This window comes from Dyadobacter sp. SRI_021, from assembly GCF_057586235.1.
In genome coordinates, this window is the sequence record NZ_JBYCZM010000005.1 from 1 (window position 1) to 57,671 (window position 57,671).

General features: G+C 49.4%; 47 protein-coding genes and 1 pseudogene. 23 read left to right on the forward strand and 25 right to left on the reverse strand.

Annotation, left to right across the window (positions count from 1 at the left end; all coding sequences use genetic code 11):
* Positions 1–880: 880 nt before the first annotated feature.
* Complete coding sequence (locus AC2YIT_RS16140) at positions 881–2,623, reverse strand: serine hydrolase domain-containing protein (protein WP_487279822.1); 1,743 nt, start codon at positions 2,621–2,623, stop codon at positions 881–883.
* A gap of 151 nt (positions 2,624–2,774) precedes the next feature.
* Positions 2,775–3,155: a nuclear transport factor 2 family protein gene (locus tag AC2YIT_RS16145; RefSeq protein ID WP_487279823.1), complete on the reverse strand. Its 381-nt coding sequence runs from the start codon at positions 3,153–3,155 to the stop codon at positions 2,775–2,777.
* Between the two features lie 506 nt (positions 3,156–3,661).
* On the opposite strand from AC2YIT_RS16145, the gene AC2YIT_RS16150 reads away from it, so the two are divergent.
* From AC2YIT_RS16150 to AC2YIT_RS16195, 10 genes are all read left to right on the forward strand, one after another.
* A complete protein-coding gene (locus tag AC2YIT_RS16150) occupies positions 3,662–6,100 on the forward strand; it encodes a right-handed parallel beta-helix repeat-containing protein (RefSeq protein ID WP_430848609.1) in 2,439 nt (812 codons plus the stop codon).
* A 612-nt stretch (positions 6,101–6,712) separates the two neighbouring features.
* Positions 6,713–7,213, forward strand: coding sequence for a hypothetical protein (locus AC2YIT_RS16155; RefSeq protein ID WP_430848611.1), 501 nt, complete (start codon positions 6,713–6,715; stop codon positions 7,211–7,213).
* 58 nt (positions 7,214–7,271) lie between these two features.
* Complete coding sequence (locus AC2YIT_RS16160) at positions 7,272–7,850, forward strand: RNA polymerase sigma factor (RefSeq protein WP_430849202.1); 579 nt, start codon at positions 7,272–7,274, stop codon at positions 7,848–7,850.
* Between the two features lies 1 nt (position 7,851).
* Complete coding sequence (locus AC2YIT_RS16165) at positions 7,852–9,060, forward strand: porin family protein (RefSeq protein ID WP_430848613.1); 1,209 nt, start codon at positions 7,852–7,854, stop codon at positions 9,058–9,060.
* Between the two features lie 96 nt (positions 9,061–9,156).
* Positions 9,157–9,801: an RNA polymerase sigma factor gene (locus AC2YIT_RS16170; RefSeq protein WP_430848615.1), complete on the forward strand. Its 645-nt coding sequence runs from the start codon at positions 9,157–9,159 to the stop codon at positions 9,799–9,801.
* Positions 9,802–9,937: 136 nt separating this feature from the next.
* The gene (locus tag AC2YIT_RS16175) at positions 9,938–11,032 is read left to right on the forward strand and encodes a FecR family protein (RefSeq protein ID WP_487279824.1); all 1,095 of its coding nucleotides are present in this window, start codon (positions 9,938–9,940) and stop codon (positions 11,030–11,032) included.
* Positions 11,033–11,279: 247 nt separating this feature from the next.
* Positions 11,280–14,624, forward strand: coding sequence for a TonB-dependent receptor (locus AC2YIT_RS16180; protein WP_487279825.1), 3,345 nt, complete (start codon positions 11,280–11,282; stop codon positions 14,622–14,624).
* Positions 14,625–14,643: 19 nt separating this feature from the next.
* Entirely contained in the window at positions 14,644–16,257 is a 1,614-nt protein-coding gene (locus AC2YIT_RS16185) for a RagB/SusD family nutrient uptake outer membrane protein (RefSeq protein ID WP_487279826.1), read from the forward strand.
* A gap of 36 nt (positions 16,258–16,293) precedes the next feature.
* Positions 16,294–20,217, forward strand: a complete 3,924-nt coding sequence (locus AC2YIT_RS16190) for a PVC-type heme-binding CxxCH protein (protein WP_487279827.1) — start codon at positions 16,294–16,296, stop codon at positions 20,215–20,217.
* A gap of 1 nt (position 20,218) precedes the next feature.
* Complete coding sequence (locus tag AC2YIT_RS16195; RefSeq protein WP_487279828.1) at positions 20,219–21,145, forward strand: alpha/beta hydrolase; 927 nt, start codon at positions 20,219–20,221, stop codon at positions 21,143–21,145.
* Between the two features lie 117 nt (positions 21,146–21,262).
* Here the strand turns inward: AC2YIT_RS16195 and AC2YIT_RS16200 are convergent, their stop codons facing one another.
* The 7 genes and pseudogenes from AC2YIT_RS16200 to AC2YIT_RS16230 all read right to left on the reverse strand — a co-directional run bounded on the left by AC2YIT_RS16200 (position 21,263) and on the right by AC2YIT_RS16230 (position 29,236).
* Positions 21,263–23,878, reverse strand: a complete 2,616-nt coding sequence (locus tag AC2YIT_RS16200) for a zinc-dependent metalloprotease (protein WP_487279829.1) — start codon at positions 23,876–23,878, stop codon at positions 21,263–21,265.
* A 425-nt stretch (positions 23,879–24,303) separates the two neighbouring features.
* Positions 24,304–25,935 carry a tetratricopeptide repeat protein gene (locus AC2YIT_RS16205; RefSeq protein WP_487279830.1) on the reverse strand — a complete coding sequence of 544 codons (1,632 nt, stop codon included), beginning with the start codon at positions 25,933–25,935 and terminating at the stop codon, positions 24,304–24,306.
* Positions 25,936–26,112: 177 nt separating this feature from the next.
* Positions 26,113–26,754 (reverse strand): S41 family peptidase, encoded by a 642-nt coding sequence (locus AC2YIT_RS16210; protein ID WP_487280192.1) that lies wholly within the window; start codon positions 26,752–26,754, stop codon positions 26,113–26,115.
* A gap of 18 nt (positions 26,755–26,772) precedes the next feature.
* Positions 26,773–27,099 (reverse strand): annotated as a pseudogene (locus tag AC2YIT_RS16215) (hypothetical protein); the annotation flags it as partial.
* A gap of 70 nt (positions 27,100–27,169) precedes the next feature.
* Positions 27,170–27,967: a helix-turn-helix domain-containing protein gene (locus AC2YIT_RS16220; protein WP_487279831.1), complete on the reverse strand. Its 798-nt coding sequence runs from the start codon at positions 27,965–27,967 to the stop codon at positions 27,170–27,172.
* A 22-nt stretch (positions 27,968–27,989) separates the two neighbouring features.
* Complete coding sequence (locus tag AC2YIT_RS16225) at positions 27,990–28,544, reverse strand: glycosyl-4,4'-diaponeurosporenoate acyltransferase CrtO family protein (protein WP_487279832.1); 555 nt, start codon at positions 28,542–28,544, stop codon at positions 27,990–27,992.
* Positions 28,545–28,663: 119 nt separating this feature from the next.
* The gene (locus AC2YIT_RS16230; protein ID WP_430848637.1) at positions 28,664–29,236 is read right to left on the reverse strand and encodes a dihydrofolate reductase family protein; all 573 of its coding nucleotides are present in this window, start codon (positions 29,234–29,236) and stop codon (positions 28,664–28,666) included.
* Between the two features lie 442 nt (positions 29,237–29,678).
* On the opposite strand from AC2YIT_RS16230, the gene AC2YIT_RS16235 reads away from it, so the two are divergent.
* A complete protein-coding gene (locus tag AC2YIT_RS16235; RefSeq protein ID WP_430848639.1) occupies positions 29,679–32,801 on the forward strand; it encodes a SusC/RagA family TonB-linked outer membrane protein in 3,123 nt (1,040 codons plus the stop codon).
* A 19-nt stretch (positions 32,802–32,820) separates the two neighbouring features.
* Positions 32,821–34,395, forward strand: a complete 1,575-nt coding sequence (locus AC2YIT_RS16240; RefSeq protein WP_487279833.1) for a SusD/RagB family nutrient-binding outer membrane lipoprotein — start codon at positions 32,821–32,823, stop codon at positions 34,393–34,395.
* Between the two features lie 114 nt (positions 34,396–34,509).
* Here AC2YIT_RS16240 and AC2YIT_RS16245 read toward each other — a convergent pair whose 3' ends face one another.
* From AC2YIT_RS16245 to AC2YIT_RS16265, 5 genes are all read right to left on the reverse strand, one after another.
* On the reverse strand, positions 34,510–34,737 hold the full coding sequence (locus AC2YIT_RS16245) for a hypothetical protein (protein WP_430848643.1): 228 nt from the start codon (positions 34,735–34,737) through the stop codon (positions 34,510–34,512).
* 163 nt (positions 34,738–34,900) lie between these two features.
* On the reverse strand, positions 34,901–35,587 hold the full coding sequence (locus tag AC2YIT_RS16250; RefSeq protein ID WP_487279834.1) for a phosphoribosyltransferase: 687 nt from the start codon (positions 35,585–35,587) through the stop codon (positions 34,901–34,903).
* Between the two features lie 69 nt (positions 35,588–35,656).
* The gene (locus tag AC2YIT_RS16255) at positions 35,657–35,986 is read right to left on the reverse strand and encodes a DMT family transporter (protein ID WP_430848647.1); all 330 of its coding nucleotides are present in this window, start codon (positions 35,984–35,986) and stop codon (positions 35,657–35,659) included.
* Positions 35,987–36,060: 74 nt separating this feature from the next.
* A complete protein-coding gene (locus AC2YIT_RS16260) occupies positions 36,061–36,624 on the reverse strand; it encodes a Crp/Fnr family transcriptional regulator (protein WP_487279835.1) in 564 nt (187 codons plus the stop codon).
* Between the two features lie 4 nt (positions 36,625–36,628).
* Positions 36,629–36,988, reverse strand: coding sequence for a DUF4180 domain-containing protein (locus AC2YIT_RS16265; protein WP_430848651.1), 360 nt, complete (start codon positions 36,986–36,988; stop codon positions 36,629–36,631).
* A gap of 442 nt (positions 36,989–37,430) precedes the next feature.
* Here AC2YIT_RS16265 and AC2YIT_RS16270 point away from each other — a divergent pair, with 442 nt between their 5' ends.
* From AC2YIT_RS16270 to AC2YIT_RS16280, 3 genes are all read left to right on the forward strand, one after another.
* A complete protein-coding gene (locus AC2YIT_RS16270; RefSeq protein ID WP_487279836.1) occupies positions 37,431–39,044 on the forward strand; it encodes a sensor histidine kinase in 1,614 nt (537 codons plus the stop codon).
* On the forward strand, positions 39,037–39,450 hold the full coding sequence (locus AC2YIT_RS16275) for a response regulator (RefSeq protein ID WP_430848655.1): 414 nt from the start codon (positions 39,037–39,039) through the stop codon (positions 39,448–39,450). The genes AC2YIT_RS16270 and AC2YIT_RS16275 overlap by 8 nt, the downstream gene beginning before the upstream one ends.
* Positions 39,451–39,624: 174 nt before the next feature.
* Positions 39,625–40,605 (forward strand): glycosyltransferase, encoded by a 981-nt coding sequence (locus tag AC2YIT_RS16280; RefSeq protein WP_487279837.1) that lies wholly within the window; start codon positions 39,625–39,627, stop codon positions 40,603–40,605.
* A 22-nt stretch (positions 40,606–40,627) separates the two neighbouring features.
* Here AC2YIT_RS16280 and AC2YIT_RS16285 read toward each other — a convergent pair whose 3' ends face one another.
* Entirely contained in the window at positions 40,628–41,527 is a 900-nt protein-coding gene (locus AC2YIT_RS16285) for a DMT family transporter (RefSeq protein WP_487279838.1), read from the reverse strand.
* A gap of 387 nt (positions 41,528–41,914) precedes the next feature.
* Here AC2YIT_RS16285 and AC2YIT_RS16290 point away from each other — a divergent pair, with 387 nt between their 5' ends.
* Entirely contained in the window at positions 41,915–42,478 is a 564-nt protein-coding gene (locus AC2YIT_RS16290) for a hypothetical protein (RefSeq protein WP_487279839.1), read from the forward strand.
* A gap of 86 nt (positions 42,479–42,564) precedes the next feature.
* Complete coding sequence (locus AC2YIT_RS16295) at positions 42,565–43,680, forward strand: hypothetical protein (protein WP_487279840.1); 1,116 nt, start codon at positions 42,565–42,567, stop codon at positions 43,678–43,680.
* A 73-nt stretch (positions 43,681–43,753) separates the two neighbouring features.
* Here the strand turns inward: AC2YIT_RS16295 and AC2YIT_RS16300 are convergent, their stop codons facing one another.
* From AC2YIT_RS16300 to AC2YIT_RS16310, 3 genes are all read right to left on the reverse strand, one after another.
* Complete coding sequence (locus AC2YIT_RS16300) at positions 43,754–44,335, reverse strand: DJ-1/PfpI family protein (RefSeq protein ID WP_487279841.1); 582 nt, start codon at positions 44,333–44,335, stop codon at positions 43,754–43,756.
* Between the two features lie 89 nt (positions 44,336–44,424).
* Positions 44,425–45,066 carry an SCO family protein gene (locus AC2YIT_RS16305; RefSeq protein WP_487279842.1) on the reverse strand — a complete coding sequence of 214 codons (642 nt, stop codon included), beginning with the start codon at positions 45,064–45,066 and terminating at the stop codon, positions 44,425–44,427.
* An 81-nt stretch (positions 45,067–45,147) separates the two neighbouring features.
* Entirely contained in the window at positions 45,148–45,540 is a 393-nt protein-coding gene (locus AC2YIT_RS16310) for a hypothetical protein (protein WP_487279843.1), read from the reverse strand.
* Positions 45,541–45,780: 240 nt separating this feature from the next.
* Here AC2YIT_RS16310 and AC2YIT_RS16315 point away from each other — a divergent pair, with 240 nt between their 5' ends.
* From AC2YIT_RS16315 to AC2YIT_RS16325, 3 genes are all read left to right on the forward strand, one after another.
* Positions 45,781–46,365 (forward strand): TetR/AcrR family transcriptional regulator, encoded by a 585-nt coding sequence (locus tag AC2YIT_RS16315; RefSeq protein WP_487279844.1) that lies wholly within the window; start codon positions 45,781–45,783, stop codon positions 46,363–46,365.
* Positions 46,366–46,439: 74 nt separating this feature from the next.
* Positions 46,440–46,850, forward strand: a complete 411-nt coding sequence (locus tag AC2YIT_RS16320) for an OsmC family protein (protein ID WP_430848671.1) — start codon at positions 46,440–46,442, stop codon at positions 46,848–46,850.
* A 221-nt stretch (positions 46,851–47,071) separates the two neighbouring features.
* Positions 47,072–47,281 carry a hypothetical protein gene (locus AC2YIT_RS16325; protein WP_430848673.1) on the forward strand — a complete coding sequence of 70 codons (210 nt, stop codon included), beginning with the start codon at positions 47,072–47,074 and terminating at the stop codon, positions 47,279–47,281.
* Here AC2YIT_RS16325 and AC2YIT_RS16330 read toward each other — a convergent pair.
* Positions 47,271–47,486, reverse strand: coding sequence for a hypothetical protein (locus AC2YIT_RS16330; RefSeq protein ID WP_430848675.1), 216 nt, complete (start codon positions 47,484–47,486; stop codon positions 47,271–47,273). The two genes, AC2YIT_RS16325 and AC2YIT_RS16330, sit on opposite strands and share 11 nt — an antisense overlap.
* Positions 47,487–47,706: 220 nt before the next feature.
* Between AC2YIT_RS16330 and AC2YIT_RS16335 the strand changes: the two genes are divergently transcribed.
* A complete protein-coding gene (locus AC2YIT_RS16335; RefSeq protein WP_430848677.1) occupies positions 47,707–48,207 on the forward strand; it encodes a methylated-DNA--[protein]-cysteine S-methyltransferase in 501 nt (166 codons plus the stop codon).
* Positions 48,208–48,385: 178 nt separating this feature from the next.
* Positions 48,386–49,990 carry a ribosomal protection-like ABC-F family protein gene (gene abc-f / locus AC2YIT_RS16340; protein ID WP_430848679.1) on the forward strand — a complete coding sequence of 535 codons (1,605 nt, stop codon included), beginning with the start codon at positions 48,386–48,388 and terminating at the stop codon, positions 49,988–49,990.
* A 55-nt stretch (positions 49,991–50,045) separates the two neighbouring features.
* On the opposite strand, the gene AC2YIT_RS16345 is transcribed toward abc-f, so the two are convergent.
* Positions 50,046–51,944, reverse strand: coding sequence for a DUF4139 domain-containing protein (locus AC2YIT_RS16345; protein ID WP_487279845.1), 1,899 nt, complete (start codon positions 51,942–51,944; stop codon positions 50,046–50,048).
* A 156-nt stretch (positions 51,945–52,100) separates the two neighbouring features.
* Here AC2YIT_RS16345 and AC2YIT_RS16350 point away from each other — a divergent pair, with 156 nt between their 5' ends.
* Positions 52,101–53,015: a pirin family protein gene (locus AC2YIT_RS16350; RefSeq protein ID WP_487279846.1), complete on the forward strand. Its 915-nt coding sequence runs from the start codon at positions 52,101–52,103 to the stop codon at positions 53,013–53,015.
* An 84-nt stretch (positions 53,016–53,099) separates the two neighbouring features.
* Here AC2YIT_RS16350 and AC2YIT_RS16355 read toward each other — a convergent pair whose 3' ends face one another.
* From AC2YIT_RS16355 to AC2YIT_RS16375, 5 genes are all read right to left on the reverse strand, one after another.
* Positions 53,100–53,918: a helix-turn-helix domain-containing protein gene (locus AC2YIT_RS16355; RefSeq protein WP_487279847.1), complete on the reverse strand. Its 819-nt coding sequence runs from the start codon at positions 53,916–53,918 to the stop codon at positions 53,100–53,102.
* Positions 53,919–53,933: 15 nt separating this feature from the next.
* Positions 53,934–54,821 carry an oxidoreductase gene (locus AC2YIT_RS16360; protein ID WP_487279848.1) on the reverse strand — a complete coding sequence of 296 codons (888 nt, stop codon included), beginning with the start codon at positions 54,819–54,821 and terminating at the stop codon, positions 53,934–53,936.
* Positions 54,822–54,909: 88 nt separating this feature from the next.
* Positions 54,910–55,587, reverse strand: a complete 678-nt coding sequence (locus AC2YIT_RS16365; protein ID WP_487279849.1) for a GNAT family N-acetyltransferase — start codon at positions 55,585–55,587, stop codon at positions 54,910–54,912.
* Positions 55,588–55,917: 330 nt separating this feature from the next.
* A complete protein-coding gene (locus tag AC2YIT_RS16370) occupies positions 55,918–56,739 on the reverse strand; it encodes a helix-turn-helix domain-containing protein (RefSeq protein ID WP_430848691.1) in 822 nt (273 codons plus the stop codon).
* 162 nt (positions 56,740–56,901) lie between these two features.
* Positions 56,902–57,612, reverse strand: a complete 711-nt coding sequence (locus AC2YIT_RS16375) for a hypothetical protein (protein ID WP_487279850.1) — start codon at positions 57,610–57,612, stop codon at positions 56,902–56,904.
* Positions 57,613–57,671: the final 59 nt, after the last annotated feature.

A 57,671-nucleotide genomic window follows, 5' to 3' on the forward strand; every position in this document is an offset into this window, starting at 1 on the left:
TGCGGGCTATAAATGCCCCTTTTGAATTGTATCTGATAACCGGTAAATAATTTACGCCTGCGCGCTGGCACCCATAATTACTAATCGGCAGCGCACAAGGCACTATCACAATAGGAAGTAGAGAAATTCTCATTAAGGAAGGATGTGGTATGATAGAGGTTGTATTCGGTTACAAATTACTTTTTTATTCGAGAACAAAACAAGTATTTCTAATATTTTCTTTAATTAATTGTATTAAAAATCGTAGAAATATCGAATTCCTTCAAATTCAGGCACTTTTTTACTTATGAAGATGTGTATTTTGAACTGATCAAAACGGTTGAAAACTTAACAATTGTAGTAATTCCCGATCCGAATGCAACATGCCAGGCTATTGCAGACCGAGAATTTTAGACGAGTTAATGGTATTTGTTCGATGAAAGGCCAAAATTAATCGACGAATGTTCCCATCTATTTGTGGGCGAAACTAATCGTACAAAAATTGAAAATCCCAACATTCGTCCTTTCACAAGGGGAGTCAGAAAATGAGAGTTTGGAGGTTAAGCTTGTAAACGGACTTCAACAACCGCTTTAATCAACCAACAGTGGTTCGGCATTTGTCCCGTCGCCGATACGGTAGCCCCTCAGCTTACACTGAGGGGCTTTTTTGTATCAAAATTTCAGAAGCATTATAATCCTGCGTTGTTCAGAGATCGTCCTTGATGCAAAAGTGGTTCTATATCACGACCGCGGATGGGTTGCTGCCTTTTTGTTACGGCTATACATAAACTTGATCCACGATTTATCTAGTCCCTATTAAAATCTATCATGCCTATCAGCTACCACAACGCCTGATTATTGCCCCCAACAGAGCACCTGCATAATTTCCGTCGAATAGCTATTATTTCTTAACGAGATCGCAATCCGTGACCAAGCCGTCGGAGGTCAGATGCACGAGTATAAAGGTATCCGGCTGATTGGACTTCAATTGATAGGTTACTATTTCGCTTACCTGGCTTTCATGGCGTTGAATTCCCCGGCCCGCGACGTTCTCTGAATGAATAAAAGTCAATGACTTCAGAGTTTCCGGTTTCCGCATTCCTCCCGCGAAATCGCGTTTGGCTCCCAAAGTGAGGCCTGATGCTTCTTCCAATACTTTCCCGCCTTTTACCATAGCCTGCAAAGCCGCCAGGATTTTGGGTGTGCGTGACGGATCAGGATCGACATTGGTTTTTTTGGCATCGGCAAGCGGACCGATACGCGGCACTGTTCGTTCATACCTTTGACCATCGTCTTTCAGCGTGAAACCAGTCACATTTCCCTTAGCGTCTGTATTGAAGATCACTGAAACATTGCGATCAGTGGATGTAAACTTATTATTAGCGACGGGTACAAATTCTTCATCTGCAAAATCATCTTCTATCGTAAAAAGTCGCTTATTTTCGGCCTCAAAAGTGACCATTCGATTATTAAATAATTCATAGCGACCTTCGAATGCCTTTAAAGCCCTGGAATCCACATCTACCGCAGCAGGTTTAGCCGTCTTTATAGGGAAACCATCCCAATGGTAATATTCAGCGATAAAATCAACAATTCTGCCCATCATGTGCGAGTTATCATTCGCATTGATCATGATTACAATACCTTGTCCTTTATCCACACTTGCGGTCAATAACGCATCAAACCCCTCGTCACGCCCATTGTGACCGAAGCGGAGCGTGGTACTATCGCCCTGCAAAAAGACGCCAAGCCCATCCCTGTTTTTCTGATCTGTCAGCATTTGGCGGGTCATAGACCGGGATAATACATTTTCTGATTTCCCTGCATAAGCATTCTGAATACCAATCGCGAACCGGGCGAGATCGGACGGCGTAGTCCACAATCCCGCTGCTGCCATTTCAGGATAAATATGCCAGCGACCTTCCACTAAATTCCTGTTGTTGTAGTGACCGGTTGCTGTCAATTTTGCCAGTTCGGGAGGTAAAGGTTGCTGGAAGGTGCTATTTTTCATGCCCAATGGCGAAAGCACATTATTTTTCATGAATTCCGGAAACTTAGTGCCAGTCACATCCACCATCAGCTGTTGCATAACTGTATAACCGCCACCAGAGTACCTCCAGCGGGAGCCCGGAACAAAGTCTACGCGAACAGGTGGTGTGTTGGCTGGCGCTGTCCCATCCAGAATCTGAACTACCGAAGGGACTTTCGCTCCCACAGGGTATCCCGGGAATCCGTGAACCGTAAGACCAGTAGTGTGACTGAGTATGCCTCGCAGCGTAACCTTTTTGTCGTTTGTGAATTCATTGTCAGGAACTTTCCAGCTTTTAAGCTGTATGTTGACATTTTCATCCAGAACAAGTTTATTCTGTTCAACGAGATACAGAGCACCCATAGCCGCAACCGATTTACTAATTGAGCCGGCCTGAAACAAGGTATTCGTCGTGACAGGCACCTTCCCCTCCTTATCAATAAATCCATATGCCTGAGCCTTCAAGATTTTACCGTCCTGAATGATAGCCAGCGACAAACCGGGAATACCCCGCTTCTGCATCTGGCTCCTGATAAAGTCATCCAGATCATCTGCCTGGACGTGAAATACAACCAATAGAAAGAAAAGAACCAGAAAGAGGCGTTGGTTTTTCATAGATGTTTTGATAGGAATGTTTTCTATAATTTTCAACCACTGCGGTGGCCGCCACTGCGGTGGGTCGCAAAGCTAAAATGTTTCTATCCTACCGCCTGTTAATGACCTGCAAAAGAAGGTTAATGAAATGTAAATGCCGCTTAAGTAAATGCTATGTTAGTTGCATAAAACTTGCACCGATCACCTTCAATCCATCACGAAAGCGCTTCCAGACTCTGAAATATCTAAATTTTCCCTCCAATGGCGTTCCCATCATTTTTCCCCTCGCCGTCATAGTAGCGATGGAAAGTGCAGTATCGCCAATTATTTTAATGTCATCAATGATTATGGAAGCGTCGTCAATAATCATTGTTTTTGCTTTATGTGAATCTAAATCCATTTTTTTTGTCAGGATTTCTCCTGTCGGCGCAACCGCAATTAAGTCCTGGTATAACAGTTCATCAAGAATATCCACGTTACTCACAAGTTGAGCCGAAAACAGTTTGTTTTCAGCCTCAATAACATCTTGTCTGGTGATTTCTGCCTTTTCCATATTGCTATATTTTGATTTCTCTATTTGAACTTTCTGCGCCATTCTGAATCGTAACAACATAAATTTAATAGCGTGGGCCATCGCCGGCGAACTATTGATTCCGTTGTAGGTCAAGCAATTTCAAGCCTTTATTTCACGGCATCAGGTGTGGCACCATGCGCGATTTCTGCGATAACCATCCGAAAGGACAGTCAATTCTATGTCGCCAACAAACCGCTAAAATTCATTTGGGACGGCATCGCTGTTCACGAAACGAAAGTATAGCAGCTTGTTGAAAATAATTATCAGTAAAACTTGAGATTTTGTGTGCTTTGCTTGAGAAAATGGGTAGTTTCGAAGAAACAGGATCAATTTGATCGTACGATTCGACTCGCTTATCCTGAATGAGAAACAAAATGTAGATTTCGTATGTGTACCAAAACAACAGACAGTTAGAATTTGAGAATATCACCGCCGACCTGAGCCCTACAGGTAGCTCGCCAAAAACACAATAAATATCAACTACTATGCAACACATTTACGCACACTCTCTGAGATTATTAGTCCTCATTCTTATCGTTTTCCCCGGTTATGCCGACAAGTTTGTCAGGACAACCGCCGCTGGCAATGGAGACGGCTCTTCATGGGCCAATGCTTCCGCTGATTTGCAGATGATGATCAATGCAGCCGCGACCGGCGAAGCGGTATACGTTGCTGCCGGTACTTACAAACCCAATAGCTATCCGGCCGGATGTTCTGGTTGCAACACTCCGCAGGACTATACCTTCAACATGCGGGACATTAAATTGTACGGCGGCTTTCCAAATACGGGCAACCCAGGTATGGCCGACCGGGACACAAGCCTCTATAAAACCATCCTGAGCGGTGATCTGGAAGGCAATGATTGGTGGGGCGTCTCACAGTATCCCCCTTATTCATTTTACCTTTTCAATTACGACGATAATGTTCGCCATGTAGTGACTTCGGTGAAGGAAACGAATGCACTTATCGATGGCATTACCATCCAGTCGGGTAATGCGAAAGCAGGCGATAGCAGCTCCCCTTTGCTGGAAGGCGAGCTGCTCGACAATAATTATGGTGGCGGCATTTTCATACGTAATTCCAATCTGACTGTCACGAATTGTAGCATTGTCCGGAATCAGGCAGCCGACGGTGCCGGGGCTTTCAATGGGAACGGGTCGCTAACAATCAGCGGATCGGTGTTAAGATACAATATTGCCTCGGGTTTTGGCGGCGGAATTTACGTTTATTCGGCTGTCCGGCTGGAGATCAACGGATCACTTATCGAATCCAACAAAGCATATGGCATACCGGCCATTTACGCGATAAATTCGGAGCTTGTCATTCGTAGAAGTTTCGTTGTCAAAAATGAAGGAGAATATTCTAACCTCATTTTTTGCACAGGTCCGAAGCCTGCGGAGCTCACTAATTGTGTCTTTTACGGCAATCGTATCGGGAGTTACGGGATGTTAACTTTTAATTCGAATCTCAAAGTCAACAACTGTACGATCTTCGGCAACGTACAATTGGCCTATACCACCCTTGCCAGCGCTATTAACGTATTTGGTGAAGGCAAACTGGAAATGCGTAATACCATTATTTACGGCAATACAGCCCCCAATGGTAATTTCACCTCGCTGAGTGGCTACAACAACAAATCGTACAATTCGATAATCCAATATGCGGAGGGATACTACACGGGAACGGGAAATCTGGGATACATTAATCCTTCTTTCGTCAACGAGGCCGATCCCGATGGCCCCGATAATACCTACGGGACTGCGGATGACGGCTTGCGAATCAGTAACAATTCGGTTTGTGTAGATGCGGGTATTTCGGCAGGCGCACCCACGGACGATATCCTGGGCAATCCGGTGTATAACCTCACACGCGATGTGGGCGCATATGAACAAATGGAAGGACTGGACGTGTATGCCGGGTCAGTAGAGTGTAATGCCATGGGTGTCGACAATGTGATAGGAAACGAATGGTACCACTTTACCAATAGCGGTAAAATTATGGCTATCAACCCGAATGGTATGAACCTGGGTAATGTATATGTGGATATCAGCGATGCACCCGATACGATCTCCTATAACTCGGCCACATTGCTCGGAAGGACGTTTAACGTTCGCAGCAGTCGCTATGGTACGGCCAAATTGCCATCATCGTACACCATCCGCTTTTATTTTACCGACGAGGAACTCGCGCAATACAACCTCGCCACCGCCGGGAATTTTACACCTGCCGATTTCCTGCTTTCCTATCGCGAAGGTGGGAGTGGCTGTTCACTGGCAAACTACGGAGGCACGAAAGCGGGAACTGTAAGCAAGTCGGCTACAACCAGTGGCGAATACGGACACGACAACTATGGCTTCTATCTCGAAGCGTCGCTCGATCATTTCACGATTTTCGCCGCTTCCACGGAGGAACATGCCTTGCCTGTGGAGTTGGTTTCGTTCAAAGGGGCCGCATTGGAAACCTATAACCTATTGCAATGGGAAACGGCTTTAGAGCACAACAATGCCTATTTCGAAGTGCAGCGTAGTACCGATGGCAAAACGTTCGCCCCGATCGGGGAGCATGTTCCTGGCGGCGGCGATGCGTACATTATTTCGTCTTACCGCTTCATGGACAATGCTCCTGCACCGGGCGTTAACTATTACCGGTTGAAGCAGGTGGACTGGGACGGTACCTTCGCGCTGTCGCGAATGATAGTCGTGGAGAACAAAAGAAGCCTTGCGACGCTATATCCTAATCCAGCCGGTAATGCTATCCGGGTCCGGTCGGCCGCCCCATTCGGGTATCGGATTCTGAATGCGGCGGGTACAACCTGCCTGCAAGGTGACGGTCAGGACAGCGAACCGATTAGCATAGAGACGCTGCCTGCCGGCATTTACTTTCTGGCTATCGATGGAGCCACACAAAAATTTGTAAAAGAATAGCCGGCCATCGTGTGCATTCTAACGCTTCGCCCTTGTCCAGCGCGGACGCGGGCATTGCCCACGAAATAACCACAAGGCGATGAAGGAATCAATCAGCAAAAAAGTATTGATGGCAGCTGGGATACTTCTCAGTTCGTGTGTGCTGCTAAGCTTCTTCTTGTGGTTCAAAGCGGCCTTGGTCAACGGGAACAGTTTTGAGACGACCAGGCAGTTATATCTATCGAACTATCCGCCATTCCTAAGAAACGCCCGTGTTCTCACTGCGTTGTACATTGTTGTAAATGCGTTAGCAATCATCTGCCTTCTGCGGGTTCCTTTTTCATTATCCAAACCCACTGCACTGGTCAAATTTTTCATCATTCTCAACCTCGTCATGATGATTTGGCAGATGTTCAGTTTAATGTAAAGCCCAGAACACAGCCGCGAGCCGGCTGGCGGAAGTCAAAAGATGAGTTTTACGTTATTGATAGTTGTTTTGAATGCCAGCTGTCGCCATAGCTCCAACCTTTTCCGTCCTATCTTTTTCTTAATAATAATCTTTTATAGCTCGGGACGGTAGCGTTTCAATCCGTTTTTACGACTTGGGTAAAAACAACTTAATCTGTTAGCGAAATGAAAACAAATCTTTCAAAGTGCCTCGCGTTCCTCTACCTGGCTATTCTGGCCGTTTCGTTTTCCTGCAACCGGGAAAACAACATTTCGCCTAACCCGGATGAGGGGCTGTTGGTGCAAACCAATGGTGCCGAGTATAGTAAACTGATGGCAGGACGGGAAACCTTCGATGGTACGCCGTTCGAAATCACAAAAGTGACCCGGGAAGGCAACACGTTGAAGATCGATGTGACGGGCGGCGGCGGTATCGAAAATTACAAAATCGTTTGGGATGGCTCACTGATGCTCTCCTACCCGATGCAAGCCCGGCTTGTGGTTGCATACAACACACCCGATGGCGCCCAGGATACCGCTTTGCACAATTATACGCTTGAAATGGATTTGCAAAAGTTGTTTGGAACTACGGCCAATGCGTCCGAGGTCATCGTGCACGTAGCTAATGGTTCCAAAAAGCAAGATAAGGTGGTTGATCCCAACGGAAGTACTTCCAATCCAAAGTAACACCGCGTTCTTTTCAATCACATTATCCCTGCTGGCCCCGGCGCATCCGGGGCTTGCGATGTTATCTCTCATTGTGGAATGGCTATCTGATTGTACAGCAAATGAAATACATTGGATTGAGCGCTGCGCTAAACGGGACCCCAAAGCCCAGCAATGGGTGTTCAGGCATTTTTTCGGTTTGGCAATGGGCATAAGCATCCGATATCTTCCCAGCCACGCTGCCGCCCAGGAGGCCGTCAACGATTCTTTTCTTAAAATATTCGAACAGTTGCCCCGGCAGCTGGCAGGTCTGCATTCCTTTAAAGCATGGATGCGGGCACTCGTCGTACGTACGGCCATCGACTATTTCAGAAAGGAACGCAAAAATTACCTTTCGACGAGCCTGGATGCCTACCATGAAAGCTACATGGTTGCTGAAGAAGTCGGCGATGGGCAGTCAGTGGAAGAAATCCTGCGCTTGCTCGACAAACTCCCGCCGGTTTGGAAAGTCGTCTTCAACCTTTACGAGGTGGAAGGTTACAGCCACGAAGAAATCGGAAAAATGCTGGATATCTCCACTTCGTCTTCGAGGGTGTACCTTGCCAGGGCCAAGGAGTGCCTGCGAAAAATGATCACCATTCAAAACGGTAGCCATTAAGATGTCGGATCAGGAACCCGTAGGCAAGCGAATGCTCGGCCAGCTTCGCGACCATACCGAACCTTATCAGCCAGAGGCCTGGGAACATTTTGAAGCGTTTCGTGCTGAAAAAAAAGGTAAAAGACGGACTATATTCTATTGGCTGACCGCAGCGGCCTTGCTGGTAATCTTTGGTACGGCCTTACTGCTGAACCGCGTTACCGACCGCAGCATTCGGACGAAATATTCCGTTGTACAGCACCGGGCGAATGGCCCGGACATAACTGAGGCCCCAAAACCTCTGTCCAACGATATCAACGCCCCCCGTCCATCAAAACAAGCTGGCGCAGTTAAGTCAAAGAAAGTGCATTCTGAACAAGAAAACCCGGCTGCTGAGTTGGGCAACTTCCGGGCAAAAAGGGGCAACCAACTCCCGGAGTATCCTCCCCCGGCAACTGGGCACGAGACTGTGCGCGGCAATATCACGCCTGACTTACTGTCCTCGCGGCCCTTTACATCGCCACTTACCCATTTTAGCACGCTGCATATTTCCCTCCAACAGCAGCAAATGCACATAACGCCGGAAACGGTCCGGACCATTCGCTGGGGTGTCGCCATTTCGCAGCAATCGAACCGGGCCGCACATACTGAGCCGGAGCTCAACTATGGCTTAGGCGGTGCATTGCTGGTGCCCTTGTCGGGCAAATTGGCATTGTTAACCGGCATTTCGGGAAGTAAGCAGTCATTGAATGTCGAAGAACCGGAACGTCTGACTGTCTCCGAAGGGTCGGCACAATTACAGCGCGCCCGTTATCATTGGATGAACCTGGAAGTTCCTTTACAAATCCAGTATAAGTTAAAAACTCTCAAAAACCTGGGACTCACTGCGGCAGGAGGGATCGCTTTACAAAGCAGCCTCGGGCAACAGACCGATTACCTTTACAAAAACCGGCGTACGATCACCACCTTCGCAGAAACCGCTGGTGGGCCGGTGCTGGTTTCCACTCAAACCATTGAAGAGCTGAGCTCGGTTACCGAAAATGACAAAAAACGCACATGGGCCTTTGGCAGTCCGCTGTACTTCGGGCTGGGAATCAGCTATCAATGGCAGAACACGGCCATCGAAGTGGAACCTTATGTCAAATATCCGCTGGGCGCGAGCACCGCTGAGCGACTACAACTTACCACGGTGGGCATTCATCTGCGGCTAACCGCCCCGTTCAGACGGTGATGGCCATTCGGACAATCTAACATCCTGCCACTCGGGCAGACAGTAGAAAAGCCCTCCCGCGAACTTCGGTTGAAAGGAGCTTCAACGAAATCGCAGATGAAGAAATCAACGCCTATTCCCATAGATGAGCCGCAACTGGCTGATCTGTGGAACCGTTTCCGCGAAAATGACGAGCAGGCGTTCGACGAGCTGGCTAAACGCAGATACCGGCTCCTTTTCAACTACGCGACCAGGTTCACCAAAGATACCGAGCTGATCAAGGATTGTATCCAGGATCTGTTTCTGGAACTCTGGTATCGCAGAGGCCGCCTCGCCGACACTTCGTACGTCACGGTTTACCTGATTTCAGCATTGCGGAACAATCTTCTGAGAAAGCTGAAAGTGAATACGCGCCTTGACGATTCGGTCGATATTGCTGCCAGCAGCGATATTTTCACCGACAACCTCACGGTGGAAACAATGCTAATCAGCTCTGAATCCATGTCGCAGAATGAGCGCGAGATCCGTGCTGCGATCAACCGCCTTCCAAGACGCCAGCAGGAAGTGATCTTTCTGAAATTTTATGAAGGATTATCGAACGAAGAAATCGCCAAAGTAATGGATATCGAAAAGCAGACGGTAGCCAACTTCATCTACCGGGCGATCAATCAGCTTAAAAATGACTTGCCTTCGTTCTCGAAGATAATTCCCCAAATTATCTTTCTATTTCTCTCTTCTCCGACACCGGACTTACATTCTTAACAATCAAGGTTTTGAACACAACAAATCACCTATCACCTGATTTAAATTAAATTATTTCTAAAATTTTTATCATAAAAAGAGTATCGGCTTCCCGGGACGTACTATTTCAATGCAGATAGTTTACCAAAACCGGAAAATGCAGGAATACGCTCAATACGACATCAAGAATTTCCTGGCCGACGAGGCTTTTTGCAGATGGGTGCTTCGCCAGCAGCCGGCCGATAATGCCTTTTGGGAAAACTGGCTGCGCAACAACCCCGAGCGCGCCGGTATTGTTTCAACGGCCAAAAGCTTAATTTCAGAAATTCACTACGCACAGAACTACCTGAGTGACGAGGAACTGGAAATAGAACTGCGGCGACTCTCAGCAACAAGAAAATCGGCCACTCAATCTCCCGGATACACCCAACCGGCCCGGCGCTGGCTCCGACCCGTATTGTTAGGTACAGGTGCATTGGTCTGCATTGCCACCTTGTTTTTTATTTTCGGCAATCCCCTGGGCACGCACACAAGCAGGCGAACCGCACATGCCCTTGCCGAGACGCGTAAAACCGACAAATGGATAGAAATTGTCAATGACAACGCCCGTACAAAATCAGTTTCCCTGCCCGATGGTAGTTCCATCCGGCTTTCCTCCAAAAGCAAGCTCAGCTATCCGGCGGTATTTGTCAAGGCCGAACGCGAGGTGCTGCTCAATGGCGAGGCATTTTTTGAAGTAACTAAAAATCCGCAGAGCCCTTTTAAAGTCTACACGAATGATATCGTCACGACTGTTTTGGGTACCAGCTTTACGATCAAGGCATTCGATGGGGATAAAGATGTACGGGTGATGGTAAAAACAGGAAAGGTGACCGTAGCCACGGCACACAACGAAGCCCGGGAGCCTGAAAAAAACCAACTCGTCCTTTTGCCCAATCAGCAGGTAGTCTACCATCGTGACGAGCAAAAATTGAAACGGTCGCTCATCGGCAATCCGCTGCCGGTCGGGCAACCGAATGCCGCCAACCTGGCTTTCGAAAATGCACCGGTTGCCAGGGTTTTCGAATCGCTGCAAAAGCAATATGAAGTCCAGATTATTTACGATGCCGACCTGCTGGCTGGCTGCCAGTTGACCGCCGAACTCGGCCAGGAACCGCTGTTCGAGAAGCTGGCGATGATATGTAAGGCTATTCAGGCACGCTACGAAATCATCGACGGGCAGATCATCATCCATGGAAGTTCTTGCAAATAAATACCAACTATTTCCAGACCCTTAACCCACATTCATGATCCCACTCACTCATCCGCCCTGATCATCAACAAACAAGCCGACGATGCTGTAACATCCCCGGCTTGTCCTGATTCCCCCTCTGATTGCTGCCAGTAATCCGGTTCGTCAAAACCGGAGCAGGGAACTTTTGTATCTCATTTTTTCAAAAAAGCATACATACAAATCTATGAAAATTAATACGAAACCGATCAGGATTTTATTCCAAATCATGCGCATATCAATATATCAGCTGATCCTGTCTATCCTGTGCACCTCACTGGTCGTAGCCAATGATAGCCGCGCCCAGGAATTATTGAACCGTCGGATTTCACTGGACCTGGACGATCAAAAAGTAAGTGCCGCGCTACGGCAGATCAGCCGACAGGCCGCCGTACGTTTCATGTACAGCCCGCAGGTGATCCCCGCCGAGCGCAAGGTCACATTGCATGTTCAGAATGAGACGCTCAGTACGGTTCTTGAAACCCTTTTCAAACCATTGGGTATCGGCTATGAGGTCTCGGGTAATCAGCTTGTTCTTAGCATTATCGCCGACCCAAAACCTGCCGTTCAGCAGCCTGAAGAGCAGCAACGCCCGATCGACCGAAGCATCCGGGGCTCTGTCAAAGATGAAAAAGGCGCTGCCCTACCCGGTGTAAGCATTGTGGTAAAAGGTACCCAGCGTGGCTCCCTGACCGATTCCTACGGGAATTTCGAAGTCAGCGTTCCCGACGGCGAGCATACGATCATCTTCTCTTACGTGGGTTACCTTAGCCAGGAAATGCCCGTCGGCAACCACAGCACAATGAATATAGTGCTAAAGGACGACCTGAAAGCTCTGCAGGAAGTAGTGGTGGTAGGCTACGGAACGCAAAAAAAGGTGAACCTCACCGGCTCGGTCGCTTCCGTGGAAGGCAAAGAATTGCTTAAAACGCCTGCCACCAATATCACCAATTCGCTCGTCGGTCGGCTACCGGGGCTCATTGCCGTGAATGGCAATGGAAAGCCGGGTGCAGGCTCTTCTATTTCCATCCGCGGGGCGAGCACGTTTGGCGACAACAGCGCATTGATCGTCGTCGACGGCATTATCCGCACTTTTGACCAGATCGACCCGAACGAAGTCGAAAGCATTTCCATCCTGAAAGACGCTTCCGCGACGGCGGTTTATGGTTCAAGGGCGGCCAACGGCGTAATCCTGGTCACCACCCGGCGCGGCGCAACGGGCAAGCCTACATTCAATTACAACGGCTTTGCAGGCATCCAGCAGCCGACTCAATATCCGCGGGTAATGAACGCCTATGAGTATGCGGTTACCAAAAACAAGGCAGTGCGCAATCTCGGCAAACCTATTCAATACTCCGAGCAGGAGCTGGAAGACATCCGCACAGGCGTACTGCCCGAATATGACTGGTACGGCAATACGCTGAAAAAACAATCCTTCCAGACTCAGCAGAACCTCAGCGTAAGCGGCGGGTCCGACGCGATCCGCTACTTCCTCTCACTGGGCTACCTCGATCAGGACGGGATGTACGACCGCATTAACTTCCAGCGGTACTCCATCCGCACCAACGTGGACGCGAAAATCAACAAAAACCTCACCATATCGGCCGACATCGACGCCAGCAATCGTAATACCAATCAAAGCGGCTATTCACCCGAATCAATTTTCGACGACATTGTGGCTGCCTATCCGCTCGACAAAGCCTACAATCCCGACGGGACCATTTTCTACACCCGTGAACAACACCCGGTGGAAGAGATCAAAACCGGCTATAACCGCATGCGGAACAACATTTTGCAGGCGACACTGACCGTTAAGCATGATCTGCCTTTCGTAAAAGGACTTTCCGTGACGGGCCGTGCGTCGTTCGGGCGCGAGTATTCCAATAACAAGCATTATAATGTCCCGATTTTCATGAACCGCCAGGATTCGGACGGTAACACGCTGGAAATCTATCCTTATGGCGGCTGGAATGGCAAAACTGCATTGACGCAGTCTTTCAGCGAGTATAATACGACCACGCTCAATGCCTCGCTCAACTATTCACGCAGTTTCGGGCCGCACGAGGTGGGCGGCTTGCTTCTCTTCGAGCAGCTCGATGCCAAAGGCAATAACTTTTACGGCTTCCGTACCAATTTTCCGGCGCAGGGACTCGACGAATTCCTGTATGGCGGCGAGAGTCAGAAAGATGCGAACGGCGGATCGTTTACCGACGGACGGCGCGGGGCGATCGCACGGGTCAATTACAGCTTCCAGCAGCGTTACCTGTTCGAAGCCTCGTTCAGAAGGGATGGTTCTGTGGCGTTTCCCGCGTCCAAGCGGTTCGGTTTCTTTCCGGCCGTCTCCGCCGGCTGGCGCATTATCGAAGAACCTTTCCTGAAAAACGCGTCAGGACTTGCATTTGTGGACAATTTGAAGCTTCGCGCTTCGTACGGTGTAGTCGGCAACGATCGCAATGTGTACACGGGTTATTTGCTCCGTAACCCCACCTTCCAGTATTCACAGGTTTACAATCCGTCGGGTACCATCGTTTCCGGCACGGAAGGGCTTTCCAGCATTACCCCGGGCATTCTGCCGAATCCGAATGTTACCTGGGAAACTGCAGCCGTTACCGATCTCGGCCTGGAAGGTTCCTTGTGGAAAGGGAAATTGCAATTCGAAATCGATGTTTTTTACAAAAGAACTTCCAACATCCTGCGTACGCGCATCCGCTCGATACCGGGCACGCTGGGTGCACAACTGCCGGCTGAGAACTACGCCAAAGTGGATAACAAAGGCATCGAGTTCATGCTGAGCCACCAGAACAGCTTTCAGGCATTGAAATATTTCGTCAAACTGAACGGAAGCTTCTCGCAGAACAAGGTGATTACGCTCGATGAACCGGCCAATACGCCCGATTACCTGCTGCAAACCGGCCGCCCGCTGGGGTTCATTACCGGTTATAAGGCGTTGGGATTTTTCCAGACCGACGAGGAAGTGGCCGCATATCTGCCGCAATTTAACGGCGGACAAAAAGCCGGCGACGTCAAATACGCTGACATCAACGGCGACCAGAAAGTCGACGCGAACGATCTGACCATCATTTCAATGGACAACAATATCCCGAAAGTGATCGGCGGATTGTCGTTCGGCGGCTCGCTGAAAGGTTTCGACCTGAATGTGCTTTTCCAAGCGGCGGGACGTGTGAGGCAGGTACTTTACGGCGCTGCCCGGGACTTCTTCCAGGGCGGGTCGCGCAACACCTATGTGGACTTGCTGGATCACTGGTCGCCAGAGAACCCCGACGCATTGTATCCGAGGCCCTGGGAAGGACCCAATCCCAACAATTCCCTGACTTCCAGCCTGTACCTGCGCAATTCAAGCTATATCCGGCTGAGGTCGATCGATTTGGGGTACACGCTGCCCTCTGACCTGGTCAAACGGATCGGCCTGGGTAATGTGCGGGTTTATTTCTCGGGAGCCAACCTGTTCGTATGGTCGAAAATGAAGATGTTCGACCCCGAGATCGAGAACACCACCGGTACCTATTATCCACAGCAGCGCACGCTGAACCTGGGCCTGAACCTTACTTTTTAATCAGTTAATGTTTACAGTCATGACCAAAACATTTGCCAAAACACTGCTGGTTGTTACAATCCTTATGACCACTGGCTGCAATAAAGATTTCCTGGAACGCCAGGCAACCAACTCCATCCCCGAGGAGAATATCTTCCGGGATCCGGCGCTGATCCAGCTGTTTGTCAACAATATGTACCTCGACGTGCCGGCGTTCGAGCGCAACCTGTATGACAACATCACCGACGAATCGCGCTGCTACTGGGGCGGCGGCCCGCGCAATGTGGTGCAGGGCCAATGGTTCCCGGACAATAACCCGATGGAATACTGGGCCTACGGGCCGGTGCGGAAGACAAATATGTTTCTGGACAAAATCGACGCAGCGAATATCGACGAGGAACAGAAAACGAGCTTCAAAGGACAGGTAAAATTCCTTCGGGCAATGCTCTATTTCAATATGATCAAGCGCTACGGCGGCGTGCCCGTCATTACCGAGCCGCAAGGGCTTGACGACGACCTTTTCGTAGCAAGGCAGACTACCGACGAGAGCTTCGATTTCGTGGTGAAAGAATTGGAAGAAGCCATTACACTATTGCCCGAAACGCACGGAAGCCGGGCCATCGACGTGGGCAAGGCTAACAAGCATTCGGCGAAGGCATTTCTGGGCCGCGTGCTCACCTATTGGGCCAGTACATTATACAATCCGGCGGGTGACGTGGCACGGTGGCAGAAGGCCGCGAAGATCAATAAGGAGGTAATGGAGGCCGGCAACTACAAGCTGCACGGTAATTTCCGGAACATTATGCTCGACAAGAACAATGAGGAAGAGATTTTCAGTGTACAATTTCAGAAGCCATTCCGCGAGCACGGCTGGGACTCCTGGGGCCAGCCCGATTCGCAATCCAAACAGGACGCCGTGAACCGCAGCCCGGTGCAGGAATTTGTAGACGCATTTGAGATGAAAAACGGAAAAGCAATCAACGAGCCGGGCTCCGGCTACGATCCGGCGAACCCTTATAAAAACCGTGATCCCCGATTCGACGCGACCGTGCTTTACAATGGTGCCACGTTTTTCGGGGCGACCATTTACATGTACGAGGGCGCGCCGATCGACGGCATTAACCTGCCCTACGCGACCATTACGGGTTACCTGATCCGGAAAGGCATGAATGAAGCCAACAAAGACTATTATGGCGGCGCAGGCAGCGACCAGAACTGGATCGAACTGCGCTATGCAGAGGTGCTTTTAAACTACGCCGAAGCACAAAATGAAGTGCTGAACGCGCCCGACGCCTCTGTGTATGCAGCGGTAGAAGCCGTACGCCAACGGGCAGGCCTGGTCCCATACCAGTTACCGGCCGGCCTTTCCAAAGTACAAATGCGCGAGAAGATCCGCCACGAAAGGTATATAGAGCTAAGCTTCGAAGGCAAACGCTACTGGGACCTCAGGCGATGGAAAATCGCGGAGCAGGTGCTGAATGGCAAGCAATTCCATGCGATGTACATAACCAAAAATGCCAACGGCACTTATACCTATAATCCCAAACCGGTGGACGGCATTCCCTATGTTTTTCAGGATAAGATGTATTTCATGCCCATTCCACAGCGCGAGATCGAGAAAAACCCCAAACTGACACAAAACAGCGGCTGGTAACGACTGGCGGCCATTTACGGCATTATCCGATATCCTATGAAATCTATACTTCGTCATTTCTTTCCAGCCATCCTTATTTTGTCGGTCGCTGTTGTGAAACCGTCCGCCGGACAAGCTCCTAATCCCGGTTTCGCACCCAAAACCGGCGACCGTATCGTTTTACTTGGCAACACCTTCGCCGACCGGATGCGGCATTATGGCTATTTCGAAGCATTACTTCAAAAGAACTTCCCGGGCAGGCAACTGACCCTGCGCAATATGGGATGGAGCGCTGACGAAGTAGGTTTGCAGCCGCGGCCATTAAATTTTCCGGGCTTCGGAGAAAAGACAAAGCGCCTTACCGAAGGCCAGAAGGAAGTTAAATTCCAGGGCTTTACGCATGAGGGTGAACGGATCGTAATGCCGGTCGCGCTGAATTTCGAAGGTTTGAACCAGGACCTGCACGATCAGAAGGCAGACATTGTATTCTTATGTTTTGGGATGAATGAGGCTTTCAAAGGTCCTGCGGGCTTGCCGCAATTTGAAAAAGACCTCGGCGCATTCATTCAAAACCTGCAAAACAACCAGTACAACGGCCGCTCCGCTCCTTCTCTCGTGCTTGTATCGCCGATCGCGCACGAAACCATGGGCGAACATTTCCCCAATCCTGCCGAACACAACCAAAATCTGGAATTGTATACCAAAGCGATGCAAAAAGTCGCGTCGGTGAAAGGGCTTTACTTTATCGACCTCTACACGCCTTCACTCGCCCAAATGCAGCAAAAAGGCCAGTCCAAGCTAACGATCAACGGCATTCACCTCACGGATGCAGGTTACAAACGGGCGGCCGAGTGGATGGCCCGGTCGCTGGGTTTCGGAAAGATGCCGGACTTGAACACCGAGCACAGCAGGAAATTGCTGGCCGTCATCAAAATGAAGGATGACCACTTCTTTTACCGCTGGCGTGCCGTGAACGGCGAGTACATTTACGGCCGCAGAAGGGAACCCTTCGGCGTGATCGCATTCCCGCCGGAACTGCGCAAACTGAACCAGATGGCCGCCTCGCTGGATTCTGTGATTTGGGAAATGGGAAAAAATAATGATGCTGCCGCTTTCGTAAAAGCCATTGAAATTGTCGACCGTCGCGGAAAACCTGTGGACCCGATGCTGATACCCGAGATCCCGATGACCGGCCGCCAGGGGGAAGCTGCCAAAGCGGCAGCGCACGCTCATCACGAAAAAATGTGGCCTGCCACGACCGACAAATTCAAGCTGCCGGAGGGCTATCAGATCAACCTGTTCGCTTCCGAAAAGGATTTCCCGATTGAAAAACCCGTAGCGATGAACTTCGACGCACGCGGAAGGCTCTGGGTTGCTACGATGCCTACCTACCCGCAGTACTTCCCGGGCATTCCGGTGCACGACAAAATCGTGATCCTCGAAGACACCGATGCCGACGGGAAGGCCGACAAGCATACCGTGTTTGCGGACGATCTATACCTTCCGCTGGGTTTTGAATTTGGCGATGGAGGTGTATATGTGTCGCAGGAGCCGGATATCCTCTTTCTGAAAGATATTGACGGGGATGACAAGGCCGATTTGCGCGAAGTCGTCCTGACGGGCTTCGGCTCGGAGGACAGCCACCATGCCACGCACGCATTTACCTTCGGGCAGGATGGTGCATTGTATTTCAATGAAGGTACGTTCCTGAACTCGCAGGTCGAGACGCCATATGGGCCCATACGTTCCTACGCGGGCGCGACCTACCGCTATGAGCCGCGCACCGCCAAACTGTCGCATTACATTTCCTATCCCTATTACAATCCCTGGGGCAGCATTTTCGATAAATGGGGCACACACCTGATCGGCGATGCATCCGACGGCTCCAACTATTTTGCCCCGCCCATGACCGGCAATGTCACCTATCCCGACAAGCATCCGCGCATTGAGATGTTCACTGAGACGCGCGTCAGACCGACCGCCGGTATTGAAATCGTATCCAGCAGGCAATTTCCCGACGATGTACAGGGTAACTTTTTGGTTAACAACAATATTGGCTTCCAGGGCACGAAACAGCACCGGATCATCCCGCGCGGCTCGGGCATTGGCAGCAAGGAAGTGGAAGCGATCCTGCAATCGGAAGACCCCAATTTCCGCCCCATAGATATTGAATTCGGACCCGATGGCGCCTTGTACATTGTCGATTGGTACAACCCGCTAATTTCCCACGGTGAAAACCCACCGCGCGACCCCGCCCGCGACAAATCGCACGGCCGGGTATGGCGCATCACATACAAAGGCAAGCCCGCGCTGAAAGTGATCGACCTGTCGAAGCAGAGCGTGCCGCAACTATTGGAAAACCTCAAAGCATATGAAGACCGGTTCAGGTATCGCTCACGTGCTCAAATCCGTGAAAAACAAGCCCCGGAAGTCCTGCCCGAATTGAAAAAATGGATCGCTGCATTGGATAAAAAAGATCCGCAATACGAGCATAACCTGCTCGAAGGGCTCTGGCTTTTCCAGGATTTCGATGTGGTACAGCCCGACATTTTGGAAACCTTGCTCCAAGCAAAAGAGTCCCAGGCACGCGCCGCTGCCACGAAAGTACTTCTCTATTGGCGCGATCGCATTCCCGGCGCGCTTGAATTGATGCGCGCACGGTTGAACGACCAGTCGCCCCGCGTCCGGATCGAGGCGATGGTCGCGCTGAGTTATTTCAATTCCGAACAGGCAGTAGCCGCCGCCACGGACATTTTCCAGTATCCGAGTGACTATTATATGGATTATGCCATGCACGAGACTTTCCGCTTCCTCAAACCGATCTGGCTGGCTGGCATGAAGCAGGGAAAGCGTTTTGGAAAAAACCCGAAACAGGCACAGCGATACCTGCTCAAACTTGCCAATACGCAGGAGCTCGCCGCATTACCGCAAACGTCCGAAGTGCTTACCGCAATGCTGACCAGACCCGATATCGATGCCGCTAAAAAGATCGAAGCCGTAGACCATCTTGCAAGAAATCAGCAAACCGGGAAGGTCAAAGTGCTGCTTAATGCCATTTACGAAGAAGAAAAGACCAGAAAATCAAATCAGCCCGGCACAGCCCAACAGGAGTTGACGAAACTCCTGCTTTCCAGCAAGCCAGCCGAATTGAAGGCTAGTGAGCAAGAACTGACCCGTCTGATTAACGCTGACACCAGCCAGGTAATGCAAGCCACCGGTTTTGCGGGGTGGATCAGCGCCAGGTTGCCGGAACAATCACTACAAACGGCTATTCAGGGAAAAACAGCCGCGTATCTGACCGGCATTTCCATGCTGCCGGATGCCGATTTGAGGGCTTCTTATTTTCAGAAAGTAAAAGAACTCGCACCACGCACCCCGGCAGTGGCTTATCCATTGCTCATGAAAATGACGCTCGAAAGTGAAACCAAAACGCAGCCGACGAAAGAACTGGTAGCATCGCTGAAAAACACACCCGAGCCGGTTCAGAATTCGGCGGCATTTGCGGCGGCAGTCAGGGCGATGAAGGGAATGGTGGGTGCAGTGCCGGAAAAAGAACGGAAAGAAGTGCTATCCATGCTCGAAAACATGGGAACTATCGAACTCAGATTGATAGCAGTGGAGGCCAAAATGGCATTTGATAAAAAAGCACTCACCGTACCTGCGGGCAGAGCAGTGACGCTGGTTTTCGAGAACCCAGACCTGATGCCGCATAATGTGGTTATTGTCAAACCCGGAACCGCCGAAAAAGTCGGCGAAGCAGCCGATGCGATGGCGAGCCTGAAAGATGGCTTCGAGAAACATTTCGTACCGTCCACACCGGATGTCCTATTTGCGACCCCGCTGGTCAATTCCGGAAAAATCTTCCGGTTGGAATTCAGAGCACCCACGCAGCCGGGTGAATATCCGTTTATCTGTTCATTCCCGGGACATTGGCGCGTCATGCAAGGCATATTAACTGTTACAGACACCAAAATCCCCTGAAATGCACAGATTAACACCGTATTTTCTCCTCGCCGGAATGTTATTCTCAGGCGCATGCAGCGTCGCGCAACGCTACATGCGCCTGTATCCCGAAGCAATTCCCAATTCCATTGAAGCGCCCGATCAGGAAACTTTGTCCGCCAATGCGACCGTGGATTCGCTCACGTCGCACGTGTCAATCCCAGGTCTGACTGTCTTTTTACCCAAACAAACCCACCCTAACGGAACGGCAGTCATTATATGCCCGGGTGGCGGCTACGGCACATTGCTCACAAAACGCGAGGGAAGCGATGTCGCGCGGGCATTCAACCAGCTGGGCATTACGGCGTTCGTCCTCAAATACCGGTTACCCGATGCGCAGATCATGAAAAAACCTGCTTTCGGCCCCATCCAGGACGCACAGCAAGCGATTAAAACAGTCAGGGAGCGTGCAAAGGAATTCGGTATTAATCCAGACCGGATCGGCATTATGGGTTTTTCGGCAGGAGGCCATCTCGCCTCTACGGCAGGAACGCATTTCCAAACACGTTATATCGACAAGGAGGGCAAAACCAGCCTCCGGCCTGATTTCATGATCCTGATCAACCCGGTCATCAGCTTCAACGACAGCACCGGGCATATCGGCTCCCGCGATAACCTGCTCGGTAAAAATGCCAGCCCGGAAATGATCCGTTTATTTTCAAACGAACTGCAAGTCAGTACCGTCACGCCGCCCGCATTTCTCGTGCATTCGGGCGCCGACGTCGTCGTTCCGGTTTCCAACAGCATTTCCTTTTACAACGCCTTGCAGAAAAACGGCGTTAAAGGCGCCCTGCACATCTATTCCAGGGGAGAGCATGGCTTTCTTACGTATCCGCCGTTTCGGGTGTGGTTCGACGACGTGGTGGAATGGATGCGCGCAGAGTATCTAATAAGTGCGGCGAATTAAATCAGTATTAGCCGTACTTATCAGATACTATAAAGAAAGAAAGCCGCTGGCAATGCCGGCGGCCTTAATAAATTGTCCTCAACGTTATTTATAGACAATTCCGGAATCAGGTTTCCCTTATAATTTAAAGAACCTCAGGGTTCTCGGATCGCTACCGGCATTTGTTGTAACCGTGTACAGACCAGGGGCAAGTTTACTGATATCTATTTCGCACCGGGAACCTGTTGTGGTCCCTAAGGAGGTTAATACAATGTTTCCATTCGAATCGAACAAGGTGAAGACCGGCGCCGATTTTTGGAAAAAATTGGTATTGATACTGATCTTGTCGCCGGCAGGATTTGGGTAAATCGCCGCCACTTCTCCGCTGTTGCCGGTGACGAGCAACGCCTGGATTTTAGAATACGCGTATGTTCCGTCATGGTCGATTTGTTTCAGTCGGAAATAATACCTCCCGGCAACCAGGCCATCAATAGTATACTGGTAGTGGTTAATAGCATTCCCGCCATTTTCCCCGACGAAACCTACTTTGGCAAAGTCTTTCGGGTTGTAGCCCATTTCGATTTCAAAGCCGGAATTGTTCACTTCATCGGCCGTTTTCCAGGAAAGCAATGCGGTTCCGGATTCTTTTGCCGACGCTTCGAAGGAAATCAGCCTGACAGGCATCGACGATTTTTCGATGGTGAAATTTTGATTTGATATGTCAAAAAAGACGTTCGGCGAATTGCCATCTGCTGTACTCGTGCTCGCAGCGACTCTGATCCTTGCTTCGGTGGTGCCGGTATCGGGCAAGGTAATGGCCGCAGACCCTGAATTAGGCACAGCGCTTGCAAGAACCAGGGGAAATGTGTTCCCTCCATCCAGTGAAACTGAAATATCAACCAGCGTACAATTGACTGGCGCCGCTGTCGTGCCGTTTACACTCCATTCGACGGTCAGCAAACTATTTCCCTTTTTGATCCCCGAGGGATCGTTGGTCACCAGAAAAGGTCCTGAGTTGCCGTCGATATTTACCGTTACGTTTTCCGATGTCACACCACCCAGGTTATCACGTACGGTTAGCCTGTGGGTTGTCGCAATTCCAATCGAAGGAAGCTTGTCTCCTTTCGCATAATTGGAACCGTCAAGCACCGCTGAAAGTCTGGGGAAATATCTTTTTCCCGGACTGCTGCTTTCATTGGACTGCACAGGTGGGTAAGACCTGAAAAAAGGCGGTTTGGTGTCGTCCGAAATGGTCGATGCGGTAAGCGTTGCCTTGTCGGACTCACTGCTGATGTTTGTGCCTTCCCATGAGTAGCTGAGCACATTTGCCGCATCACCGTCTGTCGCGAGCGCTTCCAATGCAAAAGGCGTGGATTTCGGGATTACATACGTCGTTTGCATAGGTGTAATTGACGGTACCGCATTGCCGGTGGCGGTTTCGGTAAAGCAATCGAGCGTGGCAATGTAGGTGTTGGCCTGGTCGAGGCTCACCGCATGGAAGTTGAGAAACGGGGCATAAGGGGTCTCATAGTCGTCATTCCCTACCAGCCCGGAACCGGGGTCACTGTTGCTGCACGTGTACCCGTAGCTCATGATCGTAGTTCCCGCGCCGGGTTCAACCGACGTTGCGAATGCGCGGGTGGTACATACAGGCACGTTGCTGTTGTACGAGTGCGACATACCGAACTGGTGCCCTACTTCATGGGCGACAAGTTGGAAATCAAAAACCTCCGCATAGGACCCGTCTCCCACCCCCGATGCCCCCTGGGCTTTCTCAGAAGGAACGCAAACCGAAGGCCTGGCGGCAAGTCCGCCACCGGACCCGCCCGTATATCCCAATACATGACCTATATCGTAGCTGGCATTACCAAGTGTAGCGTCTAGGTTTTCCTGGTTTTGCGTGAGCATCGCGTCCTGATCGTCGTTGTTATAGGGATCCGTGGCGGCGTCCGTATAAACCAGTGTTTCGTCACTTACCAATACAAAGGCCACACTCAGCTCTTTCTGGTAAACTGCGTTCAGGTTGTTTACATAGTTTGTCAACGCATTGAATGCGGAAATTTGCGTCCCTCCTTTTTGAGCTGTAAACTCGGCTGTGGCAGCCATCGCCAGTTTGAACGTCCTTAATGTGCCTCCTGTGGACAATGCGGCGCTTACCCGCTGATTGCCCGCATTTGATCCGGTTGCCTGGGGAAGTTGCGGCCCTAAATCCAACGCGCCGCACCGGTTGTTTGCATTTTTTAATGTGCTGTTCTCCGGACTTACGGCATCCCTTGCAAAATAGCTTTGATACAAACTGTCTGATGCGTTGTCATCCAACTTCTCAAAATAGACCGCGTCGTTTTCAACGCCTAAGATAATCGCACTGAATCCGCTGGAAGTGAAATTGACGCGAAGAGAATAATTTGGGTGCTGCTTTCCCTTGCCAGAATAGGTTTTGATTTCAGGATGTTTTTTCGCAACCGCCGGTGCCAGGATCGAAGATTCGAAGATCTCGAAAACCTCCACAGTACCATTGGGTAGGGGCACCTCCAATGGAATGCCATCTGCCGTCTTTCGGGGAAATTCAGGTTGCGCTGTTGCCAGGTAATTTTTCATACCCGCACTGTGTACGCGATGCACCGAAAATTTGGAAACGTTCGTGACTTCACGTGCCCGCGAGGCGTCGCTGATTTTTGTCTCAACAAAGAACCCTTTCTGTGCAGAGGCAATCTGCGAAAGAAATGCGAGTAAAAATGTAAAATGAATCTTCATATTGGATAGTTGTGAATTGATGACTGCTTGACAGGGCGACGATCGTTAATTCCTCTAATATCCCGGGAATTTCACGGGCCGTAACGTCATAGAGACGCACGAGGCAGCCCCCTTTCGCGCTAAATGCGCAAGGATTCTTCATAAAAACAGGGAAGAATTGGTGAACATGCTATCGGCGAATCATAAAACCTGTTTGTGTATACGTATACTAAAGTGAGGTGATGATCTCACTCTGGTTACAATACTGATGCGCCGCTATCAGATCTTCTATTGGGCAAATGTAAAGGGGCATCGCACAAACCTTCAAGGCTTGCTATACCGGAATTCCTGAATTTTGATACAAGTTTTGGGTCAAATTGCACTATTTATACGTCAAAATAGTACAATACCATCAAGATTCTCAAATGTGCGCATTCAGGTACGTGCTATTCCAGTTCACTGGCGAGATGTTTGATGAACACAGAGGGAGAAAGACCGGTGCAATCTTTGAATACGGCCGCAAATTGGCTGTGAGAGGAAAAGCCAGACACTGCTGCCATCGTACTGATTTTGTGCTGGCGCCAGGTTGGGTCTTTTTGCAGCATTTCAATTACGAAATTAACGCGGAGACGGTTGATATAACCATTGAAATCCGCATTCTTATCACTTTTGATCAGATAGGACAGATACTTCGTATTCGTATTAAGCAGGGTAGCCATGGAGGCCAACGAGAAGCCGCTCTCAAGAAAGGCGTCTGACTTCTCGAATTCGGCCAGTTTTTCCAGCAGATGGCGTTCCGTTTCTACCGGCATCATTCGCTTCCGGGGGCTGTCTGTGCTATTTTCGGGCGCGATATCGTCCGCCGTGAAGTCAAGCGTCAATTCCCCAACGTCCGATGCCGGCTCGCGTTCGTCGGCCGAGATTTCGATTTGCTCCCTATTTAAATCGTTGAGCACGTTCCTTACATGGGCCAACTCGCGCTTTTGCCGCTTTCTGTACACGACAAAAAAACCACCGCCCGAAAAAATTAATGTGATAGCGGCAAGGATAGTCGCATTTTTCCGGCTGTCTATGGCCTCCACCTTCACCGCATCCTGATCCAGTTGCGCATACATCTTGTTGAGCAGTTGCGCCCGTTTGTTCAGGATCGTATCGACCACCGAATTACTCTTTTCCTGTGCCGTACTCAGCTTTTTAGAATCTTTTATCAATGCATAATATCTTTTGGACAGGTCGTAGGTAACATCTTTCAATTGCAGGTACTGCGACTCATCGGCGAAGCGCTCCGCTTTGTCCAGGTAAGTCTTGGCCTCCGGCAGGCGACCGGTCTCCATCAGCGTTTCAGCCATCCCTTTGTAGATCAAACCAATAACGTAATGAAGCGGCTGGGTTTTGCTTATTTCGAGTGCTTTATGATAATGTATAAGTGCGGTGTCATAGCGGGTAAGCAGCCGGTAGTTATCTCCCAAAAGCCGCTCGTTGTTCATAATGCTGAATTCCCTGTTCTTATTGATCTTTTCAAAGCTCTTTCCTGCCTCGTTAAAGTGCCGGATTGCCTGTTCGTAGTTCTCCTCGTCCATACTTGCGAAAGCCAGTTCCTGAAGAAGCAGCCCCCGCGTACTGCTGGCCTGTTCGGCATCCTCTATTTTGGGAACGATTTCCAGCGCTTTTTGGGAATAAGCTCTGGATTTGCCATACAGCTCCATCATCCGGTAAAGGCCGGCCAGGTACGCATTGGCTCTTGTCTGCCAGGTGTAGTTGGCATTTTCCACTGCGAGCTGGTCAATCTTCAGGGCATATTCGACCGATTTTTCGAGCTCCTCCTTTTGCTGGTATAGCCTCGCTATGAGCATCAGACATCGCATGCGGTGCACCGGCACAGAAGAAGATTTGTACAGCGAGTCGGCGGAAGACACAACGGTATCCAGGTCCTTATTGGCGGCTTGCTTCCAGATCCTGTCATACGCCTGATCAAAAGCCGGTTCCTGGGCATTTGAAAAAAAGCCCGTGGCCAGCAAAAGGAAAATTAATGGATTTGACCTGCGTCTTTTGATCCAAATAATCGCGTGCCTAAGCATACAATTCAAAAGTGTATTCAGAGGGTAAATTTTGTGGACAGCCCATTTTGATCACTCAGAATATCCACGACGAATTTCATTCCAAGGTAACAAGATTTTTGAAACCCAGGAACGCCAGGATTACACTTTTGTCGTATATGGTTGCTTTAATAGAATGGCACGGATTCGAAGGAGCATTTATTTCAGCAATTGAGAAGCCGCGGTGAGCTCGGTACCCTCAGATACGGTGTAATCGGGGTGAACGCCCGTTCCTTCCCAATTCTCGGTTGTGCCGGGCCAGGTAGGAGCGCCCGTAGAAACGGAAAGATAGAGATGCTCGTTAACCGGGTACCACGAACTCATGAACGCCCCGCCGGCTGACCGCTGTCCGACGACTTTTGCGCGTTTATGCTTTTGAAGCGCATATGCGAACGCCTCCGCAGCGGATGCCGTCCCTTTATTGACCAGAATAAAAAGTGGCTTTTCATATATTGGCTCCAACAACCATCCAACTGTTTTTTCTATCTGCATGCTGCCATTCCTGGTCTTAAATTCGAGCAAGGGTGTGTGTTTGGGAAGAAAATAGCTTTCCAGGACATTACCCACGTCGCTGCCCCCGCCGCTGTTATTTCGCAGGTCGATAATCAGCGCCCTGCTATTTGCCACAAACCGCATGGCAGCAAGCAGCGTCGGCAGACTACGTGCCGAAACGTTAATTTCCGAAATCTCAATATAACCGATATTGCCCTCCAGTATTTTTACATTATGAAAGCCGAAGTTCCGTTCCCCGGCGTCTTTCCCGTCAAAAAAAGGATTGTATGCCTGCGAAGCCGTATCCAAGTCCGATTGCCGGGGTTTTCGTAACGCCTGGACAGTTTGAGGGTCATACTTAACATATAAATGTCCATCCCGGCTAAATTCACGCAAGCTTTTCGAAGCAGACCCAGCCAGGTCCTGCCAATTTTTAACAGCCGAAAACCTACCTTTTCGAAGTTCTGCTTGAAGATGTTCCGCTATTTTTCGCCCTTTCTCCGGAAAAACATAAGCAGTGTCGATTTGTTGCGCAATGACGGCAATCGCTGTTCCGATTTCCTGAGAAGACAGGACCTGAGCGGACACGCACTGACAACGAAGCAGAAAAAAAACGACACTCAGACAGAACAGTGCAGGTTTGATGGTTAACATAGGCCGGGTTGATTAGTTTATTACAAAACTCCGGTATGTCGGCCACTCAAAATTGTATCAGATTAGCGTATTAAATTGTCCGGTATTCTTTGGGTAAAAATCCGGTGATTTGTTTGAAAGCCTTTGTAAAATGTGCCTGATCGACGAACCCGCACTCATGTGCGATACGCGTTAACTGGTAAGATGTGTTCTTAACCAGGGCAATGGAGTTCATGACCCTGAGTTTCCGCATGTATTCACCCAATGTGCAACCGAAATAGTGCGGAAAATATTTCGAGATCGTTACAGGGTGCATACTTGTCGCCTCGGAGAGTTCGCGCAGGGTCACCTGCTCGTTCCAGCGATCGTGCAGCAAGTCGGTAACTTGACCCACCCAACCCGGTGGCCTCCGGCGACCGGCGCGTTCCGGCATGCCAAGTAGCCCGAGTACTGTCATCGTAATTGAATCACCGGCGTAATGGTCGTCATTCAATGATTGGCGGTAGGCTTGCAGAAACGCATTGGCAACGAGCGGATTTTTATGGGTGCTTCGGGCGATGCGGTCTTCTGTGAGATCATATGTCTCAAAAAAAAGGGGTGTGAACTCAATATTAAAATTCCGTGAACCGGGTAATGTCTTACTGTTCTGATGCGGCTCTCCCGCATGAAAGAATACGGCCTCCCCTGCTTGCCGGTAACATTCACTTCGCTGCCGTTTTTCAAAGGTTGCGCCCGCCAGAAGCATGGTGATGTGCGGATTCTCGTGTGCATGCAGCGACACATTAGGGAGATTCTCCTGGGAATAGACTGTTTCACTCGTCCAGATACCGTTCGTCTGGCAGGTCGTCAGGTTGTTTCCTAAATAAGTGGCTGTCGGCAGTAGCTCCATAATCGTGAAATTGCCCTGCCTCCTAGTTCGTCACCAGAAGGCCTTTTTGTAGTTTTTCAATTATCCGCAACAGTCTTGGACGGGTGTACCGCTGCAACAAGACCGGATAGAAATTCAGGAAGACATTAAACACTATCAGCCATATTGCGCCCCTGACCGAGTAGGTAACTGCAACGTAGCCAGTGATGATTAAAACAACGACACCTGCCGCTAAATGCCCTACTTCTGCTACCCTGCCGGCCCGTTCATACGCCTGAAAATCGGTGAGGCTTTTTCTAATGGGAGTGGCCTTTTGCCTCAATTTCTCCCATCCGCTTTTAGTCAAAATGGCCCGGTACCATTCAACACCTAACATCCGGTACAACTTTCCCTCCTTTTCAAAAGGGAAAGAATCAAAATAGGGCGAATCAAGCGCCGGTTTAAGCTGCGGTTCAAGTATAGATACCCAGAACATCATCGCAAAATTCAATCCAAAACTGAACGCTGCCGACGTTACATCCATATAACGAAGCATCCAGCCCGTGGTTGTCACCGCCAAACAGACTATCACCAGGATTTTGACCCGTTTAATAAGCATAGGAGAACGATCTTTTATTTTTCGTTCTAAACTATCAAAATTTTACGGTACGATTCGATGAAAGTCCTTATTTCTAATAATAAATAGCGTTTACCACTACGACAAGCAGTCACCATATATCAACTTCCGACGTTGCCTGACTGCTTTTTCACCGGTTCATAATAATGTATGATTGCGCCTGAGTCGAAGGTCTTTGTTTGGGTCAATTTTAAGGACTTCCTGGCATGCATGTTTTCGAACAACTGCATGCCTTCCCCAGCAATAACGGGATGAATCATCAACTGAAATTCATCTATTAAATTCAACCGCAACAAATCGATTATCAGACTCCGGCTACCGACCAGAATGCGCTTGCCTGGCTGCTGTGCGAGTGCGAGGACCTCTTCTTCCAGGCTCCTCTTCGCCAGCGTTGCGCTTTTCCAGTCAACATCGGGCAGCGTTCGTGAAAAGACAATTTTAGGAACATGGTCAATTGCCACCGCGAACTCATCCATGGATCGGTTTCCCGTCGGGTTTTCCAGGATACTCCTCCAAAATTCCATCAGCTGGTAGGTTATTCTCCCATATAGAATAGCATCGGCATCACGCAGCAGATTTTCGTAGTGATGATGGACCTCATCATCCGGGCTCACCTTCGTATGGTCACAAACGCCATCGAGTGTCATATTGATAGCGGCTATTACTTTTCCCATATTTTTTTGATATCTAGTGAACAGCTTTAAACCGATGCCAAATTAGTCATATACGATACGACATTGCGTAGCCGTTCGGGACAAATAGAGGGGGAATTATGGACATGACATTTTACCCATGGACCTTCTGGTAACCGGTCAAATGAGAAAATTGAAAATTTTTAGAACAAACAGCTAGTAAATGTATCAGGTACCCAATAAAATTACTATTTTTAAAAAAACTTCAAAACGAACCACCTGTTAGACTCACTAATTGCATAATTTAATTACTTTTCAATAAAAATTACGAGTATTGCCTATGTCTTAACCCTCTACGCCCCCTTCCTTCCAATCGAAAGAAGCTTCAAAGTAGTACTTAACAAGCTTCAACACTTGATCGCTTCCCTGAAGCGATACAGAGTCTCTATGCCAAATTTTCCCTAAATTTTAACCATTCAGAGTTATGAGAAGAAAACAGGAAGTAAAGTGTCCGCTGTGGATGAAACTTTCTTTTTACCAGATTGCCGCGTTTACGGCTTCCGTAGGCACGTCCTTTGCCGTTCCGATGACGCCGGGAGGCATTTCAAACCACAGAGTCGCGTCGATCGCCACTGTAAGAGGTGTTACTGGTAAAGTAACCGACAACAAAGGTGAAGCCGTACCCGGTACCACGGTAGTGATCAAAGGTAGCGAAGTCGGTACCATCACGGATGCCGAAGGTAAATTCTCCATTGAAGTCCCAAATGATCAGACAGTATTGATATTCTCCTCCATCGGCTTCACCCGTAAAGAAGTGGTGGTTGGATCACAAAGCGTGTTGGATGTAGTCCTGGAAACATCCGCTGCCACGCTTGATGAAGTGGTTGTAACGGCATTGGGTGTTCAGCGTGACAAGAAGGCACTGACCTATGCGACACAGCAAATCGGCGGACAAGAATTGAGGGCGGCTGCCAATACCAACTTTGTGGATGCCCTTAACGGTAAAGCCGCAGGTATAGACATTAAAGTAAGCAGCTCGGGCGCGGGTGGTTCCACCAGAGCAGTTCTCCGTGGAAATAAGTCGTTGCAAGGATCCAGCGAAGCCCTTTATGTGATAGACGGTATTCCGATGGTCAACAACAAAGGTGGCCAGCCAGGTTCTTATGGCGGTACGGATGGTGGTGATGGTCTTTCGTCCATTAACCCTGCCGACATCGAGAGCATCAGCATATTGAGGGGTGCGAATGCTTCTATACTATATGGTAGCCAGGGCGCCAACGGGGTGATCCTGATTACTACTAAAAAAGGAAAAGAGGGGAAACTTTCGGTAGACTTCAACTCCAGCGCAGTTTTGGAAAAGGTTTCAGGTCTTCCCAAGTTCCAGTACCGTTACGGAACTGTGGGCGGGGATTACAGCTGGACCCCGATTGGAACAACTGAGGTGAAATCTGACAACTACCAGAAGGATTATATCAATGACTTCTTCCGGACGGGTACTACGTTCACTAACTCGGTGGCCATCACTGGCGGGAATGCGAAGACAAATGTCTATTTCTCCTATGCAAACGTTTCTTCTAACGGTATCATGCCCACCAATACCTATCGGAAAAACAACTTCTCGTTCAGACAAAGCACGAAAATGCTGAAAGACAAGATTACGATCAGCTCGGGTGTGATCCTGTCTTCCGAAGTTTCCAAAAACCGTCCGGGTGCAGGTTACTACAACAACCCGCTAACCGGCTTGTACCTGTTTGCCAGAGACCGCGACTTCCAAAGCTATAAAGACAATTACGCGGTATTCAACAAGGACCGGAACATGGACAAAATGAACTGGTACTCCACCGAAGAGAAGCAAAACAACCCTTATTGGGAACTTTACAAGGATCCGAAACTGCAATCGTACAAAAGGATCATTGCGAATGTGAAAGCATCCTACGACATCGTTGAAAACCTTCGGTTCGAGGTAAGGGCAAACATTGACTATAACAATGTGCTGGATGATAAGCGCTATGCAGCTGGTGGCAACTCCGTAAGTGTAAGCCCCAACGGTACATGGGCCTATGCAAGGTATACCGATCAGTCCATTTATACGGACGGCATCCTTACCTATAATAAAAGCCTGGGCGACTTTAGTGTGAATGCATTGGCTGGTCTCAGTTATCAGAAAAACAAGTATTACGATGGCATGACCGTCAACAACGGAACGGTATCATTGCAGTATCCAAACGTGTTTACGTTCTCGAACATGCCTTACAACGTGGTTTTCAATAACCATCCGGATTACAGCAACACCATCAAGCAGGGAGCATTTGCCAACTTGTCAATCGGGTTCAAGGAGTTTCTCTTCCTGGATCTGGCAGGACGTAACGACTGGGCTTCTACCCTGGCGCTTACCGGCAACCAATCTTACTTCTACCCATCTATCGGGGGATCGGCTGTGATCAGCCAGATGCTTGATTTGCCTCAGGCTATTTCCTTATTGAAAGTTCGGGCTTCCTTCTCGCAAACGGCCAACGAGGTACCTTATAACAGAGTACTTCCTTTGAGCACCATTGGAGGAGCGGGCGGACCGAGCGGCATCGGTGGTATCAACAGACCTACACAGGTACCATTTACCAACTTGAAACCGGAAAAAATCGTAGCTAACGAATATGGTATTGAAACCAAATTCTTCCATAACAAACTGGGACTTGATTTTACCTATTACAACGGCGTAAGTACCAACCAGTTTCTTTCATTGGCAGCACCTTCGGGCTCGGGTTATACCACCTATTATGTCAATGCAGGAAGGATCGAAAACAATGGATTTGAGCTGACTTTGAATGCAGAGCCTATCCGCACGGACCGTTTCAGCTGGAACACGACCGTCAATGCCTCACAGAACAAGAACAAGATTGTTGAGTTGATCGCTTCCAATCCTAACTATCAGGTAGGTGGTGACAACGAGGGCTTTGCTTCGATCATCAAGGCGGGCGGTTCTTTCAATGACGTTTACGTTTATCACTTCGCGCGTAACGATGCCGGCCAGATTATCCTGGATAAGAACGGTGTCCCTACCAAAGCAGCCAAACAGGAAAAGGTTGGCAATGTGAATCCTAAGCTTCTTTTGGGATGGACCAACAACTTCAACTACCGTAATTTTTTCGCGAATGTGCTCGTTAACGGTAAATTCGGCGGTGTTGCATTCTCCAAAACAGAGGCTTTCCTGGACTCTTACGGTGTAAGCGAAAGATCAGCGGAGGCAAGAGATGCGGGATCGGTGCCTATCAATGCGGTTACGCCTGAGGGAACAGCAGTTACCTCTATCGCTCCTTATACTTATTATTCGGCCATCGGTGACCGGAACAAAATCATGGAGCCTTATGTGTATTCGAGAACTAACATCAGATTAGGACAGCTTGTACTGGGTTATAACTTCAAAAGCAAGGGTACCGTGTTCAAAGATGCTTCTATTTCGTTTGTAGGCAGAAACTTGTTCTTCTTCTACAAAAAAGCACCTTTCGATCCGGAGCAGGCAATGAGTACTAACAACAATTTGCAATCGACGGACGTGTTTGGTTTGCCATCTACCAGATCCTACGGGTTGAACCTGAAGTTCTCTTTCTAAAAACTCTAAAGTTATTGACATGAAAAAATTAGTTATAGCACTGATATCACTGATTGCATTCGCGGCTTGTACGGACAATTTCGTGGAGACAAACCAGAATCCATATCAAATTTCGGATGACCTTCTTAAGCAGGACTTCAACCTGGTAGGCTCACCTTTTTCCAATATGATATTTAACCTCAATGGTCACCAGATTGAAGAGGACCTTTGTTCTGACAACTGGATGGGTTACATGGGAACGCCCACAGACTTTGTGGGTAACGTAAACAACACGACCTATTACATTCGCTGGAACACCTACTGGGATCGTGTTTACGGTAGCGTTATGTCCCCCGCCAAACAGGTAATCAAGCTCGCCGCAGACAATAACCTGCCGCTGTTTGCAACCTGGGCCAAGCTGATCCGCATTTACGCCGTTTCCAAATTGACAGGCGTACATGGGCCGGTTATCTATTCCCAATACGGAACTAGTGCCAATTCGATTGCATATGACAAAGAATCAGATCTTTACCCGCTCTTCTTCAAGCAACTGGACTCAATCCAGACTGACTTCGGCGCCAATAAGGAGTACACCGGATTCAAAAAATTCGATCCTTCTCAATACGGCGGAAGCATTCCACGGTGGCAAAAGCTGGTCAACTCTTTGCGTCTGAGATTGGCTATGCGTATTTCAAAAGTAGATCCTGCCATGGCAAAGACCGAGGGTGAAAAAGCCTTGGCCGATCCTGCGGGCTTGATTACTGCCAATTCAGACAACTTTATCAACTCATTGAACGGTAATAAAATACCGGTAGCACAAATCTGCTACGAATGGGATGATACCCGCATGGGTGCTGTCATGGAGTCGTTTCTGGTGGGTTTGAAAGACGGCCGGATTTCGAAATATTTTGCTCCTATGACCAACGCCGCCTTGTATGCAGATCACCCTTCTGTTCCTTACAAGGGCGTTCGTAATGGTGCTTATATCAAAGCGAAAGCCGACCACGTCCCATTCTCAAAAGTGAGCGAAGATTTCCAGACGGTTCAAACGAGAAGAAATTTCACCGCTGCCGAAGTAGCGTTCCTGAAAGCCGAGGCCGCATTAAGAGGCTGGAAAGGCGCTGGCGATGCTAAAACCAATTACGAGGAAGGTATCAAGCTGTCGTTTGCCGACTGGGGTGCAGGTGGCGTAGATGCGTACCTGGCCGACGCGACCAGCAAGCCGATCAATTATGTGGATCCGATCGACGCCCGTAACAACTTTACTGCCGCTTCCACCATCACCGTGGCCTGGAACAATGCAGATTCGAATGAGTTGAAGCTGGAAAAAATCATTACCCAGAAGTACCTCAATACGTTCACCAATACGCAGGAAGCCTGGGTGGATTTCAGACGTACAGGCTATCCTAAAATCCCGCATGTGGCCAAAAACGATAGCAACAACGACTGGGGTGTAATTCCGGCAACCGAATGGATCAAACGAATGCCGTTTGTAAATGCGGAAAGGAACGGCAACACAGCTGCCGTTGCGGATGCAGTTTCCAAAATGGGCACCGGTGCAAAAGACGATATTGCTACCCGCTTGTGGTGGGATACCGGTAAAGCGAATTTCTGATGATCCCGCGAAACCGAATTTGAAGCACAACTAATTTCGTACGTAACATATAGAGGCTACCTGTTATCCGGGTAGCCTCTATCCTATTATTGCAAGTTTGTTTAAAGAACCAGGTCAGAACTTCAATGCATAATTGTCCAGAATCCATTTCAGGACCTTGTCTCGTTCTTTCTCGGTGTCAAACTGCCACCGGTCTATCACCGCCAGTTCCCCCGAGCCCGCGGCATACAACCCCCGTTCGAAGACGATCTCGTAACGGATTCCGTTCTCTGCCTTGATACTGTCGATATTGTCCAGATTGATCGCACGTGGCTGTTTTTCGTTGCGGATGAAAGTTGGCATGGTCAGGTTGATTGGTGAAGCAATTATATCCCAACATAGCCGAATTCAGACAGGCATCCAAGTATTTCTGAGCAAAGGAAATTTATCCGGGTTGAACCGCTCAAATCCGTGATGATCATTTTGGGACTTCACACGGAAATCCAGTCCTGTTCTTTCGTAAAAACTAGGAGTGTAAACTTCGCACATGCTCCCAGCCCGACCGCAGATACGCCCCCTTGCGGACAATGGTCAGCAGCTCGTCGTCTGTAAGATCGCGGAATGAGGCGTACACCTGGCCTACTGCGTAAAACCATTCGGGCATAACCAGTATCTCCAGCGCATCGGCGTCATTCAGGTAGGCATCATAGTTATTGCCTGCAACCGGCACGGCCACTATTACGCGTTCGGCACCGCGGCTACGGCACAGACGCAGCACAGGTACGAGCGTTACGCCCGTCGCGATGCCGTCGTCGACGATGATAACGGTCCGGCCACGCATATCCGGAAGCGGTTTGCCATGTTTGTAGATTCCAATCCGACGATTCACTTCGTCGGTCTGCTCGTCGATGATCTCCCCGATCGTCTCCGGTTCGAACGACCGCCTGAACCGCGGGGCAATGTACACGGATAAGTCCTCCGCAATGGCCCCAAAACCGACTTCGGGACAGCCGGGAACGGGTAATTTCCGTGAAATAACCATATTCAGGTCGGTTTCAAGACATTGGGCGACATAATATGCCACCTCCATCCCACCCCGGGCTACACCTATTACGAGCGGGTCCAAGCCTTTGTAGCGCGCTGTCAGAAAATGCCCCAGTTGCTGTCCCGCATCTTTTCGGTCGGCAAAAATGATGTCGTTGCTTCGGTTCATAGGCTTCACGTCTGTACAAAAAAATCCCCAGAACCGGATCGGTAAAAATCGATGCCGGAACTGCAATGCTTAATGCTGCGAAACCATTTTCAGCCCCGCAATGGAGAGGATCAACGTGCTTATGAAGAATATCCGCCAAAAACTGACGGGGTCTTTGAAAACCAATATCCCTACCAACACCGTTCCCACTGCCCCTATACCAGTCCACACAGCATAAGCCGTGCCAATCGGAAGCGTTTGCGTCGCTTTCAGGAGCAATGCCATGCTAACAACCAGCGAAATGATAAATCCGGTAAACCACAAATACATTTCGTTTCCACTTGTTTCACGGACTTTTCCTAAGCAAGAGGCGAATCCGACCTCGAACAGGCCGGCGACGATCAAAATAATCCAGTTCATAACACTTTGTTTTTGCATACAAAGGTCCGGTACCGGTTCCACAAAAAATTTTACAAATGATAAAAAGCGACGTGCTACCTAATTTCCGCACGAATGCGGCTCAGGCTCACCTGCGTGATTCCCAGGTAGGAAGCAATATGGCACAAAGGCACGCGATGAAGCAGATCAGGGGTGGCGGACATTAATTCAAGATACCTTTGCTGGGCGGTTTTGAATTGCATGGAAATCAGCCGCTCTTCGGTTTTGATCAGCTCCTGGCCGATCAGCTTCCGGCCCCAGTTGGCAACGTGAATATCGCTTGCAAAAAGTAATTCCAGGTCCTGCGCTTTCATCTGGTACAAATCGCACGCTTCAATGGTTTCGATATGCTCATAACCCGGCTGTCCCGAAACATAACTTTTCATAGAAATCACCACATCCCCCTCCTTTCCGAACCAGAATGTAACATCCCCGCGATCGGCATCGGAGTACGCACGCACGATCCCGCTCCGTATGAAATAAAGCATTTTCTCCACCCTACCTGAACGAATCAGCACGTGCCCTTTCGGGTACCGGACCTCGGAAACACACTCTTTCAAAGCCTCCTTCGAATCGGGCGGCAGTGGGTGAAAATGTTCGAGAATGTCATCTATTTCCATCGCGCTATCTTGACAATCGTCCAAGGGCTTCTTCCACCGAAGGTACGAAATTGACCTGTTTCCCCTTGTTACTTTCGAAGATGAAATCTCGCAGGCTTTTACTTTCATAATGAGCGAAGTCGCCCACAATGGCCAGGCGAACACGGTAGGTCGTGAATTTCTGCAAAATTTCGCCGGCAATACCCGTTTTCAAATCGAAGAAATTGGGAGTGATATTTTGTTCATGCAAAATTATTTCACCGTAACCCTGGTAATATAGATCAACCATCAATTGCAGTCCGTCGTCGGGCGTATGGATAAGAACCTGGTCAGATGTTACTTCCGCAATCGCGGTTTCATCGTATTGATGGACCTGAATATTCATGGCAAAAAACGCCGCTTGGTTTGTTTAGCGCGGCCTGCTAAATTAGTCAAAAAGTCCTGCGCTGCCCCTAAGGCAGCGTTTGAACTTTTTCGACATTTCAAATTATTTATTCTAAGCCATTTTCTTCCTTCAAGAATAAAAAGCACAAACAATCACCATTGTGCCGGTCCGTCGATAAGCCTTTTCACCGGCCCATTTTTTCGTCTGACAATTGAAAATCAGGCATTAATTCAAACCGCGTGCCAACCCGATCGATCACTCAAGAACCCCCTACATGCTTCCTTCATAGCCATTCGCTCATTTCACTAAAATTATTTTTACAAACTGGGCTAAATAGTATTTTTACGATACCAGGCAGGCTATTTTCTAAAACAAACGCGCGGTTGTTTAGCATGAATTTAATCATTAATATTCGAATACGCCTCCCGTTAATTGAACATCCATGACCCCGGAAACTGCGCAACATTATGCTATTTCAGACGACCGTATAATACTCTGCCGTACGGGCCAGGCTCCCTTAACAGCAAGTGAGGACGGGTTGTCAGGGCAGGTGGTAGAATTCTTCCGGGGGATTTTCAGCCAATCGGAATGGCCTGCCCGCTGGTACTGCGGCAGGTGGTCGGATTTTCATGGCTGGCTGTACATCATTTCCGACATGTTCATCTGGGCTTCGTATTTCCTGATTCCCATTTTCCTGATCCGGTTCGTTCGCAACAGAAAAGACTTTCCATTCCCTAAAACAATCTGGCTGTTCGTCGCCTTTATCGCTTTCTGCGGCACTACGCATCTGATCGACGCATTGATTTTCTGGATACCGGCGTATCGCTTCAGTGCATTGGTCAGGTTTGCCACAGCGATCATCTCCGTGACGACAGTTTATTATCTGTACAAGATCTTTCCCAATGTGCTCTTGCTCCGGTCTGTATCCGATCTGCAACGGGAAATCGACGAACGTACGGCCGTGGAAGAAAAACTTGCGGAGAGCGAGTTCCTGCTCAGCGTTGCCAGCGATGTCGGCAAGCTCGGCGGCTGGGAATACGATACTGCTACGGGACAATTCCGTTGGACGGCTACTTGCGGCAACATCCTGGAAACCAACGAAGAACATATTCACAACGAAACCGACCTGCTCCGCTTTTTCCCCGAACCTTATCAGCTCATCATCCGAGCGGCGCTTCGGGAATCGATGGAAACCGGCTGTTCGTGGGATCATGAACTGCAACTCAGCACCGCCACCGGCGCACGTAAATGGATACGTTTTTCGGCCACGCCATCGCTGAATGCCAGTGGACAGGTGAACAAACTCAGAGGTATTATCATGGATATAGACCGGTACAAAACGCTGGAACTGAAACTCGTCAAATCGATCGATCAGATGGCCCAAAAGAATAGCCAGCTGCAAAGTTTTACCCACATTCTTTCCCACAACCTGCGTAACCATTCCAGCAACATTGCCTTGCTTGCCGATTTTGTGGACGAATCGACCCTCACCAAAGACAATGAGGAGCTTTTTCAAAAGATCAAAACAGTGTCCCGGCATTTGAACGGAACCCTCGACGACCTTTCACAAGTCATCAAGATCCGCGACAATCACCTGGCGGGCGAAAAACTGGATATCAGGGAGGTAACCGAACAGGTCCTCGGCGTGCTTGATGAAAGTCTGCGTACCAGCCAGGCGGAAATAGGGATGGATTTCATGGTGGAAGAGATCGTATTTCCCCGTATTTACCTGGAAAGCATTCTGATGAACCTGATTTCCAATGGGATCAAGTACAAAAAAGACCATCAACACCCGGTGATACACCTTCGGTTCTACCGGAACGAGACGGGGCTTAAGGTACTGGAATACAGCGACCAGGGCAAGGGGATCGATCTTTCGCTCCATGCCGACAAGATTTTTGGCCTGTATAAAACCTTCCATAAACATGAAGACGCTCACGGAGTCGGCTTATTTTTGATAAAAAATCAGATAGAAGCCCAGGGCGGCAACATTCAGGTATTCAGCAAGGTCGACGCGGGTATTACATTCAAAATTACATTCAACGAAAATGCTTGAAATACTCTGCGTAGTGGACGATGACAAAATCTTCACTTACCTCCTGAAACGCATTCTTGAAAAGGCCAAAATAGCCCGGGAAATTATCTTTTTTGAAAATGGCCGGGATGCTATAGATTACCTCAACAACCACAAAAAGGACGCCCTGAAACTCCCTCAACTGATACTGCTCGACATTAATATGCCTATCCTCGATGGCTGGCAATTCCTGAACGAATACGAAAAACTGAAACCGAACGTACCCCGGCCCATTTCCATTTGCATGATGAGTTCTTCCTCTGAGATGGAGGATTATGACCGGGCCATGGGTTCGGGACATGTGATGGCTTACCTCCAGAAGCCTGTCCAGATCCCGTCGCTGAAAGACGTTACCGAACGTGTACTGTCATTTCTTGGCCCGAAATGATGGCAAACTACTATTTTTGCTTTGTAACCAAATTTAGAATCCGCCCTGCCACTCCGTATCCTGATAGCGCCGCTGGACTGGGGACTGGGACATGCTACACGCTGTATCCCCGTCATCCGGTACCTTATTGACAAAGGATGTGAGGTAACCCTCGCCGCTTCCGGGGCGACTGCGGTGTTGTTGGAAAAGAACTTTCCCGATCTGCCACAACTCATGCTTCCGGGTTACAACATTACTTATAGCAGCAGCGGCGGCACTTTTGTACTGAAAATACTGTCTCAAATCCCGAAAATCCTGGGAGCAATTGGTCGGGAAAGACAGTGGCTACGCGATATACAAGCCACGCACCGGTTTGATCTGGTGATTTCCGACAATCGGTATGGACTGAAAATCGACGGTCTAAAATCGGTCATTCTGACTCATCAGTTACAGATCATGACAGGATTCGGCACAGCCGCAGACTCCGTGATGCGGCGACTGCATTACCATATGCTGGGAAAATTCGATGAATGCTGGGTTGTAGATGAGCAGGAAAATGGCGGGCTGGCCGGTGCATTGTCGCACCCGCGGCAACTTCCTGCAAATGCACATTACCTAGGGCTACTTTCGCAACTGTCACCTCAGGGCGCGCTTGTACAGAATCCCAACAGCAATATCCTTGTTTTGCTTTCCGGCCCCGAGCCCATGCGAAGCATTTTGGAAGAAATAATGCTTCGGCAAGCCGCATTAGCCACAGATTATCATTTCTATTTCATTGCCGGCAATCCTTCGGCGCGCGTGCGCGCGCATGTGCCTGCGCATATCACGTACACTACATATGCGGGCGCGCAGGAGCTCGCGGATGCACTCTCGCATGCTCAGCTCGTCGTCTGCCGAAGCGGTTATTCAACACTGATGGACCTTGCAGTCTTCGGAAAAAAGGCATTGCTGATTCCCACACCGGGACAGTCGGAGCAGGAATACCTGGCCACGCATTTACAAACCGAGGGAATCGCTTTATGCAGGGATCAGGGAAATATTAATCTGAGCAAAGACATTCCCAAAGCGCTAGGCTATCGAGGGTTTACGGGGCAGATGGAAGGTAGATCAAGCCTGATGGAGGCCCTGATCGACAACCTCTTACAAAAACTGGAAAGCGAATCGGGGCGGCGTTGATATCCTGCCCCGGTTCATTTTCTTAATGGCTCTCAGCCACCACCGGATCTGCATTCCGGTGCGCACGCATCACTTGCAGCATTTGCAACACTACCGATAACAGGATCAACACCAGGCCAAGGTAAAACGACCAGCGAAGTTCTTTGTTTTCGTGGTAGATCAGAATGGCCAGGATAATCGTGTAGACGGGTTCCAGGTTCAGACTGAGGTTGACCGTAAAAGCCGAAATGCGGCGTAGTACCTGCGTTTGCAGCATATACAGGACAACGGTACAGAAAAACGCCAGCAGCAACAGGTAGCCCAGGTCCGCCCACGATGGCATAAGTGTCGCGACGGGAAAATAATAGAAATACAAAGGCATGAGCGGAGTCAATGCAATGGCGCCGCCGATCAGGGCATATACCGTGGCCGTTTCGCTTCTGAAAGAATGCGCGAGCCGCTCATTGGCGATTGTGAAAAGGGAGCCAAGCGCCGACGATACTACGCCGAGCGTGATACCGACCCGGTACCGTGCGTCGAAACTGAAAATCAAAGCAATACCCAACAATGTGAGCAGGCTGAGCAGCAACTCGGAGAGCACGAAACGGCGGCGATTGATCAACGGCGCGAAAATGGCCGTAAAAAAGCCGACCACCGAGAAACAGACCACCCCTACCGAAATATTGGAATACTTGATACTTCCGTAAAAGAAGATCCAATGCAATCCGAGCAGCAACCCGGTTAATGAAGTACGGGCAAAATCGCGAAATGATATACGCTCGAGCTTCTGGGTTCCCGCCAGGATCAGCAGCATCAGAATGCCTGCGAGCCAAATCCGGTACCACGACAGCAGTCCTTCATTGATCGTAATAAGTTTTCCGAAAATACCGGTAAATCCGGCGAGAATAATCGCTATATGGAGCTTGATGAAAGCTTGTTTCATTGGAGTATTTGTTCAAAAAGGTACTAAAAATGAACTTCGGGCGCAGTGAATACAGCGCAAACCGGTTAAGCCCCCGAAAAGGGCTAAGGCTCAACAACCTTCGTGAACAATGGTAACTGGTAATAGGGAAATCGCCCCCCGAAATACGGGAAGTACCAAAATAAATTCCGGTCATCAAGCCTTTCAGGCTGCCGGAGGAGGCGAAATGCAGAAAAAGAGTCTGTTCTCGGACATAACATTGTTATTGTACTGTAAAAATAAGGCGGTTCAGCCGGAAGATCAACCCCAAGTTTCGCTTTCATGTTTCAGCTCGGCAAGCATTGTACAATGTTTTCATTTTTTTGACTTTATCTTACCTTTGCATTAAAGAAACCGCTGGAAAGAAATTTGGGCCGATTTTTATCACTCCTGCTTTTTGTACTACTACTCTATAACATGATGGGCTATTCGGTGCTCTATCTGTTAGAGGATCAGTATGTGCCAACTGCGGCGGGTCGCGACCATATCGAACACAGCGCCTATTCCCGCGATATCGTCGTAAAAGTACCGGTTTCCCTCCCGTATCAGACCGACTGGTCAGTCCCTGAGCCTTCGGAAGGCAAAATCAGGCATGAAGGCGAGTATTATCAGATCAGAACAAAGCAGCTTCTGAACGATACCTTGTATGTTTATTGTGAATACGACCAGAATGCACGTGACCGGTATATGGAGCTCGTGGATCATATTCAACGTGAAGCCGTAAGCACGGCGCCGGAAAGTACTGCGCCTAAAAGCCACGCCAAGCTGCTCAAATCCTTTTTGAAAGAGTTCATGACCTCTCCGCAGAAGCATGTCTTTTTTGTGATGGAATGGATTGAAACAATACCATCCGCAACAGACCAATATTCCTGCCCGGTTTTCGAAACCTGCCATACCGTCCCAACACCGCCGCCTGACGGCCTGTATTCCTAAGCATCAGTTTTAACCCTCTTAATCCTGCATTTCCGGCAGGTATGAGAGGCGTATACTCAACCCCAGGAACATTCACCAAATCCGTAATGAAAAAATTACTACAATCGTCACTCGCATTGCTGGTTTCTCTTTGTGCCAGCCAAAATACATTTTCCCAAGGCTGTGTCGCCATCCGCGGCACAGGTAATGCGTGCATGATCGCGCACGTCGACAGCAGCAACCACAGCCAATGGGTTGTGAGTGCCAGCGGCCGTTACTTTAAATCCTTCCGCCATTTCTCCGGACCCAACGAGAACAAGGAACGGCTCGTCCAGCATACCGAGGTGATCAACCACACAGCGTCGGTCGACATCAATATTATGCGCATTCTGAATGACCGCTGGTCGTTGATGGTCGATCTCCCGATCATTTCAAATGCCCGTTCTTCACTTTACGAACACGGGCTCGTGAATGGCTCCAACAAGTTCAACGAGCGGCACAGCATGCATTCGTTTGGTATCGGCGATCTCCGCATCGCTGCCTACCGCTGGCTTTTCGATCCTAAAAAGAGTTACCGCGGCAATATCCAGCTAGGCTTGGGGCTTAAACTGCCTACCGGCGATTACAACTATCAGGACTATTGGTACAATGTAGGCCCGAACGGCACAAAAGAGCTGCGCACTGTCGACCAATCTATCCAGTTGGGCGATGGCGGAACGGGTGTTACCGTAGAGTTGAATACATTCTATAATATCTTTCACAACTTCGGCGTATACGGTAACTTCTTTTACCTCGTGAACCCGCGGGAGCAAAATGGCGTACGCACATACCGCGAAACCCTTTCGCCGCGTCTTGCCAACGAGGCTATTATGAGCGTACCCGACCAATACATGGCACGCGGAGGGTTCAGCTATTCGCTCACCCCGATTTTGAAAGGCTGGGCCGTGTCTGCGGGCGCCCGCCTGGAAGGAATCCCCGTGCACGACCTCGTTGGCGGCAGCGGTGATTTCCGTCGCCCCGGTTACGTGTGGAGCCTGGAGCCCGGCGTCACCTATTCGGGTGAAAAGTTCAGCTTCTTCGCTACGGTACCCGTTGCATTCGTAAGGAACCGTACCCAAAGCGTAACCGACAAAGAATATTCGGATAAAACCGGCGTCTTTACGCGGGGCGACGCCGCATTTGCCGATTATTCGATCAATGCAGGTGTTTCTTTCAAGTTTTAATTCAAATTAATACATTATCAAAAAGGCCGTACCTGCATCGCAAGTCCGGCCTTTTTCACTTCAAAAACCTTTTTTAAATACCGCTGATCTGCACGCCGAGCATTTTGTAGAATTCTTTCAAAATGGCCGGGTGACCAGGCCACGCGGGGGAAGTAACCAGGTTCCCATCCACAACCGCCTGATCCGCCGGGATGTTCTTCCACGTCCCACCAGCCAGTTCGATATCAGGCCCGACGGCTACATAAGCTGTCAGTGTACGGCCCTGCAGCACCTTTGCGGCGGTAAGTATCTGGATTCCGTGGCAAATGGCAGCCACCGGCTTGTTGGCTTCAAAGAAATGGCGGGTAATCTCCAATACGCGCTTGTTGAGGCGCGTGTACTCGGGCGCACGGCCGCCTGCAATGTAAAGCCCGTCATAATCAGCCGGATTGATACCATCAAAATCGGCGGTAATCGCAAACCGGTGGCCTTGTGTTTCCTTGTACGTCTGGTCACCTACAAAATCGTGCACCGCGGTGGGTACAGTGTCACCCTTTTGGCGGTCGGGAGCGAGCGTATCCACTTCAAACCCGACAGAAAGCAAGGCCTGGTAAGGCACCATAGCCTCGTAATCTTCTACATAATCCCCTGCCAGCAACAGAATTTTCTTCGACATAATGGTTTAAGGTTAGTGATTAAAGAAGTTTTACTGCACTTAAAGCTACATGAAAATCGGCCTCCTGGTTCCTCCGGAGGCCGATTTTCCTATTCATATTCTTTGAGCAACGTCCGGATATCCCGGATGAGCTCGTAGGTACCTTCGTCGGTAGTTCCATCGTACATGCCGCGGATGTGGCGGTCTTTGTCCAGCAGCACAAAATGCCCGCTGTGCAAAAATCCTCCCGGCGATTTGGCGTCTTCCGCGGCAGTAATCAGGTAATGCTGCTGTCCTATGTTGTAGATTTTCTCACGGTCGCCGGTCACAAATTGCCAGGTTGTATTGCTTACACCCAGGTCATTCGCATAGGTTTTCAGCACCGCGGGCGTGTCATGCTCGGGGTCGATGGTGTGGGAAAGAATGCGGACGGTCGGGTTATCCTTCACCTCGTCGTACACTTTGAGCATATTCTTTTTCATCACCGGACAGATCGTCGGGCAGGTCGTGAAGAAAAAGTCGGCGACATAGATTTTGTCTTTAAAATCCTGCTCGGAAACAATTTTGTTATCCTGATTGGTGAATGAAAAAGCAGGGATCGATGGGTAATCCGTTTCCTCAATGGTTTTTCCTTCGACCGTTTTAACAACGGTTTGAGGCTCTCCCAAATAGGGTAGTTTGCGGTCTTCGCAGGCAGTCAGCATAGCCGCTGCCAGCAGACCGACGATGATGCTTCGGTTATGCATGCGCATGATAAGTTTGGAAAATAAAGAAATGGGAATGATGGACGCTGCCCCGGGCCACGCCATTAGAAAACCTCGAAAAGTGGCTGATTAAGCCAACGGGGGATGGAAAATATCCGCAGTTGCCGTGCGGGAAAGGAATGGGGAAATATAGCTGAATGTTACCGTCAACTTTCCTTCAAAATGTTCCGGAGTTTTGAAAATGAAGGGCTTACCGGTGTCCAGAGCCTGAAATAGCAGATTAGCCATAAACGTTTGCTCCGCCCGGCGCTCATCCTGTTTTTTTGCTTCGACGATCTTTTCGGCGAGGTAGCATTTACCTTCACAGACCACAATCGGGTTGTCGCGGTTTACGCAGAGGTTAGCGATGATATATTCCTTCCGCAATTCATAATCCAGGTACACCAAAGGAATAACCCATGCTTTGACAAGCATCAGGAGCGTGAACCCCAGGGTAATCCATTGTTTTCCGGCAGCTTTCAAGAAATGAGAAGCAATTTTTAATGATGCATAAACGCTTCACAAAGCTAATGTCCGATGTTTGAGATACCAAATCGGTTATCCGAACATCTCCCTCCCCTTCCTTCCCAGCCTTCCCTTCCTCCTTCATCCTCTCCTCCCCACCCATCCAATCTAGTTGAAAAATTTTTCAAAAATATTCTCGTCTTTATTTTGTACCAACTAGTAAATTATTGTACCTTTGTAACATCAAACAAAGCTACAATGGCAGGCAGACCAAAAATATATGACGAAACAGCGATCCTGGACAAGGCGGTGGAAGTCTTTTGGGAGAAAGGATATGCCAACGCGACTGCCGACGACCTGCTCAGTGCCATGGGAATCGGAAAAGGCAGTTTTTATTTCGCATTCAAAGGCGGCAAGGAAGAACTGTTCCGGAAGTCGATGGAGCGGGTCGTCGAACTGAATTTCAAAGCCATTCGCGACGCGCTCACGACATGCGCTGATCCGGTCCAGTTTATCAAAGATTTTTTCCTGTCGCTTACAGGAAATGAGTCTCCGGTTGGTAACAAGGGCTGTTATTTCGGTAATGCGTTGATCCAGGTATCGGCCGACGATGCCGGTCTGAAAATGATTGCCGCGAAATACCTCCACTTGCTCGAAGAAATATTCACGGAAGCCATCCAGAGAGGTAAAGACCTGGGTTTGCTGCAAACCCAGGAATCCGCCGACACCCTGGGAGCTTACCTGGTGAATCTCTGGAATGGCATCAATGTGACACGCAGAATGGAACCCGACCAACTCAAGCTTGCTGAACTGGTCCGTATGAACCTGAAAATCTTAACCTGAATTTTTTTATTCGATTTTGTACCAAATAGTACAGTTTATTTCAAACCATTTTTAAATTATAAATTCTAAAGATCATGAAACGCAAAGCAACAGCCGTATGGAATGGTGATATCAAAACTGGCGCCGGACATATCACAACGGGCAGCACCGTACTCAACAAAACGCAATACTCGTTCAACAGCCGCTTCGCCGACGGCATCGGCACCAATCCGGAAGAGCTTCTTGCCGCAGCCCATGCGGGATGTTTCACAATGAAACTCGACCTTGACCTCACCCAGGCCGGTTACACGGTCGAATCCCTGGAGACGCAATCGATTGTTACGCTGGATAACGGCAAAATCACCAGATCTGAACTTACGCTTCAAGCCAAAGTTCCGGGTATTTCAGAGGAAGAATTCCAGGTTATTGCCAAGGGAGCCGAAGAAACCTGTCCGGTAAGCCAGGCATTCAGTTTTGAAATCGTGTTGAGTGCTACGCTGGTCTAGTTGATCAGGTAACTTAATGAGCGGTCTGCACCTGTAATGATCCAGGTGCAGGCCTTCATTTTTTTAACCGTTTGGTAACTGTTAAATGAATTAGTTGAAAATAAATACTACAATAAGCAACTGAAATTGAGGGGTTAAAAGATATTGAAGTTCTATGTGCGTTCTTTACTTTTGTAACGAGTGCTAGGCAATTTATTAAATCAAACAAAACCACACTACTTATGCAATCCTCCATCACAACAACTAAAAAACAGTGCAGCGGAGATCAATGGAGCTCCCTCATTCCTTCACTTATTTCTACCTCTATGGGCGCCGCCGTGATTGGCGGCAGCATTGCCAACATTTCTGGCGCATTGGTCGGCGGCGCATTCGGGGTTTTCATCGCGCTTTGTTCCGAGCACAAAAACAGCAAAGCATCCATCAGGAACTGAACTTAACTTGGTTGATGTCTTGAACGCTGTTGTCAGGGATGTTCTCGCTCCCAGGATCATCTTTGTATTGGCCGGCCTGGGAAGCATTGCCTATCTTTTTACATTCTGGTTTCAAAATCGTTTTATTCAAACCAATCTCCCCGACCTTATCAGCACCGGGTTTCAGATTGTATCCATTACTAGCGGTTTCAAGCTCGTTCTGCATGTGTTTATGGATTTGTGTAGACCCGAGGCGGTAATGGAAATGGACAAATTCTATACTGGCTACGGTGGTGCAGCGGTTTTATGGATTTCTATTACGACTTTGAGAAAGCGGTTTAAAAATCCGGATTGCTGACAAAATCCGGATTTCGCGATTCTACATCCTGAGAGCCCGAACCAATAAAATCTAGTTTGTTGTTGCATAATGACGAAACGCAACAAATATGGGTACCTGCTTCAAAAGAATGGCATCGCCTACGGGCACATTGACGCTGATCGCCAGTGAAAAAGGACTGCGGGCAGTGCTTTGGAATTATGATCCACGAAAATCGGATATCGACTGCCGCGTGGAAGACCCAGACCACCCGCTCCTACTCGAAGCGGAAAAACAACTGAATGAATATTTTGCTAAAAAGCGCAAAACGTTTTCCCTGAAACTCGATTTCATAGGCAGCGATTTTCAAATACAGGTTTGGGAAGCATTACTGACGATTCCGTTCGGCGAAACGAGGACGTACGGTGATATTGCGAGGCAAATCGGCAACCCCGATTCGGTAAGGGCTGTGGGAGGCGCAGCCAACAAGAACCCCATTCCCATCATAGCACCTTGTCACCGGGTAATAGGCGCCAACGGCAAGCTCGTCGGTTTTGGCGGCGGGCTCGAAAATAAAGCACTTTTGCTTGAATTGGAAGCGCCGTATCGCCAAACGAGCTTGTTTGACTAAAATGACGATTGTACAGTAACCGATTGTTTATCTATTGAGCGTTCGGGATTAATTCCTATCTTTGCATCATTATTCACCAACCGGAAACACCAGGTGTAGGAGATCATTTCTTTCAGGAAAATAAATGCACGCGGCCGTGACGGCGGCTGCTATTATTCATTCTCAAAAGAAATTTTCTATGCTTTTTTTGCAAGGTGTTACGTACGCACACCCGAACCGGGATGTGCTGTTTTCTGATATAAATCTTACTGTCAATAAACAGGATAAAATCGCGCTTATAGGTAACAACGGTGCGGGAAAATCTACTTTGCTGGGCATTCTGGCGGGAAGGTTAAAGCCTTCGTCCGGAACAGTGGGAGCAGATTCGAAACCCTATTTCGTTCCCCAATTATTTGGCCAATATAATGCGCTGACGGTTGCTGAGGCTTTGGGCGTTCACGACAAATTACTGGCGCTCCGGGAAATCCTGGAAGGGCATTTGACAGATATTAACCTCGAATTGCTTGACGACGATTGGGGCATTGAGGAGCGCTGCCAGGAGGCTTTCGCACATTGGCAACTTCATGGCATTGCACTTTCCCAACCCATGGCCGAGTTGAGTGGCGGGCAAAAAACGAAAGTTTTCCTGGCGGGTATCATGATTCACGAACCTGATATTGTCCTGCTCGATGAGCCCAGCAATCACCTCGACGCCCGTGGCCGGACACTTTTGTACGACTACATCCGCTCGACCGGTAATACGCTCGTTGTAGTGAGCCATGACAGGACGCTCCTGAATTTATTTGATACCGTTTGCGAGCTAAGCAGGCGGGGAATCACCATGTATGGCGGCAACTACGATTTCTATGCAGAGCAGAAGGAGATCGAGAATGAAGCGCTAAACCTCGATGTGAAAGCGAAAGAAAAGGCACTCCGCAAGGCCAAAGAAGTCGAAAAGGAGTCGATGGAACGGCAGCAGAAGCTGGATGCACGCGGTAAAAAGAAGCAGGAGAAGGCGGGCCTACCCACGATCGTCCAGAATGCATTTCGCAATAATGCGGAGCGGAGTACCGCTCGAATGAAAGGTATTCACGCCGAAAAAGTGGGTGGCATCGCGCAGGAGCTCAGCCATCTGCGCAGCGAACTCCCGGCGCTCGATACAATGAAAGTCGATTTTGACAATTCCTCCCTGCATAAGGGCAAAATTCTGATCACGGCGGAACAAGTCAACTTCACTTACAATGCGCAACCGCTCTGGCGCGATAACCTCAATTTCCAGATCACCAGCGGTGAACGCATTGCGATTAAAGGCGCCAACGGGTCCGGTAAGACGACATTGATACGCATGATCCTGGGCGAGCTTCAACCTGTCACAGACGCAGGAACACCGGCCATTATGGAGCGGGCAGACTTCAAATCGATTTACATCGACCAGGATTACTCACTGATCAACAACACATTGACCGTCTACGAGCAGGCACAGCAATTCAATTCTGGCGCATTGCAGGAACACGACATCAAGATCCGGCTTAACCGATTTTTATTTACCCGCGAATACTGGGATAAACCTTGCGCCAACCTTAGCGGCGGCGAGAAAATGCGGCTCATGCTCTGCTCACTGGCCATCGGCACCCAAGCCCCGGATATGATCATCCTCGACGAACCGACCAACAACCTCGACATTCAGAACATCGGCATACTCACCGCCGCGATCAACGAGTATCGCGGGACATTGCTGGTAGTATCGCATGATGCACATTTTCTGCGGGAGATTGAGGTTGAAAGGGAAATCCTGCTGAGTTGAGCGAGTTTAACTTACTTTGCCAGGCACCAGAGAATGCGGGCTCCTAAACGAGCCTTCATTCTCTGGTTACATAGGCATTTTTTGGATATTTGACTGCATAACGCAAGTTTAGTTCTTTGCTTTCGCCTACGGGTAGTGACAAAGCCCATGTCAACTCGCCGGTGTTTTCGTCCAGTTTAGCGTCCGGCGCTGATTTATCGAAAACCTCGATATCCTTGCCCGGCGCTAAGGGGTATTGATCCTTCACCACGATTCTGACAGGTGTCTTTTTAGTGTTTCGTAAAACAATGCGGTAGGTACGGTTCTCCGTCACGCTGCTACCCAAAAACTGCTTTTTAGTGTAACTTTTGACCTGCTCACGACGCACAAGCACCGATTTATCCGCGCCAAACGACAAACTGAGCGTGTCCCGCGCACGAGCCGGATCGAAACGGGTCTTCCCAACGTAGCTGTTTTCGAGGTACAGGTTTACGTCTCCCGGTAGCAAATGCAGGTTCGACCATGACGGCAGGTAAGCATTCAAAAACGCCTCTTGCCTCACTTTTGGAACTGCAAGGTATTCATAATAGCTGTCGGAAATTTGTTCCGTCTTCAGATCGGCGGTGTAAGTTTTACCGTCGGACAACAAGGTGTAAGCGACGGGAATTTCGTAGGTTACGCTGGTAGGGGCTTCCCTTTCATGGGTATTCAAATAAATTGATTGCTTTTTATCTGCTCCCATCTTCCCAACTCTACTCTGAGAGATGCCGGTTACACTTCCCCCATAACCAGCAACAACCACCTCTTGCAATTCTTGAATATCCTCCTGCATAATCACGTCGACACGGCGGTCCGTCACCGGCTTGGACTGCATCTGATATCCGATAAATGAAAAATCCAGGATCCGTTTCGCCACGGGCAAATTCGTAGGAATTGATAGTTGATAAAAACCATTTATATCAGTATTGGTACCAACATTAGTTCCTTTAATAGCCACTGTAGCTGCGGGAATCGGTCGGTTTTCCGCGTCTTTTACAAATCCGCTCACTTCACTAATGCTGCCTTCTGCCGGGAGATCGTCTCCCGAAGCGGTGTTATACTGGCTATAATCATTTGGCGAGCCCCAATACCAGGCCTTCAACTCGGGCGCGAGTGCTCTGTTCCTCGGATTCGCGGTGGACAGTATCATCTTTACCTTCTTCCAATCCTCCCCCGAGTACTGGAACATCCCTGCTTTGAATTGTAGTGACAATGGCGTCGACAGATCCGTCAACTTCGCATCGTAGCTCGGGTACCATCCCGCATCCGTCAAATAATAGCTCAATTCCAGTTTCACCTGGGCCACCTTTTTCGCAGAAACGGTCACTACGATTTCCATTACAGCTTTTTGCGAATCCCTAAGGAGCGGCGTGAGCTCCTTTCCCACTGCCTTCAGGCTATCATCCCACTTCTTGATATTATCGGCTGTTTCAAGCTTTTTCTGCAAGACTTCAATGAGTCTTTTGCGTTGAAAATCAATAGCTTCTTTTAGTTCCAACGTCTTCACTGCCACTTTATCACCGCCCAAGTGCTGGTTTTTAATGAGCATTTCTTCTTCCTGTTTATAAATCTGTTCCATACCGCGCTCGAAGGCTATCTTTTCTTTAAAGGCTTCGCTTTTGACCTCCAATTGCTTCATTGCCTTCGACTTCTCCCCTTCCTGATTGTAATTCACTCTAGGCAAAACCGATAACACAGTTAAATCAGCCAACCCGGAAAGCCGGATACTTTCCTTATCCAGCGAACCAGACAAGCCTTTAAATACCAGTTCGTGCGTACCTTCATCCAGCGTCAGAGAAATGTCCCTCATTACTTCCGCACCATTTCGGTAAATCGTGACTTGCCTGACATTGCTGTTTACTACTTGTGTCTTTTGCGCAAATGCCTGATACGACAAAAAAGCCATAACAGCAATGCTAAGGAGAGATATTCGCATGTCGGATTCGATTAAGGTGAGTCGGGATTGTCTTGGTATAACCTTCAAAAAGTAATCAATAAAAGTAGAATACAAATGCTTTAAGTAACCCGTGCTTAACAAAAGGTACTTCTCACTTATCCTGCATTCCCTTATCTTTAACCAAAAAATTACGTGATGCTGGATATCGTAATCGAAGCCCGGAAGGCGGCAATCAGTGAGTCGGTGGTGGTGAAGCGGATACTTCCTTTTCGCCTCAGAAGAATGGTCGGGCCGTTTATATTCATGGATCACGCGGGGCCGTTGGGATCGGTTCCCGCCAATCCGTCGTCGATGGATGTGCTGCCCCACCCGCATATCGGACTTTCGACAGTGAGCTATCTGTTTGACGGACAGGTCACCCATCGCGACAGCACTGGCGTGCAGCAGGTCATCAAGCCCGGAGAGGTGAACTGGATGACAGCCGGCAGTGGTATTGCGCATTCGGAGCGTTTCGAAGATCCTGCGGCGCTGGCCGGCGGGCTGGAAATGATCCAGACGTGGGTCGCGTTACCCGAAAAGGATGAAGAATCTATCCCTACTTTCAGGAACTATACCAAAAGTGAACTGCCCGTATTTACCGACAAAGGTGTGTGGATGCGGCTCATTGCCGGCGACGCATTGGGCTTGTCCAACGGCGTCGAAACGCTTTCGCCGCTGTTCTATCTGCATGTCGTTTTGGAGGTGGGCGCTACTTTTCGCATTCCGGACGGGTATTCCGAGCGGGCTATTTATGTAGTGAAAGGCTCGGTGGAAACCGGCGGCCACTTTTACCAGCCCGGGAAAATGCTGGTTTTCAACAAGAATGCCGAGCCTATCGTCAAAGCCCGGGAAAATACCACGCTGATGCTGCTCGGCGGCGAGCCGCTTGGCGAACGTTTCATTTGGTGGAACTTCGTGTCGTCCAGAAAAGAGCGCATCGAGCAGGCCAAGGAGGATTGGAAACAAGGGCGAATTCAATTACCACCCGCCGACGATCACGAGTTTATTCCATTACCCGAGGATTACTTACGCCCCGCTGGTGCCCCTCCCGGACCGGAACCACTTTCCTGATAAGCATACAACAATACCGTTTTGCAGATTTCCTGGCATTTCAATGTACCAAGGAAATCTGCAAAACGGTTACACCTGCACTTTTCAGCCTGCCAGCCGCGACGGCGGTACGCCAAACATCTTTTTGAACGCAAACGAGAAATGCGAAAGGTCTTCGAAACCGATTTCGAGGTACACTTCGGAGGCGGCACGTCCCTTCTCTTTGATCAGGTAATGCGCTTCCTGCAATCTCCGCTGTTGCAGCCAGCGGCTGGGTGAAGTGTGAAAAATATGTTCAAAATCACGCTTGAATGTCGCCAGGCTCCGGCCCGTCAGGTAAGCAAAACGGTTCATTTGCACATTAAAATGGAAGTTCTTGTTCATGAATGCTTCCAGGTCGATCTTACCCGGCTCACTGAAATCGAACAAGATGTCTTTCATCGCCGGCGACGAGCGCAAAAGGATCATAACTGCTTCCCGCAGTTTCAAGGCCTGTAAATCCCCGTCTATCAGCTGATCGTCCTCACAGTAAGGCATCAGCGACTCCATAAATCCCTTCACCAGCCCGCCTCCTTTCAATGCAATAACCGATCCCGCTTCCTGACTTCGCGAGTGGTCGGCCTGATATCCGTGCTCCATGGCGAAACTCCGCAGTGTTTCCTGGTCCAGGTAAATAGAAATGGATTTGAAAACGCCATCTGCGGGTGGTTGTTTGATGAATTTCAACAGTTGATTACGCCTCGTAAACCGGTAATCCCCTGGTTTGAAAACGTACTCCTGCTCTCCGTTATTAATCGTGAGCGTCCCCGAAATCTGGTAGCTGAACACATGCTCGGGCGCAAACTGCTCCCCCTCACGGTTCCGCGTGAAATAGCAGGAATACGCGATGGGGGATTTCTGTTTGTTGGATTTAAGATCGGCCATGAACAAAGTTAGCTATTAGGCATTCTTTTTGATGCCCGAATACCATTTGCCCATGGAGGTTTCTAAAAAATCCTCCGACTCGTCGTGGTCGGTGGAAATGCTTACTTCCTCCCAGGCTTCCATTTCTGCCTTCCGGGCTTGGTCGGCACTTTTCAATATGCCGATCGCCTCGCTGCCGAGTACAAGGTGAACGGGCGGCGCGGGATGCACAGCCAAAGCCACCATCACGTCGGCAGCCTTTTCAGGATCGCCCACAGGCACGAATTTGCCGGATTTGAAATAATCGGTACGCTGGTTGACCATTTCGTAACCCTCGATCTGACGGGCGTAAGTCATGGAAGCGCCCGCCCAGTCGGTGCGGAAACCACCCGGCTCCACGCTCGTCACATGAATGCCCAGCGGTGCTACTTCCTTGGCCAATGCTTCGGTAAACCCACCCAGGCCGAACTTCGCCGCCTGGTACATGGTAAGCCCCGCATTGCCGACACGGCCTCCTATCGAACTGATCTGCAAAATACGGCCTCTCCCCTGCTGACGCATATAAGGCAACACGGCCCGGGTGATTTCGATCGGCGCATAAAGGTTTGTTTCCAGTTGGCTGCGAACCTGCTCGTCGGTATAAGCCTCAGCAGCACCGATGATACCGAAACCGGCATTGTTCACCAGCACATCGATGCGTCCGAAATGCGAAACTGCTTCGGCCACCACACTGTACACCTGCTCGTAATCCGTTACGTCCAGCGTTACAGGATAAATCTGATCGCCATATTGCGCAACGAGGTCATCGAGCTGCGCGATATTCCGCGCTGTGGCAACCAATTTATCTCCACTTTTCAAAACTGCTTCTGCAAGGTTGCGTCCCAATCCGCGGGAGCTGCCTGTAATAAACCATACTTTTGTCATTGTCTTGGTATTTAAGTACAATGCAAAAGTACCTCACGCCGCAGGGCCCGACTTTGCTGAAAAGCTCAGAGTTGCTTTGTTAAAAAGCTCATCGTCTCAACACGTAAAAGTATATTTCGGTGCGGATCTCAAAACCCAGCGACTCGTACACCCCTATTGCACGCGCATTGTCCGCCTTCACATGCAGGAAAGGCTGTTCGCCGTTCTGCTGAATGCGGCTTGCCTGCCGGAGCAACAAATGCCTGGCGTATCCCTTACCGAGGTGATCAGGATGGGTGCAAACGGCGCTGATTTCGGCATAACCTTCCGGGTGCATCCGCTGGCCAGCCATTGCCACAAGCTTGCCATCGTCGAAAATTCCCTCGTAATGCCCGAAACGAATAGTTTCCTCCAAGAATGGACCGGGAGCGGTAAGGCTGGTCAATGCTACCATTTCGGGCACATGTTCAAGGGTGAGCGGAATGGTCTCCGGGCCATTCGATCCCGGATTTGCCGTACCACGGTAAAGCATCTGGTAGCCGGGTACCGCCGCCAGAAGTTGCCATGGAAGAGGTATCTGCACGTTTTCGTTGCTTACAAATATCACGTTGTTGTCGAACGGAATAGCATCGTACAATGCTGTCATTCCTTCCAGAGCCGGGCCTTCCACCGCTACGAAGGGCGAAACTTCGGGCAGGAAATATGCCGAACCTCCCTGCACATTTCCAAGCGCGCGATTGTGCGTGCGCAATGCGTGCCAGGCCGGATTGTCGAGGATTTGTTTCATTTCAAATAGTCTATGCTAAGGCTGACTCACTTTGGCCGACCTCGTCCATCGGTCAACAACCGCCGGCCGGGCTTTGTTACATGTTCAGCAATAAAAAACAAAAAAGTGGCTGCCATAAAAAAGCAGCCACTTTTGCCAAAACACACGAAAACACTATTCGAAACAGAAGGCCGCAAAGCCACTTCATGCAAGTCAATAATGGGTTGTCAAACCCATATTTTGCGTACGCAAAATTGATATCACAAATATCGGAAAAGCGGCTCCGATCGACCCGCACGATCTGTCCGAAGGTTAGGACAATCTGAACATCCGCCCGATTTACCTCACCGGCTAACGGGCACCTGCGCGGAACTCCTCCGGTGTGAGGCCGGTCTGTTTCTTGAAGAAGCGGGCAAAATAGGATTGATCGCTAAATCCTAACCCATAGGCAATTTCCTTCACCGAATGCTGCCGGTGATACAGCTCCCGTTTCGCTTCAATGAGCATGAGCCGGTAGAGCAGCTTGCTCACCGTCGTTTTCATTTTTTCACGTAGCAGCTCATTCACCCTTTTGGGGGTAAGACCTATTTCCCGGGCATAAAATGCGGCCGACTTTTCCTGCCGGTAATGCATTTGCATCAATTGGAACAGCCTGACCAACCGATGATCTTCGGCTCCGGCTACCCTGTGATTGCGCTTTCCGAAACGATAAAGATGGGTAAGATAGGCAGTCGTATATTTTAAAAGCAGTGTTAGATCCGCAGCACCGGCGCATTCGAGGAGTATCAGGTCAAAGAGGTGCGTCAACGGCTCCTGCATCTCAGCGGGTATGACAAACGCCTCGTTCTCAAATGGCAGAAAAAGCTGACGTAAATGCGGCTCATCGATCCGGTCGAAAATATCGTGCGCGAACACGATCGTACGCGCACGCGGGAGCCTGGCCGCAGGAATAGAGTGAACCTGATTGGGTGCCAACAGAAACACCTCGTTAGCCCTAACCGGGAATGATTCGAAGTCGATATGGTGGGTACCGCCGGTCTCTGAAAACCAGACAATGGCAAAAAAGCTGATGCGGTGGCTCGGCGCATGATCCCCCAACGTGAGGCCGCTATCCGACGCCATAAAACGTGATGACGGTAGTTCATGAATTGGGAAATCGGTATGGTGTAGCATCACTTTTTGAACCTCGTTTTAGAAGCCTCCGGCATGTCCGACGGCAAGAATACGCAATTACTGCGATAAACGCCCAAATCTCACATCGCAGGATTAGCTACGACATCTGGCTCTTTTCCCAAAATATAGCATGCACAATACCTGGGCAAGCGGCCAATTTTTTCAGTTGAGATTCAGACCGACCGTCAAACCCAGGTAGGGTTTACCCTGATAAATCCAGTATTGCCGGTTGTCGTCGAGTAGGTGATCGATACCGAGTGCCAACCCGAAATTCAGCTTTTCGACGCCCATGAGGATACACAGCGCTTTCGACCAGATAAATCCGTCGTATTCCACATTGATATTGTCGTTCGTCACCCAGGGGTTCATCGGCGTTACCCCCACGCCCGTTGCCAATCCGGCTGAAAATCCAAGATGCGTCACCCTTTGGCTCAGCTTGCCGATCGGATTGCGCTTGTAGGAAAGTTCGTACGTGTCATTCCTGTAACCTATATACAAGGCGCCGTTGAGGTGATTACTCAACTGCGGGGTGAAGGAACTTGTGGAGGGGCGGTATTTAAAAGGTATCGTAAGTACATCGAGGTCGAACGTGTTCTTCCAATATTTGCTCGCCGCAATTTCCTTATCGACAGCACCTCTTGGATATACCTCTGGTTTCAGGCTCTTGCGGTCGGCCCTGGCCGTTTTCCAACCAGCTTGCAAATGATACACCAGCACAGAATCGTCGGCGTTCTCGACGTAAACCAGGGCTTTCCGGTTGTCCTCGTTCGTCTTGTAGACGCCGTCCGTCAACTTGTATTTGGGGCTGTCCTTTAATGCGCGGCAGGACGACAACGCCATCACTACCAATGGGAAATAGTAAATTTTGTTCATGGAAATCCAGGGGTAAGCTTTTGCCACTCCTCTTAAAGATCTATGCCACTTGCATTCGA

Bases quoted from the DNA above. Each gene is read 5' to 3' on its own strand.
- AC2YIT_RS16140 (WP_487279822.1), bottom strand. From the start codon at position 2,623: ATGAAAAACCAACGCCTCTTTCTGGTTCTTTTCTTTCTATTGGTTGTA.
- AC2YIT_RS16145 (WP_487279823.1), bottom strand. From the start codon at position 3,155: ATGGAAAAGGCAGAAATCACCAGACAAGATGTTATTGAGGCTGAAAAC.
- AC2YIT_RS16150 (WP_430848609.1), top strand. From the start codon at position 3,662: ATGCAACACATTTACGCACACTCTCTGAGATTATTAGTCCTCATTCTT.
- AC2YIT_RS16155 (WP_430848611.1), top strand. From the start codon at position 6,713: ATGAAAACAAATCTTTCAAAGTGCCTCGCGTTCCTCTACCTGGCTATT.
- AC2YIT_RS16160 (WP_430849202.1), top strand. From the start codon at position 7,272: ATGTTATCTCTCATTGTGGAATGGCTATCTGATTGTACAGCAAATGAA.
- AC2YIT_RS16165 (WP_430848613.1), top strand. From the start codon at position 7,852: ATGTCGGATCAGGAACCCGTAGGCAAGCGAATGCTCGGCCAGCTTCGC.
- AC2YIT_RS16170 (WP_430848615.1), top strand. From the start codon at position 9,157: ATGAAGAAATCAACGCCTATTCCCATAGATGAGCCGCAACTGGCTGAT.
- AC2YIT_RS16175 (WP_487279824.1), top strand. From the start codon at position 9,938: ATGCAGGAATACGCTCAATACGACATCAAGAATTTCCTGGCCGACGAG.
- AC2YIT_RS16180 (WP_487279825.1), top strand. From the start codon at position 11,280: ATGCGCATATCAATATATCAGCTGATCCTGTCTATCCTGTGCACCTCA.
- AC2YIT_RS16185 (WP_487279826.1), top strand. From the start codon at position 14,644: ATGACCAAAACATTTGCCAAAACACTGCTGGTTGTTACAATCCTTATG.
- AC2YIT_RS16190 (WP_487279827.1), top strand. From the start codon at position 16,294: ATGAAATCTATACTTCGTCATTTCTTTCCAGCCATCCTTATTTTGTCG.
- AC2YIT_RS16195 (WP_487279828.1), top strand. From the start codon at position 20,219: ATGCACAGATTAACACCGTATTTTCTCCTCGCCGGAATGTTATTCTCA.
- AC2YIT_RS16200 (WP_487279829.1), bottom strand. From the start codon at position 23,878: ATGAAGATTCATTTTACATTTTTACTCGCATTTCTTTCGCAGATTGCC.
- AC2YIT_RS16205 (WP_487279830.1), bottom strand. From the start codon at position 25,935: ATGCTTAGGCACGCGATTATTTGGATCAAAAGACGCAGGTCAAATCCA.
- AC2YIT_RS16220 (WP_487279831.1), bottom strand. From the start codon at position 27,967: ATGGAGCTACTGCCGACAGCCACTTATTTAGGAAACAACCTGACGACC.
- AC2YIT_RS16225 (WP_487279832.1), bottom strand. From the start codon at position 28,544: ATGCTTATTAAACGGGTCAAAATCCTGGTGATAGTCTGTTTGGCGGTG.
- AC2YIT_RS16230 (WP_430848637.1), bottom strand. From the start codon at position 29,236: ATGGGAAAAGTAATAGCCGCTATCAATATGACACTCGATGGCGTTTGT.
- AC2YIT_RS16235 (WP_430848639.1), top strand. From the start codon at position 29,679: ATGAGAAGAAAACAGGAAGTAAAGTGTCCGCTGTGGATGAAACTTTCT.
- AC2YIT_RS16240 (WP_487279833.1), top strand. From the start codon at position 32,821: ATGAAAAAATTAGTTATAGCACTGATATCACTGATTGCATTCGCGGCT.
- AC2YIT_RS16245 (WP_430848643.1), bottom strand. From the start codon at position 34,737: ATGCCAACTTTCATCCGCAACGAAAAACAGCCACGTGCGATCAATCTG.
- AC2YIT_RS16250 (WP_487279834.1), bottom strand. From the start codon at position 35,587: ATGAACCGAAGCAACGACATCATTTTTGCCGACCGAAAAGATGCGGGA.
- AC2YIT_RS16255 (WP_430848647.1), bottom strand. From the start codon at position 35,986: ATGAACTGGATTATTTTGATCGTCGCCGGCCTGTTCGAGGTCGGATTC.
- AC2YIT_RS16260 (WP_487279835.1), bottom strand. From the start codon at position 36,624: ATGGAAATAGATGACATTCTCGAACATTTTCACCCACTGCCGCCCGAT.
- AC2YIT_RS16265 (WP_430848651.1), bottom strand. From the start codon at position 36,988: ATGAATATTCAGGTCCATCAATACGATGAAACCGCGATTGCGGAAGTA.
- AC2YIT_RS16270 (WP_487279836.1), top strand. From the start codon at position 37,431: ATGACCCCGGAAACTGCGCAACATTATGCTATTTCAGACGACCGTATA.
- AC2YIT_RS16275 (WP_430848655.1), top strand. From the start codon at position 39,037: ATGCTTGAAATACTCTGCGTAGTGGACGATGACAAAATCTTCACTTAC.
- AC2YIT_RS16285 (WP_487279838.1), bottom strand. From the start codon at position 41,527: ATGAAACAAGCTTTCATCAAGCTCCATATAGCGATTATTCTCGCCGGA.
- AC2YIT_RS16295 (WP_487279840.1), top strand. From the start codon at position 42,565: ATGAAAAAATTACTACAATCGTCACTCGCATTGCTGGTTTCTCTTTGT.
- AC2YIT_RS16300 (WP_487279841.1), bottom strand. From the start codon at position 44,335: ATGTCGAAGAAAATTCTGTTGCTGGCAGGGGATTATGTAGAAGATTAC.
- AC2YIT_RS16305 (WP_487279842.1), bottom strand. From the start codon at position 45,066: ATGCGCATGCATAACCGAAGCATCATCGTCGGTCTGCTGGCAGCGGCT.
- AC2YIT_RS16315 (WP_487279844.1), top strand. From the start codon at position 45,781: ATGGCAGGCAGACCAAAAATATATGACGAAACAGCGATCCTGGACAAG.
- AC2YIT_RS16320 (WP_430848671.1), top strand. From the start codon at position 46,440: ATGAAACGCAAAGCAACAGCCGTATGGAATGGTGATATCAAAACTGGC.
- AC2YIT_RS16325 (WP_430848673.1), top strand. From the start codon at position 47,072: ATGCAATCCTCCATCACAACAACTAAAAAACAGTGCAGCGGAGATCAA.
- AC2YIT_RS16330 (WP_430848675.1), bottom strand. From the start codon at position 47,486: ATGCAGAACGAGCTTGAAACCGCTAGTAATGGATACAATCTGAAACCC.
- AC2YIT_RS16335 (WP_430848677.1), top strand. From the start codon at position 47,707: ATGGGTACCTGCTTCAAAAGAATGGCATCGCCTACGGGCACATTGACG.
- abc-f (WP_430848679.1), top strand. From the start codon at position 48,386: ATGCTTTTTTTGCAAGGTGTTACGTACGCACACCCGAACCGGGATGTG.
- AC2YIT_RS16345 (WP_487279845.1), bottom strand. From the start codon at position 51,944: ATGCGAATATCTCTCCTTAGCATTGCTGTTATGGCTTTTTTGTCGTAT.
- AC2YIT_RS16350 (WP_487279846.1), top strand. From the start codon at position 52,101: ATGCTGGATATCGTAATCGAAGCCCGGAAGGCGGCAATCAGTGAGTCG.
- AC2YIT_RS16355 (WP_487279847.1), bottom strand. From the start codon at position 53,918: ATGGCCGATCTTAAATCCAACAAACAGAAATCCCCCATCGCGTATTCC.
- AC2YIT_RS16360 (WP_487279848.1), bottom strand. From the start codon at position 54,821: ATGACAAAAGTATGGTTTATTACAGGCAGCTCCCGCGGATTGGGACGC.
- AC2YIT_RS16365 (WP_487279849.1), bottom strand. From the start codon at position 55,587: ATGAAACAAATCCTCGACAATCCGGCCTGGCACGCATTGCGCACGCAC.
- AC2YIT_RS16370 (WP_430848691.1), bottom strand. From the start codon at position 56,739: ATGCTACACCATACCGATTTCCCAATTCATGAACTACCGTCATCACGT.
- AC2YIT_RS16375 (WP_487279850.1), bottom strand. From the start codon at position 57,612: ATGAACAAAATTTACTATTTCCCATTGGTAGTGATGGCGTTGTCGTCC.